The organism is Nonomuraea sp. NPDC050202 (genome assembly GCF_040656115.1).
Classification (GTDB): Bacteria; Actinomycetota; Actinomycetes; order Streptosporangiales; family Streptosporangiaceae; genus Nonomuraea.
In genome coordinates this window covers 55,175-111,135 of record NZ_JBFALF010000002.1, presented here as the reverse complement: position 1 = coordinate 111,135, position 55,961 = coordinate 55,175, and the positions used below count along the sequence as shown (strand labels likewise).

The 55,961-nt window shown below is 71.5% G+C and carries 52 protein-coding genes and 1 tRNA gene (1 of these 53 cut by a window edge); 15 read left to right on the top strand and 38 right to left on the bottom strand.

Annotated elements, in window-relative coordinates; all coding sequences use genetic code 11:
* Positions 1–82 precede the first annotated feature (82 nt).
* Positions 83–427, top strand: coding sequence for a hypothetical protein (locus AB0I79_RS05590; protein ID WP_043630044.1), 345 nt, complete (start codon positions 83–85; stop codon positions 425–427).
* 296 nt (positions 428–723) lie between these two features.
* Here AB0I79_RS05590 and AB0I79_RS05585 read toward each other — a convergent pair whose 3' ends face one another.
* Both AB0I79_RS05585 and AB0I79_RS05580 read right to left on the bottom strand, forming a co-directional pair.
* The gene (locus AB0I79_RS05585) at positions 724–2,061 is read right to left on the bottom strand and encodes a DUF4192 domain-containing protein (protein ID WP_357867371.1); all 1,338 of its coding nucleotides are present in this window, start codon (positions 2,059–2,061) and stop codon (positions 724–726) included.
* A gap of 598 nt (positions 2,062–2,659) precedes the next feature.
* Positions 2,660–3,427: an SDR family oxidoreductase gene (locus tag AB0I79_RS05580; RefSeq protein ID WP_357867368.1), complete on the bottom strand. Its 768-nt coding sequence runs from the start codon at positions 3,425–3,427 to the stop codon at positions 2,660–2,662.
* Positions 3,428–3,686: 259 nt separating this feature from the next.
* On the opposite strand from AB0I79_RS05580, the gene AB0I79_RS05575 reads away from it, so the two are divergent.
* Complete coding sequence (locus tag AB0I79_RS05575; protein ID WP_357867365.1) at positions 3,687–4,694, top strand: RNA polymerase sigma-70 factor; 1,008 nt, start codon at positions 3,687–3,689, stop codon at positions 4,692–4,694.
* Here the strand turns inward: AB0I79_RS05575 and AB0I79_RS05570 are convergent.
* The 5 genes from AB0I79_RS05570 to AB0I79_RS05550 all read right to left on the bottom strand — a co-directional run bounded on the left by AB0I79_RS05570 (position 4,691) and on the right by AB0I79_RS05550 (position 9,502).
* Positions 4,691–5,425, bottom strand: a complete 735-nt coding sequence (locus AB0I79_RS05570; protein ID WP_357867362.1) for an EI24 domain-containing protein — start codon at positions 5,423–5,425, stop codon at positions 4,691–4,693. The two genes, AB0I79_RS05575 and AB0I79_RS05570, sit on opposite strands and share 4 nt — an antisense overlap.
* Positions 5,426–5,435: 10 nt before the next feature.
* A complete protein-coding gene (locus tag AB0I79_RS05565; RefSeq protein WP_357867359.1) occupies positions 5,436–6,017 on the bottom strand; it encodes a nucleoside triphosphate pyrophosphatase in 582 nt (193 codons plus the stop codon).
* A gap of 16 nt (positions 6,018–6,033) precedes the next feature.
* Positions 6,034–6,645, bottom strand: a complete 612-nt coding sequence (locus AB0I79_RS05560) for a DUF937 domain-containing protein (protein WP_357867356.1) — start codon at positions 6,643–6,645, stop codon at positions 6,034–6,036.
* A gap of 69 nt (positions 6,646–6,714) precedes the next feature.
* Positions 6,715–8,667 (bottom strand): ATP-dependent zinc metalloprotease FtsH, encoded by a 1,953-nt coding sequence (gene ftsH, locus AB0I79_RS05555; RefSeq protein ID WP_357867354.1) that lies wholly within the window; start codon positions 8,665–8,667, stop codon positions 6,715–6,717.
* Between the two features lie 37 nt (positions 8,668–8,704).
* Positions 8,705–9,502, bottom strand: coding sequence for a hypothetical protein (locus AB0I79_RS05550; protein ID WP_357867351.1), 798 nt, complete (start codon positions 9,500–9,502; stop codon positions 8,705–8,707).
* 167 nt (positions 9,503–9,669) lie between these two features.
* Between AB0I79_RS05550 and AB0I79_RS05545 the strand changes: the two genes are divergently transcribed.
* On the top strand, positions 9,670–10,641 hold the full coding sequence (locus AB0I79_RS05545; RefSeq protein ID WP_357867348.1) for a DUF3616 domain-containing protein: 972 nt from the start codon (positions 9,670–9,672) through the stop codon (positions 10,639–10,641).
* Positions 10,642–10,655: 14 nt separating this feature from the next.
* Here AB0I79_RS05545 and AB0I79_RS05540 read toward each other — a convergent pair whose 3' ends face one another.
* Both AB0I79_RS05540 and AB0I79_RS05535 read right to left on the bottom strand, forming a co-directional pair.
* Positions 10,656–11,315, bottom strand: a complete 660-nt coding sequence (locus tag AB0I79_RS05540; RefSeq protein WP_357867345.1) for a peptidyl-tRNA hydrolase — start codon at positions 11,313–11,315, stop codon at positions 10,656–10,658.
* The gene (locus AB0I79_RS05535) at positions 11,312–12,577 is read right to left on the bottom strand and encodes an MFS transporter (protein WP_357867342.1); all 1,266 of its coding nucleotides are present in this window, start codon (positions 12,575–12,577) and stop codon (positions 11,312–11,314) included. Before AB0I79_RS05535 ends, AB0I79_RS05540 begins: the two co-directional genes overlap by 4 nt.
* Before the next feature lie 71 nt (positions 12,578–12,648).
* On the opposite strand from AB0I79_RS05535, the gene AB0I79_RS05530 reads away from it, so the two are divergent.
* Positions 12,649–13,605 carry a helix-turn-helix domain-containing protein gene (locus AB0I79_RS05530; protein ID WP_357867339.1) on the top strand — a complete coding sequence of 319 codons (957 nt, stop codon included), beginning with the start codon at positions 12,649–12,651 and terminating at the stop codon, positions 13,603–13,605.
* A gap of 101 nt (positions 13,606–13,706) precedes the next feature.
* Here the strand turns inward: AB0I79_RS05530 and AB0I79_RS05525 are convergent, their stop codons facing one another.
* On the bottom strand, positions 13,707–15,158 hold the full coding sequence (locus AB0I79_RS05525; RefSeq protein WP_357867336.1) for an FAD-dependent monooxygenase: 1,452 nt from the start codon (positions 15,156–15,158) through the stop codon (positions 13,707–13,709).
* Between the two features lie 10 nt (positions 15,159–15,168).
* The gene (locus AB0I79_RS05520; RefSeq protein ID WP_357867333.1) at positions 15,169–15,780 is read right to left on the bottom strand and encodes a TetR family transcriptional regulator; all 612 of its coding nucleotides are present in this window, start codon (positions 15,778–15,780) and stop codon (positions 15,169–15,171) included.
* Between the two features lie 125 nt (positions 15,781–15,905).
* Between AB0I79_RS05520 and AB0I79_RS05515 the strand changes: the two genes are divergently transcribed.
* Positions 15,906–16,406, top strand: coding sequence for a SigE family RNA polymerase sigma factor (locus tag AB0I79_RS05515; RefSeq protein WP_357867330.1), 501 nt, complete (start codon positions 15,906–15,908; stop codon positions 16,404–16,406).
* A complete protein-coding gene (locus AB0I79_RS05510; protein WP_357867327.1) occupies positions 16,399–17,616 on the top strand; it encodes a hypothetical protein in 1,218 nt (405 codons plus the stop codon). The genes AB0I79_RS05515 and AB0I79_RS05510 overlap by 8 nt, the downstream gene beginning before the upstream one ends.
* A gap of 5 nt (positions 17,617–17,621) precedes the next feature.
* Here the strand turns inward: AB0I79_RS05510 and AB0I79_RS05505 are convergent, their stop codons facing one another.
* From AB0I79_RS05505 to AB0I79_RS05490, 4 genes are all read right to left on the bottom strand, one after another.
* Positions 17,622–18,512, bottom strand: a complete 891-nt coding sequence (locus AB0I79_RS05505) for a bifunctional helix-turn-helix transcriptional regulator/GNAT family N-acetyltransferase (RefSeq protein ID WP_357867324.1) — start codon at positions 18,510–18,512, stop codon at positions 17,622–17,624.
* Between the two features lie 23 nt (positions 18,513–18,535).
* Positions 18,536–18,799 (bottom strand): hypothetical protein, encoded by a 264-nt coding sequence (locus AB0I79_RS05500; RefSeq protein WP_357867321.1) that lies wholly within the window; start codon positions 18,797–18,799, stop codon positions 18,536–18,538.
* Positions 18,800–18,894: 95 nt separating this feature from the next.
* Positions 18,895–18,967, bottom strand: a tRNA-Ala gene (locus AB0I79_RS05495).
* A 70-nt stretch (positions 18,968–19,037) separates the two neighbouring features.
* Positions 19,038–20,513, bottom strand: coding sequence for a von Willebrand factor type A domain-containing protein (locus AB0I79_RS05490; protein ID WP_357867318.1), 1,476 nt, complete (start codon positions 20,511–20,513; stop codon positions 19,038–19,040).
* A gap of 250 nt (positions 20,514–20,763) precedes the next feature.
* Here AB0I79_RS05490 and AB0I79_RS05485 point away from each other — a divergent pair, with 250 nt between their 5' ends.
* Positions 20,764–22,452: an asparagine synthase-related protein gene (locus AB0I79_RS05485; RefSeq protein ID WP_357867315.1), complete on the top strand. Its 1,689-nt coding sequence runs from the start codon at positions 20,764–20,766 to the stop codon at positions 22,450–22,452.
* Here AB0I79_RS05485 and AB0I79_RS05480 read toward each other — a convergent pair.
* The 3 genes from AB0I79_RS05480 to AB0I79_RS05470 are packed head-to-tail and all read right to left on the bottom strand — an operon-like array spanning position 22,421 to position 24,494.
* On the bottom strand, positions 22,421–22,969 hold the full coding sequence (locus tag AB0I79_RS05480) for a TIGR03086 family metal-binding protein (protein ID WP_357867312.1): 549 nt from the start codon (positions 22,967–22,969) through the stop codon (positions 22,421–22,423). The two genes, AB0I79_RS05485 and AB0I79_RS05480, sit on opposite strands and share 32 nt — an antisense overlap.
* 5 nt (positions 22,970–22,974) lie before the next feature.
* Positions 22,975–23,478 (bottom strand): isoprenylcysteine carboxylmethyltransferase family protein, encoded by a 504-nt coding sequence (locus tag AB0I79_RS05475; protein ID WP_357867309.1) that lies wholly within the window; start codon positions 23,476–23,478, stop codon positions 22,975–22,977.
* On the bottom strand, positions 23,475–24,494 hold the full coding sequence (locus AB0I79_RS05470) for a 3-oxoacyl-[acyl-carrier-protein] synthase III C-terminal domain-containing protein (RefSeq protein ID WP_357867306.1): 1,020 nt from the start codon (positions 24,492–24,494) through the stop codon (positions 23,475–23,477). The genes AB0I79_RS05475 and AB0I79_RS05470 overlap by 4 nt, the downstream gene beginning before the upstream one ends.
* A gap of 42 nt (positions 24,495–24,536) precedes the next feature.
* On the opposite strand from AB0I79_RS05470, the gene AB0I79_RS05465 reads away from it, so the two are divergent.
* Positions 24,537–25,508, top strand: a complete 972-nt coding sequence (locus AB0I79_RS05465; protein ID WP_357867304.1) for a helix-turn-helix domain-containing protein — start codon at positions 24,537–24,539, stop codon at positions 25,506–25,508.
* A 12-nt stretch (positions 25,509–25,520) separates the two neighbouring features.
* Here AB0I79_RS05465 and AB0I79_RS05460 read toward each other — a convergent pair whose 3' ends face one another.
* Both AB0I79_RS05460 and AB0I79_RS05455 read right to left on the bottom strand, forming a co-directional pair.
* Positions 25,521–26,606: a methyltransferase gene (locus AB0I79_RS05460; protein ID WP_357867302.1), complete on the bottom strand. Its 1,086-nt coding sequence runs from the start codon at positions 26,604–26,606 to the stop codon at positions 25,521–25,523.
* Positions 26,607–26,665: 59 nt separating this feature from the next.
* The gene (locus tag AB0I79_RS05455) at positions 26,666–27,304 is read right to left on the bottom strand and encodes a TetR/AcrR family transcriptional regulator (protein WP_357867300.1); all 639 of its coding nucleotides are present in this window, start codon (positions 27,302–27,304) and stop codon (positions 26,666–26,668) included.
* 22 nt (positions 27,305–27,326) lie between these two features.
* On the opposite strand from AB0I79_RS05455, the gene AB0I79_RS05450 reads away from it, so the two are divergent.
* Positions 27,327–28,649 (top strand): MFS transporter, encoded by a 1,323-nt coding sequence (locus AB0I79_RS05450; RefSeq protein ID WP_357867297.1) that lies wholly within the window; start codon positions 27,327–27,329, stop codon positions 28,647–28,649.
* Between the two features lie 142 nt (positions 28,650–28,791).
* Here AB0I79_RS05450 and AB0I79_RS05445 read toward each other — a convergent pair whose 3' ends face one another.
* The 3 genes from AB0I79_RS05445 to AB0I79_RS05435 form a co-directional block, all read right to left on the bottom strand.
* A complete protein-coding gene (locus tag AB0I79_RS05445) occupies positions 28,792–29,184 on the bottom strand; it encodes a DUF3224 domain-containing protein (protein WP_357867294.1) in 393 nt (130 codons plus the stop codon).
* Positions 29,185–29,221: 37 nt separating this feature from the next.
* On the bottom strand, positions 29,222–30,004 hold the full coding sequence (locus tag AB0I79_RS05440; RefSeq protein ID WP_357867291.1) for an LLM class flavin-dependent oxidoreductase: 783 nt from the start codon (positions 30,002–30,004) through the stop codon (positions 29,222–29,224).
* 91 nt (positions 30,005–30,095) lie between these two features.
* Positions 30,096–31,304 carry an FAD-binding protein gene (locus tag AB0I79_RS05435; protein WP_357867288.1) on the bottom strand — a complete coding sequence of 403 codons (1,209 nt, stop codon included), beginning with the start codon at positions 31,302–31,304 and terminating at the stop codon, positions 30,096–30,098.
* Between the two features lie 80 nt (positions 31,305–31,384).
* Here AB0I79_RS05435 and AB0I79_RS05430 point away from each other — a divergent pair, with 80 nt between their 5' ends.
* Positions 31,385–31,738, top strand: coding sequence for a PLD nuclease N-terminal domain-containing protein (locus tag AB0I79_RS05430; protein ID WP_357867285.1), 354 nt, complete (start codon positions 31,385–31,387; stop codon positions 31,736–31,738).
* Here AB0I79_RS05430 and araA read toward each other — a convergent pair.
* The 12 genes from araA to AB0I79_RS05370 all read right to left on the bottom strand — a co-directional run bounded on the left by araA (position 31,735) and on the right by AB0I79_RS05370 (position 46,439).
* Positions 31,735–33,189, bottom strand: coding sequence for an L-arabinose isomerase (gene araA / locus AB0I79_RS05425; RefSeq protein ID WP_357867282.1), 1,455 nt, complete (start codon positions 33,187–33,189; stop codon positions 31,735–31,737). The two genes, AB0I79_RS05430 and araA, sit on opposite strands and share 4 nt — an antisense overlap.
* On the bottom strand, positions 33,186–33,833 hold the full coding sequence (locus AB0I79_RS05420; protein ID WP_357867279.1) for an L-ribulose-5-phosphate 4-epimerase: 648 nt from the start codon (positions 33,831–33,833) through the stop codon (positions 33,186–33,188). The genes araA and AB0I79_RS05420 overlap by 4 nt, the downstream gene beginning before the upstream one ends.
* Before the next feature lie 5 nt (positions 33,834–33,838).
* A complete protein-coding gene (gene araB / locus AB0I79_RS05415; protein ID WP_357869610.1) occupies positions 33,839–35,458 on the bottom strand; it encodes a ribulokinase in 1,620 nt (539 codons plus the stop codon).
* 68 nt (positions 35,459–35,526) lie between these two features.
* On the bottom strand, positions 35,527–36,510 hold the full coding sequence (locus AB0I79_RS05410; RefSeq protein WP_357869607.1) for a LacI family DNA-binding transcriptional regulator: 984 nt from the start codon (positions 36,508–36,510) through the stop codon (positions 35,527–35,529).
* A gap of 62 nt (positions 36,511–36,572) precedes the next feature.
* Complete coding sequence (gene mmsB / locus AB0I79_RS05405) at positions 36,573–37,835, bottom strand: multiple monosaccharide ABC transporter permease (RefSeq protein ID WP_357867277.1); 1,263 nt, start codon at positions 37,833–37,835, stop codon at positions 36,573–36,575.
* Between the two features lie 76 nt (positions 37,836–37,911).
* On the bottom strand, positions 37,912–39,441 hold the full coding sequence (gene mmsA, locus AB0I79_RS05400) for a multiple monosaccharide ABC transporter ATP-binding protein (protein WP_357867274.1): 1,530 nt from the start codon (positions 39,439–39,441) through the stop codon (positions 37,912–37,914).
* A gap of 52 nt (positions 39,442–39,493) precedes the next feature.
* On the bottom strand, positions 39,494–40,603 hold the full coding sequence (gene chvE, locus AB0I79_RS05395; protein ID WP_357867271.1) for a multiple monosaccharide ABC transporter substrate-binding protein: 1,110 nt from the start codon (positions 40,601–40,603) through the stop codon (positions 39,494–39,496).
* Between the two features lie 196 nt (positions 40,604–40,799).
* On the bottom strand, positions 40,800–41,783 hold the full coding sequence (gene yjfF / locus AB0I79_RS05390; protein WP_357867269.1) for a galactofuranose ABC transporter, permease protein YjfF: 984 nt from the start codon (positions 41,781–41,783) through the stop codon (positions 40,800–40,802).
* On the bottom strand, positions 41,780–42,793 hold the full coding sequence (locus AB0I79_RS05385; RefSeq protein ID WP_357867266.1) for an ABC transporter permease: 1,014 nt from the start codon (positions 42,791–42,793) through the stop codon (positions 41,780–41,782). Before AB0I79_RS05385 ends, yjfF begins: the two co-directional genes overlap by 4 nt.
* Positions 42,793–44,301: a sugar ABC transporter ATP-binding protein gene (locus tag AB0I79_RS05380; protein WP_357867263.1), complete on the bottom strand. Its 1,509-nt coding sequence runs from the start codon at positions 44,299–44,301 to the stop codon at positions 42,793–42,795. Before AB0I79_RS05380 ends, AB0I79_RS05385 begins: the two co-directional genes overlap by 1 nt.
* Positions 44,302–44,393: 92 nt before the next feature.
* Positions 44,394–45,383, bottom strand: coding sequence for an ABC transporter substrate-binding protein (locus AB0I79_RS05375; protein ID WP_357867260.1), 990 nt, complete (start codon positions 45,381–45,383; stop codon positions 44,394–44,396).
* Between the two features lie 75 nt (positions 45,384–45,458).
* The gene (locus tag AB0I79_RS05370; RefSeq protein ID WP_357869604.1) at positions 45,459–46,439 is read right to left on the bottom strand and encodes a LacI family DNA-binding transcriptional regulator; all 981 of its coding nucleotides are present in this window, start codon (positions 46,437–46,439) and stop codon (positions 45,459–45,461) included.
* A gap of 230 nt (positions 46,440–46,669) precedes the next feature.
* Here AB0I79_RS05370 and AB0I79_RS05365 point away from each other — a divergent pair, with 230 nt between their 5' ends.
* Entirely contained in the window at positions 46,670–50,053 is a 3,384-nt protein-coding gene (locus AB0I79_RS05365; RefSeq protein WP_357867257.1) for an alpha-L-arabinofuranosidase C-terminal domain-containing protein, read from the top strand.
* 31 nt (positions 50,054–50,084) lie between these two features.
* Here AB0I79_RS05365 and AB0I79_RS05360 read toward each other — a convergent pair whose 3' ends face one another.
* Positions 50,085–50,834 carry a metallophosphoesterase gene (locus AB0I79_RS05360; RefSeq protein ID WP_357867254.1) on the bottom strand — a complete coding sequence of 250 codons (750 nt, stop codon included), beginning with the start codon at positions 50,832–50,834 and terminating at the stop codon, positions 50,085–50,087.
* Between the two features lie 80 nt (positions 50,835–50,914).
* On the opposite strand from AB0I79_RS05360, the gene AB0I79_RS05355 reads away from it, so the two are divergent.
* The 3 genes from AB0I79_RS05355 (at position 50,915) to AB0I79_RS05345 (ending at position 54,146) form a co-directional block, all read left to right on the top strand.
* Positions 50,915–52,348 carry a PLP-dependent aminotransferase family protein gene (locus AB0I79_RS05355; RefSeq protein WP_357867251.1) on the top strand — a complete coding sequence of 478 codons (1,434 nt, stop codon included), beginning with the start codon at positions 50,915–50,917 and terminating at the stop codon, positions 52,346–52,348.
* A gap of 23 nt (positions 52,349–52,371) precedes the next feature.
* Entirely contained in the window at positions 52,372–52,578 is a 207-nt protein-coding gene (locus tag AB0I79_RS05350) for a DUF4236 domain-containing protein (RefSeq protein ID WP_357867248.1), read from the top strand.
* Between the two features lie 113 nt (positions 52,579–52,691).
* The gene (locus AB0I79_RS05345; protein WP_357867246.1) at positions 52,692–54,146 is read left to right on the top strand and encodes a pyridoxal-dependent decarboxylase; all 1,455 of its coding nucleotides are present in this window, start codon (positions 52,692–52,694) and stop codon (positions 54,144–54,146) included.
* On the opposite strand, the gene AB0I79_RS05340 is transcribed toward AB0I79_RS05345, so the two are convergent.
* Positions 54,147–55,091, bottom strand: a complete 945-nt coding sequence (locus tag AB0I79_RS05340; RefSeq protein ID WP_357867243.1) for a WYL domain-containing protein — start codon at positions 55,089–55,091, stop codon at positions 54,147–54,149.
* A gap of 95 nt (positions 55,092–55,186) precedes the next feature.
* On the opposite strand from AB0I79_RS05340, the gene AB0I79_RS05335 reads away from it, so the two are divergent.
* Positions 55,187–55,708 (top strand): nucleoside-triphosphatase, encoded by a 522-nt coding sequence (locus AB0I79_RS05335; RefSeq protein WP_357867240.1) that lies wholly within the window; start codon positions 55,187–55,189, stop codon positions 55,706–55,708.
* On the opposite strand, the gene AB0I79_RS05330 is transcribed toward AB0I79_RS05335, so the two are convergent.
* A protein-coding gene (locus tag AB0I79_RS05330; protein WP_357867237.1) for a GNAT family N-acetyltransferase crosses the window boundary here: on the bottom strand, positions 55,705–55,961 show its 3' portion. It continues 178 nt past the right edge of the window; only the last 257 of its 435 coding nucleotides appear in the window; its start codon lies beyond the right edge, outside the window; the stop codon is at positions 55,705–55,707. The genes AB0I79_RS05335 and AB0I79_RS05330 overlap by 4 nt on opposite strands.

Sequence of the window (55,961 nt, the reverse complement as noted above, 5' to 3'; positions counted from 1 at the left end):
CTCCGGTGCCATCGGGAGAATCCCGGATTCGTCCCCGAGATCATCCCCGACGCAAGGGCTCCAGACGGTATAAAAAGGATTCATGAGATGGCGAGACCGCTACGGCATTCGTCGACTGCGCGGCCGCAAGATCGCGAAGTTCGACCGAGAGGCGACAGACGCCGACATCGAGGCGCTTATCGCCTTTGCCCGTTCGCGGCGCGGTGTCGAGTTCTACGTCGAGCCAGAGACCTTTGCCACCGATACGACCGCTGTGGCGGTGGCCGACGACGGCGAGTGGACCAGGCGCAGGGTCGGCTCGCCGGCTGTGATCCACAAGGTCGCCCGTGATCTTGCCTTACCTGTCTATGACGTTCAGCTCACCGGGTACCCGCAGCGGATGCGTGCGTACAACGAGCGTCGCAGGAAGGAAGAAGGCAGCCTTTGACCTCCCCTTCCTCCTCGCCGCCCCCGCATCCCTTCCGCTGACCCAGGAGCTTCTGCTCCTTCCCTGGCCTGGCGTGCAGTCCCTTCCAGGCTGAGCACGGCACGACGCCTCAGGCACGGGCACGGGCACGGGCATGATGTCTCAAGGCCGTGCGGGGCACCATGGCTCAAGCCCGTGCGGGGCACCATGGCTTACGACCGTGTGGGCCATGACGCCTCAAGCCCGCGCACGGGCACCCTGCTTCAGGCGAGCACGGAGCCTTTCGCCGTCAGGGAGACCGCGCGTCCTTCCCCTCGTCAGTCGAGCGCCAGGGGCGGGTCCTCCTCCTCGGCGAGGAGGTTGATCAGGGGGAGCAGCCAGGAGGCGCAGGCCGGGCCCATGGTTTCGTCCAGCTCGGCCGGGGTCGGGAGGCGGCCACGGAGGATGGCCGGGGAGAGCAGGTTGTGGAGAGCGTGCATGAGGAGGTTGGCCATCGAGTAGCAGGGGTCGGCGGTCAGGGCGCGTTCGAGGGCGATGGTGGCCTGGACGCTGTTTCCCGAACGCCAGGCCGCCATCGCCAGCAGTGACGCGACCGGTGGTGTGAAGCGCGGCTCCAGCCTGCGGGTCAGGTCCTTCCAGAGCAGGGCGTGGGAGTCGTCCATGAGGGTCCACGCCTCGTCGCGGACCCTCATGATCGCCAAGTCCAGGCCCAGCCTCGCCGCTTCCGCGTCGTTGAGGCGGCCACCGTCGGAATGGGTCTCCAGCGCCGAGCGGACCCTGGCCAGGGCTTCGGACACGTACTGCTCGGCGAAGGCGTTCAGGTCTGTGGCGGTCGTGATCCGGGCCTGGAAGTCCGCGATCGCCGCTGACGTGGCTCGGCGCATCGCCATCCGTACGGGGCCGGTGACCGGGGCCAGCGTGCGCTCCAGGGCCTCTCTGTCGGGAAGGGCCACCAGGCCGCGTACCGTGGCCTCGGCGGCGATCTGGCTCGTGGACAGGTCGTACGGGGTGCCCTCCGCCGGGCAGCACGTCGCCAGGTCGCAGACGTAGGACCAGTAGCGGCCCTCGTGAGCCCGCAGCGCCTCGCCCACATGGACCCCGTCCTTGGCCGCCAGCCGCCTGGCCTCGTCGACTGCCGGAGTGACCAGATCTCCCGGGCCGTAGCCGACGATGACGATCTCCGTGATGTTCTCGCGGCCGAACAGGGGTGACATCGCGTCGAGGGTGCCCGGCGGGAACGGCAGGCCCCATCTGGCCACCATCTTCGCCTGCCCCTGGGCCAGGCCCACGACGATGAGGCTGGCGGTGGGATGGAATCCGACGAGGTAGGGCACGGCGGCCAGGACGTCGGTGGGGCTGGTCAGGGTGAGGCAAGGCTCTTCGGTGAAGGGAGCGGGTGAGGGCGAAGGCGTGGGCTGGGAGAGGGGCGTCGGCGTGGCGGGCTGCCCGGACAGCTGCGTTGGTAGCTGCGTGGACATCAGGCCGGCTGTTTCTGGCGTGCCCAGGGACGGGGGTGAGGGCGGGCTGGTGGTGATGTGGGGGTTGCCGGGAAGCGCGCCGACGGCAGGGGCGGCGTGCGGGTTGGCAGCGGCCCTGCGGGCGGGAGGGGCGGCGTGCGGGTGGTCAGGCGCGGGAGTGGGGCGGTTGCTCGTCATGGCCCAGAGCGTGCCGGGTTTCGAGAGGCCGGAACGGCGCTGGGCTGTGTTCTGTGGATAACGGTGACGAGGGATCGAGCGGGTTGTGGATGGACTGTTGACTGCGCCCTGCCGCCGCTGCGACGGTGATCCGCCGATGAGGATGCGCGTGCGGCAAGGACGCATCACGCCGCCGATCGATCCCCAGCGCATGGTGGCACAGCTGGCGGTGCCCGGATACGGCGGAGTTTCCGCGGCAGCGAAGCAGTGCCGCGGAGCTTGGAGGACACCAGGCCGCGGCGGGGAGAGGGCCGGCCTGCGACCGTTCCCGCCCGCGGGCCCGGCCGGTGTGGCCCCAGGCCCGGGCAAGCGTGGCCGCAGGCCCGGGCGAGGATCATGTCCCGCGAAGTGGTGTGGCTCGGTTCTCGCGTGCGGCTCCGCTGAATTGACTATGCCGTCATGAGTTCGGTGTGCGCCACCTCCTACGGGTCGGTGCTGGGCGGGGAGAGCAGGGCAATGGAGCTTTCGGGGAGCCTGGCTCGCGGGCGCGGGCGAGCCGGCAGCAGGCCATGGGATCCTGGTCGAGCCGGTCAGGCGGTCGTCCCGCCCGCCTGCCCGTTCACCACGGCACCGGCCCCTCGGCGCTGAAGAAGCCGGCGGTCGGTCCGTCCGCGTCCAGCGTGGCCAGGCGCACCAGCACCGTGGCGCCCTGGGCGGGGGTGAGGAACCCGCTGTGGTTGTTGATGTCGGTGGCGACGTACCCAGGGGCGGCGGCGTTGACCAGGATGCCGTCCTTGCGCAGCTCATTGGCGTACTGCACGGTCAGCGAGTTCAGCGCCGTCTTGGAGGGCGTGTACGCGGCCGACGTCGGCAGGTCCGTCAGCGGGCCGTCGGGGTCGGCGGCGATGGCCAGGGAGCCGCCGCCGCTGCTGACGTTGACGATGCGTGGCGCGGGTGAGCGCCGCAGCAACGGGAGCATGGCATTGGTCAGCGCGATCACCCCGAAGACGTTGGTCTCGAACACCGCCCGGACCATGTCGAGATCGACGGTACTGGGGATCTGGTCGACGGCGTCCTGGGGCGAGACCTGCCCGGAGCCGGTGATGCCGGCGTTGTTGATCAGCACGTCCAGGTGGCCGAAGCGTTCCCCGATCCAGCTCGCGGCCTGCGCGATGGTGGCCGGGTCGGTGACGTCCAAGGTGAGCGCGTGGGCGTCGCCGCCCGTCGCCCGCACCGCCGCCGCGGCCTCCTCCCCGCGCTGCGGGTCTCTGGCGCCGATCAGAACCGTCATGCCCAGCGCGGCCAACTGCTCGGCGGCCGCGCGGCCGATCCCCTTGTTCGCCCCGGTGATCAACGCCACCTTCTGGTGTGTGGAGTGCTCGTTCACGATCAAGCTCCTGTCAGTGAGAGTCGGTCTCCCCCGGGACGAGATAGCCCTGCCGTTCTGTGACATGGGCGCAACGGGCCGCCCTCCCGCGCTCCGCGTGAGGAGGTGGCCGGGCCGAGGACGGGATGCCTCGTGTCACAGAAGGCGCGGCTGTCTCGTCTCGGATTGCGGAGACAGACACGTACGTCGGGAAGGTGATGGTCATGCGGGTGTGCGGGGTTTCCCACGTCGTCGCGCAGAACGTCGAGGAGGAGCGGGCGTGACCCGGGCCGAGGAGTTCGAGGAGCTGCGGCCGTTGCTGTTCTCGATCGCCTACCGGATTCTCGGCAGCGTGAGCGAGGCCGAGGACGCGGTGCAGGAGACCTGGCTGCGTTACGAGGCCTTCCCGGCGCAGCCGGCGTCGGCCAAGGGGTTCCTGGCGGCCACGGTGTCCAGGATCGCGATCGACGTGCTGCGCTCGGCGCGCGTCCGGCGGGAGGAGTATGCCGGGCAGTGGTTCCCCGAGCCGCTGCTGACCGACCCGTACGAGGATCCGGAGCGGTCGGCGGAGCTGGCCGACTCGGTGTCGATGGCGGCCCTGTTGCTGCTGGAGCGGCTCAGCCCGCTCGAACGCGCGGTCTTCGTGCTGCGGGAGGTGTTCGGGTTCGGCTTCGGTGAGGTGGCGTCGGCGGTGGGGCGTTCGGAGGCGGCGTGCCGCCAGCTCGCGGTGCGGGCGCGCCGCCACATGGACGCGGGCCGCGCCCGGTTCGAGGCTGATCGCCGGGAGCGGCAGGCACTCGCCGAACGATTCTTCGACGCCTTCCGGGAAGGGGACGTGGACGGGCTGCGGGAGCTGCTGGCCGCTGACGTTCGGATGGTCGGCGACAGCGGGGGCAAGGCGCCGCTGTGGGGCGATGGCGTGTTCGGCGCCGAGAACGTGGCCCGGGTGCTGGCCTCGATCGTCGCGCCGTTCGTACGGATCGGCGGCGTCGTGGAGTCACGCGAGATGAACGGCCAGCCGGGCGCGATCTTCCGCGACCGGGACGGCAGGGTCGTCAACACCCTGGCGCTGGACATCCTCGACGGGCAGGTCCAGACGATCCGTGCGGTGATCAACCCCGACAAGCTCGGGCATCTGGGGCCCGTCGCGGACGCCTGGGCGGTCGTCCGAGAGGCGAACCAGGCCCGCCGCCGGCCCATGACCGGCGAGAACAGCCATGAACCACCCGCTGGCGGGCGTCCCACTCCAGAGAGGCCAGGAGCCGGGAACCGCTCCGGAGAAGTCTAGGAGACCGGGGCCAGCCGGGTCCGTACGAGCAGCGCGGCCCCCGCCACCGCGGCCGGCATCGCGATGACGGCCACGAAGGGCACCAGGAACAGCAGGAACACCACCACCCCGAAGCCCAGCGCGCTGGCCTTGTTGGCGCGCAGAAGGGCGAAGCGCTGCTTGCGGGCCAGGCCGCGGCGTTCGAGGGCGAGCGTGGTGAGCTCGACTGTCAGGAAAAATCCGGACACGAGGGCGCCCAGCACCGGCACCACCGTCTGCCCGACCACCGGCACGAACCCCAGGAAGAACAGCGGAATCGTGAACAGCAGCACGAAGAAGAGCGTCACCAGGCTGTCACGGATCGACCGCGGCAGCGTGCGCCACCAGGGCTGCTCGTGCTCGGTCTCCAGCACGTCCACCGCCGCCGACAACTTCTCGTAGAACGGCTCCCCGATGGCCAGCGTCAGCGCCGCGAACGTCAGCACCGCCAGCACCAGCCCGCCGATGAACAGCGCGATGCCCACCAGCGTCCTGAACAGCTCCCGCCAGCTCCACGAGTCGGCGAACGGCGTCAGGAACTCGGCCACGGCGGACGCGTTCGTCCCGAGAAAGACCAGCACCCCGGCGTAGAGCGCGAACGCGACCAACGCGGGGATCAGCCCGAACAGCCACCACCGGGTGTTCCTGGCGACCCATCCGAACCCTTGGAAGAAGAAGCCGACACCGGCCGTGAAGTCGCGCACTGATCGCATGCCCGGCAGGCTAGCGCCAGAACGACGTGACCGCGTAGCCCAGCTCGGCGAACAGCTCGCGCACCAGCGGGAGCGAGATGCCCAGCACGTTGCCGTGGTCGCCCTCGATGCCCTCGACGAACCAGCCGCCGCGCCCCTCGATGCTGAACGCCCCCGCCAGGCCGAGCGGCTCGTCGGTGCCGGCGTAGGCGGCGATCTCCTCCTCGGAGGGCTGGCCGAAGCGCACGACCGTGGTGGCGACCTCGGACACCTGGCGGCCGGCCGCCACGTCGATCACGCAGTGGCCGGTGACGAGGCGGCCGGTGCGGCCCCGCATGAGGCGCCAGCGCTCGATCGTCTCCTCGCGGGTGGCGGGCTTGCCGTACGGGCGCCCGTCGAGCTCCAGGATCGAGTCGCAGCCGATGACCAGCCCTTCTTCGAGCCCGCTCGCGACCGCCTCGGCCTTGGCCGTGGCCAGCACCTTGCTGAGCGCGGCCGGCGAGTGGGCGGAGTAGGCGTCCTCGTCGACCCCGCTGACGATCACCTTCGGGTCGAGACCTGCGCTGCGCAGCAGGGCGAGGCGGGCGGGGGAAGCAGAGGCCAAGACGATCACTGGCTTAGCCTACCGGTCACCAGTCGGGGTTCGACCTGCCCGGGGCCACCTCCCGCTCGCTGCGCATGGGATCGTGGTACGGGTCGTAGGGCCCCGCCTGCCGCGGCACCGTCGTGCCGCCGAAGATGCCGGCCAGCAGGCTGCCGAGCAGCTCCCCGAGCCCGCCGGGGATGGCCGACTCCTCGCGGCTCAGGTCGTCGGCCACGGCGCCGGCGTCCATGTCGCGGCTGGCTGCCCGGTTGGCCAGCAGCGACATGATCATGGGTGCGATGAGCGGCAGCAGCTTCATGATGGTCGCGGAGTTGACCCCGGCGAGCTGCGAGAGCCGCGCCGCCGCCTGCTCCGTGCCCTGCCCGCCGAGCACGTGGCCGAGGATGCTGTGCCCGTCGCGGGTCAGCGAGGCCACGTCGCCGTTGAACGGGTCCGCGTCCATGTGGTCGTCCAGGGCCCCGCGCAGGGCGTCGGCACCGTCCGGATGGGTGGCGTTGCGGGCCATACCGCCGACGATGGTGCCGGACACGGCCTCGATGACCTTGCGGGCGGTCAGTGTGTCCGTGCCGAGCATGCCGGCGATCTGTTCCACTCCTTGGTCTCCGAGTCCGGCGAGAAGCTCGTCATTAAGTGTCACGACGGTCCCCCGATCAGTCTGTCTCGGGTGACCTGCCCTCGCCGGGCCCGGAGGAACGTCCGAATTGTCCTAATTATCGGAAAAGTGCGCCGGAACCGGGGAGGCCGCCGCAGGGCGGTTCTCGGCCGCCGTGGGGAGACCCGCGGCCGCGTACGCACCGGCCTCGTCGAGCGTCTCGTGCTCCAGCAGGGCCGTCACGATCGCGTCCAGCTTGTCGCGGTTCTCGGTGAGGATGCGGACGGCGCGCTCGTAGCACTCGTCCACGATCCGCCGCGCCTCCTCGTCCACCATGGCGAGCGTGACGGGCGAGGCCTGCGGCTGCTGGCCGTCGTTGGGCAGGATGGTCAGCGGCCCGACCTTCTCCGACATGCCCCACCGGCCCACCATGCCGCGAGCGATCATGGTGACCTGCTCCAGGTCGTTCTCCGCGCCGGTGGTGATGACGCCGTACACGACCTGCTCGGCCGCCATGCCGCCCAGCGCGCCGGTGATGCGCCCGCGCAGGTACTGCTCATCGTAGGCGTACCGGTCGGTGTCGGGCGTGGACAGCGTGACGCCGAGCGCCCGGCCGCGCGGGATGATCGAGATCTTCCTGACCGGGTCGGCGCCCGGCTGGAGCATGCCGAGCAGCGCGTGACCGGCCTCGTGGAAGGCGGTCCTGGTGCGCTCCTCCTCCGGCATGACGATGCTGCGCGCCGCGCCGAGCTGCAGCTTCTCCAGCGCGTCGGCGAAGTCGGCCGAGGTGACCTTCTCCTTGCCGCGCTTGGCGGCGAGCAGGGCGGCCTCGTTGACCAGGTTCGCCAGGTCGGCGCCCGTCATGCCGGGGGTGGTCTTGGCGATCTGCTCGGGGCTGACCTCGCCGTCGAGCGGCACGCCGCGCGTGTGCACGGCCAGGATCGCCGCGCGCCCGGCCGCGTCGGGCAGGCCCACCTGCACCGTACGGTCGAAGCGCCCGGGACGCAGCAGCGCCGGGTCGAGGATCTCGGGCCGGTTCGTGGCCCCGATGACGATCACGCCCTCGGCCCCGGAGAAGCCGTCCATCTCGGTGAGGATCTGGTTCAGCGTCTGCTCGCGCTCGTCGTGGCCGCCGATGCCGCCCGCGCCGCCCCTGGCGCGGCCGATGGCGTCGATCTCGTCGATGAACACGATCGACGGCGCCACCTTGCGCGCCTCCTCGAACAGGTCGCGCACCCGCGAGGCGCCCACACCGACGATCATCTCGATGAACTCGGAGGCGCTGGCCGAGAAGTACGGCACCTTGGCCTCACCGGCCACCGCCCTGGCCAGCAGCGTCTTGCCGGTGCCGGGAGGCCCCGCGAGCAGCACGCCCTTGGGCAGCTTCGCGCCCAGCTTGCGGTACTTGCCGGGGTCCTTGAGGTAGTCGACGATCTCGACGAGCTCGTTCTCGACCTCGTCGATGCCCGCGACGTCCTCGAACGTGACGCGCACCTTCGCGGCCTCGACCGGCTTGGCCGCCTTGGACTTGCCGAGCCCGCCCAGGCCGCCGCCCATCATGCTCGCGCCGCGCCGCATGATCCAGATCCACAGGCCGGCCAGCAGCAGCACGGGGAGCAGCGACAGCAACAGGTTGGAGAAGAAGCCCCGCGTGATCGGCTGCGAGGTGATCTCGACCTGGCCGGTGGCGAGCTGCTGGTCGAGCTGGTCGGTGTTGGCGAACGCCGGGATCTCGGTGGCGAACTTCGTGTACTGCTCGCCGCTCTCCGGGTTCTTCGCCGCCGACCTCAGGTCGCCCTCGACCGACAGGCCCTGGGCGTAGATGTCCTTGACGTTCTTGGAGTTCACCTGCTTGGTGAACTCGGTGTACGAGATCGTCTCCACCGAGCCGCTGTCGACGAACGACGACACGACGAAGAAGCCCGCGTAGACGACGAGCAGGGTGACGATGAAACGCCACCAGTTGATCTTGGGCTTGCCTCCGGGCGTGCCCGGCAGGCCCTCCGAGCGCCAGGGCGGCTTGCCCTTGCCCTTGTTCGAGGCCTGCGGCGGTCCAGAGCGTTCCACGGCGTCACTCCCCAATATCGCCGCATTCATGATCTTTCTAGCCTAGAACACGCACCCCTGAGGCCACGCGGCCGATATCACGCCACTGCTTGCGCTGCGAGTCAGGCACTGTTACGAACGCAAGACCTGGTTTGCTCATTCCCCCGTCCACCACCACGACCGCGGCGCGTGACGTGCGCTTGCCATAGGTGACGCGGTAGACGAGCATCCAGCCGCGCCCGACGGGCTGCGAGGCCAGCCACGTGATCCTGGAGCCCCTGGGGTGGTGGTTGAGCGTCCAGCGGGCGGCCAGCAGGGCCGTGTCGCGCGGTGACTCCTGCTCCATGATCGGCAGCGGGCAGGTGACGAACATGCCGCGCAGGCTCGTGCCGCGCTGCTTGGGCAGCACCTGCTTGGTGGTGAACGGCGCCGCCCCGTACGACTTCCACGGCCTCGGCAGCTTCACCACGGCCAGTCCCGTCCGCGTGTCCTGGACGAAGCGCCTGCCCGGGGAGCGCGCGGCCATGCGCTTCACCCCGCGGGTGAGCCGGGGGACGCGCGGGTCGGCGTACAGGGCCTCCATGGCCGTGTAACCGGGCGCCAGCGAGACGCCGGGGCTCGGCGTCCCCCGGGGAGCGGAGGACGACGCCGCCGCCGGGGTCGTCGAGGCGGCGGGAGACACACTGGGGGACGCGCTGGGGGACGGTGCGGAGCCGGACGAGGGCGGCGCGGTCGGCGGCGCGGTTACCGGCCCCGCCACGACCTCGTCCGGCTCTGACGGGAGCACCACGACCACCGCCACGGCGACGACCGCGGCGGCGGCGGCCACGGCCAGCCCCCGGTACACCACCCGCATGCGCAGATCGCCGATGCGGGAGCGTCTGGGCGGAGAAGTCGGGATCCCACGCTTTTCGGCCGTTCTCACTCGGGAACCCTTGATCTCATCTTCCCCATGGAGCACGACGGGAGCGTACGACATATCCCGCCATTGCGCTCCGGAAGCTACCGAAGTGCAATCATGGCGTGGTGGAACAGGTTGAGCTGCGATTCGACCACGCCTCGCGAGCGGCCCAGACGCACACGAATCTCTCCGCCATCCGGCAGAGCACCACCGGCCTCTGGGTGGCCGGCGACGAGACCGCCTCCTTCGAGCACCTGACGTGGACCGGTGACCACTACGGCGACCAGCGCACGTTCATGCTGGCCGACTACATCGCCCTGCCCGCCGGACCGCAGGACGAGGCGGACATCGAGGGCCTGGCCCGGGCGAACGGGTACCTCTGGCTGGTCGGCTCGCACAGCCTGAAGCGCAGGAAGGTCAAGTCCAAGGACCCGGAGAAGGGCGCCGAACGGCTGGCCACGGTGATCAGGGAGGAGAACCGCTTCATCCTGGCCCGGCTCCCCCTGGACCCCCGCACCGAGCTGCCGCTGCGGGGCTCGGTCCTGTCGGGCGCCCACAGCCTCACCGCGCACCTCAGGGACGATCCGCACCTCGCGCCGTTCCTGGCCCTGCCGGGCAAGGACAACGGGTTCGACGTCGAGGGCATCGTCGTCACGCCGGACCGCCTCTACGTGGGCCTGCGCGGCCCCGTCCTGCGCGGCTGGGCGGTGGTGCTGGAGCTGCGCGTCGAGGACGCGGGCAAGGGGCGGCTGCGGCTGAGCGAGCCGTACCGCAAGCACTTCCTGAACCTGGGCGGGCTCGGCGTGCGCGACATGTGCCCGGACGGCAACGCGCTGCTGCTCCTGGCGGGGCCCACCATGGACCTCGACGGCCCCGTACGGGTGGTGCGCTGGCGGCCCGGTGACAAGCGCCACGGCGTCGTCCCCGCCGACGAACTGGAGACCGTGCTGGAGCTGCCGTACGGCGTCGGCTGCGACCACCCGGAAGGGCTGGCGCGGATGTCGGACGGCCGGCTCATCGTGGTCTACGACAGCCCGTCGCCCGCCAGGATCACCCCGGCGGGCGGCGTGCTCGCGGACGTCTTCACACTCTGATCACGCGGACGTGTTCACGATCTGGCGACGCGGCCGGCCAGCCAGGGCGCGTCGGCCACGAACGTGCACGAGCCCGGCTCGATCTCGGTGAACCCCGCGTCGCGCACCACGGGCAGCCCGGCCGCCACCATGGCCTCGAAGTCGCCCTGGGTGGCGGCCGTCCGCACCGACACCGCCAGCCCCCGCTCCCGCCAGGCCGCCCGCTCCCCCGCGTCGCTGGCCCACCAGGCGAGCTGGGCGGCGTGCCCGGCCTGCGCCATGGCCTTGCCCGCGGACATCTCCAGCGCCGGGTTGGCCCACAGCACCGGCGGCTCGGCGGGCCCAGGCGTGGCGGGGTCGGTCAGCTCGGTGCCCGACACCTGCAGCCGGGCCAGGTCCCGGGGCCAGTCGTCGAGGGGCACGGGCGGGTGCACGCGCACCTCGGCGGTGCGGTGCCCGATCGTACGGCCGGGCAGCGCCACGGCCCGGCGCCACTCGGCGCCCCTGGCCCGGCGCACGACCTTGCGGATCTTGCCGGTGGACTCCCAGGCGTGCAGCTCTTCGGCGAACTCGCCCGGGTCGTCCAGCAGGCTCAGCACGGCCATGGCGGCCGCCTCCAGGGCGTCGGTGCGCTCGGGAGGCGCCGCCCTTTCGATCCGCACGACCAGGGGCAGGACATAAAGCTCGGCGTTCATCGCCCTCTAGCATGCCCGATGGCCAGCGACATGCCGGCGGCGAGGAGGCACAGGGCGCCGGCGGCGTACCAGGCCAGGTCGTAGGCGCCCAGGTGGTCGCGGGTGAGCCCGGCCCCGACTGCGGCGAACGCGGCGCCGACCTGGTGCGAGCCGAACACCCAGCCGAACACCACGGCCCCGTCGGCCCCGTAGATCCGCCGGCACAGCGCCACCGTGGGCGGCACCGTCGCGACCCAGTCCAGGCCGTAGAAGATGATGAAGATCAGCATGCTGGGCTCGGTCGTGGCCGCGAACAGGCTGGGCAGCACCATCAGCGACAGCCCGCGCAGGCCGTAGTAGACGCCGAGCAGCACCTTGGGGTCGATCTTGTCGCTGAGCCAGCCCGAGGCGATCGTGCCCGCGATGTCGAAGATGCCGATGATCGCCAGCAGGCCCGCGGCGACGGGCTCGGCCATGCCGTGGTCGTGGGCGGCGGGGATGAAGTGGGTGCCGACCAGGCCGTTCGTGCTGGCCCCGCAGATCGCGAAGCCGCCCGCGAGCAGCCAGAACGGCCGGGTCCGCGCCGCCGAGGCGAGCACGGTGACGGCCCGCAGCGCGGCGTTGGTCCTGGCGGGCTCCGTGCGCACCGCCCCGGACGGCGCGCCGAGCGCCGTCGTGCCCACGTCCTCCGGGCGGTCGCGCAGCAGCCACCACACGAACGGCACCACGGCCAGCGCCGCCACGGCCACGGTCACCGAGGCGAAGCGCCACCCGGGCCCCTGGGCGAGCTGGGCGAGCACCGGCAGGAACACGAGCTGCCCGGTCGCGCCTGCGGCGGTGAGCACGCCGGTCACCAGGCCGCGGTGGCGCACGAACCAGCGGTCCACCACCGTCGCCGCGAACACCAGCGCCATCGACCCCGTGCCGAGCCCGACCAGCACGCCCCAGCAGAGCAGGAGCTGCCAGCTCGCCGACATGAACACGGTGAGCCCGCTGCCCGCCGCGATCAGCAGCAGCGCGACGGCCACCACGCGGCGCATGCCGAAGCGGTCCATGAGGGCGGCCGCGAAGGGGGCGGTCAGGCCGTAGAGCACCAGGTTGACGGAGACGGCCAGCGAGATGGTGCCGGCCGACCAGCCGAACTCCTCCTGCAGCGGCGTGATCAGCACGCCGGGGGTGGCGCGGAAGCCGGCCGACCCCAGGATCGCCACGAACGCGACGGCCGCGACGTACCAGGCCCGGTGCAGCCCGCGGCGGGTGGGCGAGTTGGTGCTCACTATCATGCGCCAATCCTGATTTATCCCCTTATCTGGTCACGAGTGGCCGGAAAGCCAATATGTGCAAGAATCCGGCCATGGAACGTCATCGCGTCGCCGTGGTGGTGCTCAACCACTTCGCCCCGATCGACCTCGGCGTGCCGGGCCAGGTGTTCTGGGCCGCGGAGACGGCGTCGGGCGAGAAGCTGTACGAGGTGGTGACCTGCTCGGAGGGCCGCATGCCGGTGCGGTGCAGCGCGGGCTACAGCGTGCTGCCCGACCACGACCTCGACGTGCTCGACAGCGCCGACACCGTCGTGGTGCCCGGCATCCACGCGGGCCGGGCGCTGAAGGACGGCACGATCAAGGACACGCTGCGCGCGGCCCTGCAGGGGCGGCCGCGGACGATGTCGATCTGCACGGGCTCGTTCGTGCTGGCGGCGGCCGGGCTGCTCGACGGCCGCCCGGCCACCACGCACTGGCGCGAGGCGGGCCGCTTCGCGGAGCTGTTCCCGCAGGTCAAGCTGGACCCGGACGTCCTGTACGTGGACGACGGCGACGTGCTGACCTCGGCGGGCGTGGCCGCCGGCCTGGACCTGTGCCTGCACGTGATCAGGCGCGACCACGGCAGCGAGGTGGCCAACCGGGCTGCCAGGCGCTGCGTCATGCCGCCGTGGCGGGACGGCGGCCAGGCCCAGTACATCGACCGCCCCCTCCCGCTGGGCGGAGGCGGCGGCACGGCGGCCACCCGCGACTGGATGCTCGCCCACCTCGACGCCCCGCTCGACCTGAACGCGCTGGCCGAGCACGCCAGGATGAGCGTGCGCACGTTCACCAGGCGCTTCCGCGAGGAGACCGGCCAGAGCCCGGCCAGATGGCTGAACGGGCAGCGCGTGCAGCACGCCAGGCGCCTGCTGGAGACGACGGATCTCGGCGTGGAGGAGGTGGCCAGGCGGGCAGGCTTCGGCACGGCGGTCTCACTGCGCCAGCACCTGCACGCGGCCGTCGGCGTGTCACCGCTGGCCTACCGCCACACCTTCCGCCGCACGCCCTAGCCTCACGCGATCATGCGCGCCACCGCCGCCGTCCACCTCGGCACCTGACCCACCAGGTCCGGCCGCGTGCCGGGGCGCCTTCCAGGAGTCGCGGGCGCGTGTCAGGCGGGTGCCAGGGACTCGCCGAACCAGATCTGCAGCGCCTGCTCCAGCGTCTCGTCCGGCGTGCCCGCCCACGCCACGTACCCGTCGGGCCGCACCAGCACGGCCTCGGGCCCGTCGCCCGGCACGACGTCCACGCGCCCGTGGCGGACGCGCAGCCCGCCCGTCGCGTCGAGCAGCACGGGCCGCGCCCGGGCTCCGGCGCCGGCGGGCAGGTCGGCCAGGAACCGGCCGACCAGCGGGTGCCGGAGCCCGGGCGGCGCGGGCATCGGGTAGACCACGTCGGACCCGGCCAGCAGGGCGGCGATGCGCCGCAGGGCGTCGCTGTCGCCCAGCAGCTCCCCGAACACCTGCCGCAGCGCCGTCACCTCGGGCCCCGGCGCGGTCAGCGCGAGCTGGGCCTGGGTGTGCATGGCGACCCGCTCGGCGGCCGGCCTGCGCTCGGCGTCGTAGGTGTCGAGCAGCCCGGGCGGCGCCCAGCCCCGTACCTCGGCGGCGAGCTTCCAGGCCAGGTTGGCGGCGTCCTGCAAGCCCAGGTTGAGCCCGGGCGCGCCCATGGCGGAGTGCACGTGCGCGGCGTCGCCCGCCAGGAACACCCTGCCCTCCCGGTAGCGGTCGGCCACCCGGGTGTTGCGGCCGTTCAGCCGCCGCAGCAGGTGCGGCCCCGGGCCGGGGGGCTCGGCCAGCGGCAGGTCGGCGCCGAGCACCCGGGCCAGGCTCGCGCGCAGCTCGGCGATGGTCATCGGCACGTCGTCGCCGGGCGGCGCGGACTCCCACTCCAGCGCGGCGACCGTGAACACGCCCGGCCCGGCCGGCAGGATCGCGTAGGCCCCGCGCTCGGTCCTGTGCCAGGTGTAGAGCACGAGCGTGCCCACCTCCGGCACCTCCAGCTCGACCTGCCTGGTCACCGCCCCCGGGATGGTGACGTGGGCGGTGCGGCTGACGACGCCGGCCGCGTGCACGCCGGGAAACCCGATCCCGCTCAGCTTCCTGACCGTGCTGTGCGCGCCGTCGCAGCCGACCAGGTGGCGCGTACGGAGCCGGTACGGCCCGCCGGGCGCCACCAGCTCCAGCGTCACCCCGCCGTCGTCCTGGGTGAAGCCGGCCAGCTCGTGCCCGCGCCTGATCTCCACGCCGAGCTCGATCGCCCGCCTCTCCAGCAGCTCCTCCAGCTCGGGCTGCCTGATGCCCATGCCGTGCAGCGGGTTGTCGTCGAGCCCGGCCAGGTGCAGCGGCATCGCGCCGAACACGAACGCGGGCATGGCCGCCTCCTGCCCGGCCATGCCGCGCCGGCGCAGCAGCCGTACGACCTGGCCGATGATCCCGTTGGCCTTGGGCTGGTCGCTGCGCCGCGGCAGGCGCTCGACCACGAGCGGCGTGACTCCGGCCAGGCTCAGCTCGCAGGCCAGCATCAGCCCGTTGGGCCCGCCGCCGGCGATGACGATGTCCATGAACGTCTCCTTACTCGGATGGGGCGGGCAGCCCCGCGGCCAGCGCGCGCAGGCAGTCGCGCAGCAGCGGCACGAGTGGCACGGGCGGGTCGGCCCGCAGCCAGTGCGCGACGCCGGCCTGCACGGCCGCGGTGACGGTGACCGCGACCAGGGAGGGGTACAGGTCGCGAGCGGGGTCGGCGCCGACACGCTCGGCGATGGCCGCGGCCAGCTCGCCGTCGGCGGCGAACGCCACCCGCAGCGACTCGGCCCGCAGCGCGGGTTCCTCGCTGAGCATGCGGATGCCCGCCAGCAGCTCGGGCGGCGGGGCCGTGTCAGTGGTGCCGGCGTGCTCCGCCCAGGGCCGCACCATGGCCTCGGTCAGCGCCTCCCAGAGGGGCTCGCCGGGCGGCCGGGCACGCAGCGCCGCCACGGACGCGCGCACGCGGTCGGTGTGCCGGGCGGTGATCGCCTCGTACTTGCTGGAGAAGTAGTTGTTGTACGTCCTGGGCGAGACCCCCGCCTCGGCGGCGATGTCCTCGACCCGGACGTTCTCCAGCCCGCGCGCCAGAGCCAGCCGGAGCGCGGCCGTCATCAGCGCCTCCCGCGTGGCCTGCTTCTTCCGCTCCCTCAGTCCGGTCACGCCGCCGACCCTAGGGTAAAATTGCGTGATCAGCAAATTTTCTGGTCACGCAATTTATTGGCGCCCACCCGTCCAGCCGCGGCACTCAACCGCACGGCCCCCTCGGGTGTCCTTGGAGGGCGGAGGTGCGAGTGGAAGATCCGACGTTCGAGACTTTCGTGGCGCAGCGACTGCCTGCGCTCTATCGCTACGCCATGGTCCTGACCCAGAACCGGCACGACGCCGAGGACCTGGTGCAGGAGGCGCTCACCCGCACCGGCCTGCGCTGGGCCGCCGTCAGGCGCAAGGACTCCCCCGAGGGGTACGTGCGCACGGCCATGATCCGCATCATGGCCAACCGGTGGCGGCGGCCCAGGCGGGAGGTCAGCGTGGCGGCGCCGCCCGAGCCCGCGGCCGAGGACCTCGGCCTGGAACGCCTGCTGGACGACGCGGGGGTGCGTTCCCGGATAGCCGAGCTGCCACCCCGTACGCGGGCCGTGCTGGTGCTGCGTTACGTCGAGGAGCGCAGCGACGAGGAGATCGCCCGGCTGCTGGGCTGCAGCCGCGGCAGTGTCAAGAGCCAGGCGTCGCGGGGGCTGGCCCGGCTCCGCGAGGCCGCCGACCGCGCGGAGGTGGACCATGGATGACCTGGAGAACCGGCTGGCCACGCTGCTGGGCGAGCCCGGTGCGGGAGATCCTCCGCCGGACCTGGCGGGCCGGATCCACCGGGCCGTGGCCACCAGGCGCAGGAACCGCCGCGCGGCCTTGCTGGCAGCGGTGGCCTGCGCGACCGCCGTGCTGGTCGCGACGCCGCTGGTCCTGCGGAACGGGGGCGGCGACACCGCCGCGACGGTCGATCCCAGCCCGCTGCCCACCGTGACCTTGACCGCCACCACTCCGGGACCCTCTCCCAGCCGGCCGATGACCACGATAACCGTCACGGCCTCCCCCGAAGGGGCCGCCGGGCAGGCGTTCGAGGAGCGGTTGCGCCGCCTGGTGGCGGTGACCGGCCTGGTCGAGGTGGAGGCGCGCACGGCGTCCGGCAAGCCGTTCACGCCGTCGGCGCTCGGCTCCGACGGCACCGTGCTCGGGCTGACGCCCGGCGGCGCGGCGGCGGAGGTGCCCGCGACCGGCGGCGCGGCCGGGGACGCCGGCTTCTCCGCGCAGTCCGGCCTGGGGGCGGCCGAGGGGCTGCGTACCTGGACGGAGGGCGGCGAGCAGCGCTGCCGCACGGCCGACGGGACCACGCACACGGTCAGCCCGCAGGGCGCCGACCCCCAGGCGCCCGTCTGGGTGGACGGCGGCGCGATCGCGGGCAGCGACGTCATGCGGCAGCCCTGGGTGGCCGCCGGCTGCGGCGAGCCCGGCAGGACGGTCACGGACGGCCGGCCCGCCGCCGGGACGGCGGTGGCGTTCTCCTACCCCTACCTGTTCACCGTGGAGCCGGCCAACGACAGGAAGCTGCGGCTGGTGGACGTGCGGACGCTGGCGGTCGCGGCCGAGCATCCGCTGCCGACAGGGGTACGGGCGCACAGGATGGGCAAGCCGCTGCAGAAGTGGTACGCGGCCGCCACCGACACGGCGTTCGTCTGGGTGGCCGGGGGCGTGCTGCGGTCGGTGAAGCATGACAACTGGCGGCTGGAGAGGTCGTTCGGCACGGTGCCGCAGCCCGGCAAGGGCGAGCAGGCCCGGATGACGGCCGGGGACCGGCTGGTGGCGTACACGACGGGCAGCGTCTCGCTCGTGCACGATCCGCAGACGGGCGTCACGCTGAAGCAGCGCGGCCTCGTGCTGGTGGCCGGCCCGTGGCTGCTGTGGCAGGAAGGCGGGAGTTACCGCGTGGCCCGCGTGCGGTGAGCCGCTCAGGCGGGCAGGTGCTTGTCGAACCAGTGGTGCGCGTAGCGCTCGTCGCTGAAGGCCGGCACCTCGGCGTAGCCTGCCGACCGGTAGAGGGCGATGGCCTCGGTGAGGGCCCGGTTGGTCTCCAGGCGGAGCGTGCGCACGCCGTGCGCGGCGGCGCGCGACTCCGCCTCGGCGAGCAGCCTGCGCCCGAGCCCCAGGCCCCGGGCCGACGGGGCGACCCACATCCGCTTGAGCTCGGCCGTCGCCGACCCGGGGTGCAGCTTCAGCGCCACGCAGCCCACCGGCTCGGCGCGCATGGTGGCGACGAGCAACATCCCGGCGGGCGGCCGCAGCTCGTCGTCGGTGGCGGGGAGGCTGCGCGCCGGGTCGAACCCGGACTCGAAGCGGCGAGCCAGCTCGGCGACGTAGGCCGTCAAGCAGTGGCGGGCGCCGGGATGCCCCGGGTCGAGCACGCCGATCTCCACCATGGAGGCGACGAGCAGGCGCTCGACCTCGGACATCGCGGTCACCAGCCGCTCGCGCTGCCCGGCCGACAGCCGCCCGAGCATCGACGCGGCCGCCTCGTCGGAGCGGCGGTCGAGCTCCTCCCGCTCGGCGGCCCCCGCGGGGGTGAGCCTGGCCGTGCGGACCCGCCCGTCGGGCCCGCCGGCCTCGACCACGATCAGGCCGTCGGCCTCCAGGGCGCGCAGCAGCCTGCTCAGGTATCCGGAGTCGAGCTCCAGCCTGGCCCGCAGCGCACGCAGCTCACTGCCTTCCGCGCCGATCTCCCAGAGCAGCCGCGCCTGCCCGAGCGGCCGGCCGCGACCCATGAAGGCGTCATCGAGCGCCCCGATGCGCTGCGTCACGGTCCGCTGGAAGCGGCGCACCCGCGCGATCGCCGTAGCATCCATTCTCTGACCCTAGTCAGAGAATCTCAGACCCGCCAGGGGTCGGCGATGGGGACCGTGCTGTAGTCCTCGCCGGCGACCGGGTGGATCTCCTCCCAGTGCACCCAGCGGGCGTTCCCCTCGTGACGCACGCCGCCGTGCGCCTCCAGCGTGCGGGGTGGCCACAGCAGGTATCCCCACCGCGCCCCCTGCGCGTCATCACCCCAGGCCAGCAGGTAACGCGCCGTACCGTCGGGGACCGCCGCCACGATGGGCGGCCGCCAGATCTCAGGTAGTTCCACAGGGCTCATACGTACCATCATACGAACACCAGTTCGGCATCGCCATGGAATGGGCCCGGAAACACGAAAAGCCCGTCCGATCAAGCCGATCGGACGGGCTGCTGTGGAGCTATGGGGATTCGAACCCCAGACCTCCTCCATGCCATGGAGGCGCGCTACCAACTGCGCCATAGCCCCTCGTTGCGTGTAAAAGTGTATCCGAATCCGGGACCACCTGAGCACGCCTTGACCGAGGGGCCAGTGACGATCAGCCGATCGATTCGGCCCTTCCGATGAGGGTGGCCAGCTCGGAGACCATCGGATCCTCGGAGGTGGACGCCAGCCGGGCGGCGTGCTCGCGCAGCTCCGGCAGGTCCAGGCCGAAGGCCTCCCGGTCCCGCAGGTACGTCGCGAACGCCGCCACCACGACGTCCACCTGCAGCCGTACGGGCGCCTCGGTCCAGATGCCGCCGGCCAGGTCGCCGGAGTTCAGCGACTCACCGGACTCCGAGGCGGTCCTGGTGTCGGGGTCCTGCCAGCGCACGGTGGCCTGGGCGAGCTGGCCGTCGGCGCCCGGCTTCAGCTTGAGCGCGTACAGGGCGGTGACGGAGTGGCCGGGGCCGATCTCGCCGCCGTCGCGGCTGTCGTCGCGGAACTCCTCCGTGGCGAGCGCGCGGTTCTCGTAGCCGATGAGCCGGTAGCTCTCCACCACCGACGGGTTGAAGACGACCTGGGCCTTGGCGTCGCGGGCGCGCAGGTCGAGGGTGGCGGGCAGCTGCGTGGTGAAGATCCTGGTGGCCTCCTCCTCGGTGCTGACGTACACGGCCATGCCGTCGCCGGTGTCGGCGAGCCGCTCCATCAGCTCGTCGCCGTAGTCGCGGCCGACGCCCACCGTGAGCAGCGTGAGCTGCTTGGCGGCCTGCTCCCTGACCTTGCCCGAGAGGCTCTGCCACACGGTGTCGCCCTGGTTGGCCAGGCCGTCGGAGAGCAGGATGACGCGGTTGGTGGCGGCGGGACGGAACGCCTTGGACGCCTCCTGGTAGCCGGCGAGCACCCCCGCCTCCACGTTCGTGCCGCCGGAGACGGTCAGCCGCGTCACCGCCGCGCGCAGCTCCTCCCTGGCGGTCAGCGGGGTCATGGAGGCCAGCACCTCGGCCTCCTCGCTGAAGGCGACGATCGAGACCTGGTCGCCGGGGGCGAGCTGCTCGAGCAGCTTCAGCAGGGCGGACTTGACCAGGTCCAGCCGGCCGTCGTCGGCCATCGAGCCGGACACGTCCACCACGAACGTCAGGTTGGCCGGCTGCCGCTGGGAGGAGTCGGAGGCGCGCGTCTGCAGGCCGACCCGCAGGACGGCCTCGTCCCGCCGGGGCAGCTTCGCGCCGTCCACGTGCACGGTGAACCCGTCGTCCGGCGGCTGCGCGTAGTCCTGGCGGAAGGCGTTCACCCATTCCTCGGGCCGGATCTCGCCGGGCGCGGGCCAGCGGCCCTCCTGGAGGGTACGGCGGGCATAGCCGTACGAGGCGGTGTCCACGTCCAGGGCGAACGTGGAGATCTGCGCGGTCGTGGTGTCCCGCTCGCTGTCCTCCTGGGGTGACGCGGACGCCTCGGCGCCGCCGGTTTCGGCCTGTTCCGGCAGGGCCGGTTGCCGGGGCGCGGCGGTCCCCGCCGAAGCGTTCTTGTCGCTGGTCGCCTGGTTGCCACCGCCGCCACAGGCCGCCAGGCCCAGGAGGGCGATAAGCCCCACGCCAACCACCAAAGGGCGAAATTTCATCTCAACCACCTCCGAGCCGTACGACGGAATGCGCCCCGCCACGGCCGGGCCGGTGACGCAAGCGAGCGCAAACCGCGATCAATACGTGATCAGTTGTGACGAATGAGGAAGATGAGGTAAGCCTGGTGCCGTGCGTGTCTATTTGGCCATGGCCACAAAGCGGCAGGACATTTCCCCGGCGGTTCTGAATAGAGCTCGTTCCGTAATCGAATGGGCCTTTCCGGTGCCTGCCGAGGTGATTCGCGGCCAGGAATGGCACGGCCGGGGTGTCTCGCTGTTCGCCTGGACCAACGAGCCCGACGACTCCCGGCAGCCGCCGCTGATCTCGCATCACGGCGGCCGGGCCGTCGGGCTCAACGGCCATCTGGCCGACCCGGCCGAGGTGGCGGCGCTGCCGGACGACTCCGTGGGCGGCTGCTTCTCCGCCTGGTTCGCCCGCGACGGCGAGGTGGGCGCGAGCACCGCGATCAACCGGGTCTGCCCCGTCTTCTACGCCGAGACGCCCGAGCTGCACGTCGTCGCCAGCCGCGCCCTGCTCGCGCACCTCGTGGCCCGGCCCGACGACCGGATCGACTTCGACGTGCTCGCCCTGCAGTCGATGGTCAGGCAGGGGTTCTTCCTGTCGGACGAGACGCCGTACAAGGGGGTGTCGGCGCTGCGGCCCAGCTCGCGCCTGGTGGTGCGGGACGGCGTGCGCACCATCACCGAGACCCCGCTGCCGGAGGCGGCGCCCGCGCCCACGTCGGCGCGGCACAAGCGGGCGGCGGTCGGCGAGCTGGCGGACGCGCTGCTGGCGACCGTCGCCCCGCTGCGCGACCTGGGCGAGCCGGTGAACCTGGCGCTGACCGGCGGCCGCGACACCCGCATCCTGGCGGCGCTGCTGCACGCGGCGGGGGTGCCGTTCAGGACGACGACGAACGGGCTCGACACGCACCCGGACGTGATCCTCGCCCGCATGATCGCGGAGCGGCTCGGGGTGGAGCACACGGTCATCGCCCCGCCGCAGACCGCCGCGAAGGACGCGGTGCTGGTCGAGCATCCGCTCAGCCGCGCCTGGGAGACGCTGCGCACGTGCGAGGGCATGACCTCGGCGTACGAGACGATCGTGAGCTACCTGCCCTACTCCGGCAAGCCCACCATGTCGGGCCAGAGCGGCGAGACGCTGCGCGCGGGCAGCCTGAACCTGCTGCAGAGCGACCTCGGCGACAAGGCCCTGCTGAAGCGCATCGACACGACGTTCCGCAAGGACGCGAAGCTGTTCACCGCCGAGGCCAACGAGCACGCCCGCGCGCTGGCCGGGCCGTGGCTGGCGCGGCCGAACCGGCTGGAGGCGCTGGACCACCTCTACATCTGGTACAAGGTGGGCCGCTGGCAGGCCAGCGCCCGCGCGGGCTCGTTGCGGCGCGGCGACCCCGTGCGGCCGTTCCTGGACAATCGCGTGGTGCGGGCGGCGCTGAGCCTGGACCAGAGCTGGCGACTCTCCGAAGAGGTCATCTATACGCTGATCTTGCGGTTTGCCCCGAAATTGCGGGATGTTCCGATCGAGGGAAAGCCGTGGCGTTTCGCCGAAGGCGCGGCCCCGCCGCGCAGGTTCCCCTGGCCGTCCCGCCTGCCCGCCCCTCCCCCGCACCTGCCCACCGCCAAGACCGGAGGCGGGTGGAGCTGGCGGACCAGCCCCGGCCCCGCACTCACGGACGTGCTGCGCGAGCAGGTGCTCGGCAGCCTCGACGCCCTCGCTCCGATCGTCGATCCGGACGAGGTCCGCGCCCTGTTCGCCGACCCGGTCGTGCGCAAACCGGCGCTGGCCTGGCATCTCTACACGGTCAGCACCCTGCTGACCGGCCTGTATCCCGGCAAGGCGCCCGAGGACCTGCCGCGGATCACGGTTTCCAGGCCGGATCCCGGCCGATGAGCCCGAGGAAGCGGTCGAGCGCCGGGGCGTCGTCCGGCACCGCCACCTCGGCGCCGAACGCCCCCTGCTCGCGGCCCTTGGGCGCCATCTGCGCGGCGAACGCGGCCAGCAGGGCAGCCGTCTCCTCGTCCACCTCCCAGTCGAGGCCCGTCGCCCTCGACAGGTCCCACCCGTGGGCCACGAGGTCGGTCAGCGCCATGTTGGCCAGCACGGCCCTGGGCAGGCCGCCCATGGGCTCGCTGACGCCCTCCCACGCCTCGGGGCGCTCGTAGACGGCGAGCATGCGCTCGACCCGCTCGGGGAAGTCGCCGGTGTACTCCTGTTTCGGCGGCACGAAGGGGCCTCCGACGGCGACGGACTCGAACAGGGAGGCGCTCCACTCCATGTGGTTCAGCAGCGCCCTGACGTCGTATTCCGAGCACGGCGTGGGCAGCCCGAGCCGGTCGTCCCCGATGGCGCGGACGAGCTCGGTGGTGCGCCCTGCGGCGCGCTTCATCAGTGGCAGGATCTCGTTCATACGTTCTAGTCTGCCAGTGCGGCGTTCTCCACCCGTACCCGGACGGCGAGAAGTGCCGCATTCGTGATCGTGAACACCAGGGCGGTCACCCAGGCCGTGTGCACGAGCGGCAGCGCGATGCCCTCGGCGACCACGGCGACGTAGTTCGGGTGCCGCAGCCACCTGTACGGCCCCCGGTGCACCAGCGGCAGGCCCGGCACCACCACGACCCGCGTGTTCCACTGGTGCCCCAGCGTGCGGATGCACCACCAGCGCAGCCCCTGGGCCAGGACGACGACCGCCAGCATGGGCCAGCCGAGCGCGGGCACGAACGGCCGGCCGAGCAGCCACACCTCGGCCGGCGCCGCCGCCAGGAGCCCCACGTGGGCCAGCACGATCCAGGGGTAGTGCCGCCTGCCGTGCTCGACACCGCCCCTGGCCCTGGCCCAGGCCAGGTTGCGCCTGGCCACGACGAGCTCGGCCAGCCGCTCCGCCACGACCAGGCCGATGAGCAGCGCGTACGCGCTCACCAGTGCAGCAGCAGCAGCTCGGCGGAGAACCCCGGGCCCAGCGCCATGAGCACGGCGGGGGCCCCGGGCCTGCCCCGGGTCTCCTGGAGCACGTGCAGCACCGAGACCGACGACAGGTTGCCGTGTTCGCGCAGCGAGCTCCACGTCACGTCGAGCGCCTTGGCGGGCAGGCCGAGCGTCTGCACGATCTTCTCGATGACCTTGGGGCCGCCGGGATGGCAGACCCAGGTGGCGACCTGCTCGGGCGTCAGGCCGTAGTCGGCGAGGAACTCCCTGATGTCGGCGGCCAGCACCTGCTCCACGAACTCCGTCAGGTCCGCGTCCAGCACGATGCGGAAGCCGTGGTCACCGACCTCCCAGCCCATCAGGTGCTCGGTCCCGGGATAGAGCCGGCTGCGGGTGGCGACGACCTCGGGACCGGCCCCGCGCCCCGTCGCGACGACGGCCGCCGCGCCGTCGCCGAACAGGCCGCTGGCCACGAGGTTGGCGATCGAGGTGTCGTCGCGCTGGATCGTCAGCGAGCACAGCTCCACGCACACCAGCACCGCCACGTGGTCGGGCCAGCCGCGCAGGTAGTCGTGCAGCCGGGAGAGCCCGGCGGCGCCCGCCGCGCAGCCCAGGCCGAACACCGGCACCCGCTTCACGTCGGGCCGCAGCCCCATCCGCTGGGCCAGCTTGGCGTCGAGCGAAGGCGTGGCCAGGCCCGTGGTCGAGCAGAACAGCAGGTGATCGACCTTCTCGGGGCGCACGCCGGCCTTGTGCAGGGCGCCCGCCAGGGCCCGCTCGCCGAGTTCGAGGGCGAGCTCGACGTAGGCGTCGTTGGCGCGGGCGAAGGAGTCGAGCTTGGCGTAGTCGGCCAGCGGCAGCGCCAGGTTGCGGCCTCGTATCCCGGTGGCCTCGTGGAATCGCCTCAGCAGCTTCTCGTCACATTCGGTCAGCCGGGAGAACGCCTCGGTGATCTCCGCCTGCTCGTAGCGGTGATCGGGCAAAACGGTCTGTACTCCCGAAATATGCATACATCTCTCCTGCCGCGGAGAGGCTGCAGCTAACATGCGGGCATGCTGCTGCCCCCACCGGTCAGACCGCACCGGGTCGCCGTGCTGGCGTTCGACGGGATGGCGCCGTTCGAGCTGAGCTGCGTCGTCGAGCTGTTCGGCCTGCCCAGGCCCGAGCTGGAGATCGCCTGGTACGACCTCACGGTGTGCGCGGAGACGCTCGAGCCGCTGCGCGTGGTCGGCGGGTTCACGATGACGGCGGCGCACGGGCTGGACACGCTGGCCGGGGCCGACACCGTGATCGTGCCTGGCGTGGCCGACGTCCGCGGGCCCGTCTCCGCGCCGCTGGTCGCCGCCCTGCGGGAGGCGCACGAGCGGGGCGCGCGCATGGTGTCGATCTGCTCGGGCGCGTTCGCGCTGGCGGCGGCCGGCCTGCTCGACGGCCGCCCGGCCACCACGCACTGGCGCCACGCCGACCTGCTCCAGGAACGTTTCCCCGCCGTCCTGGTCAACCCCTCCGTCCTGTACGTGGACGACGGCGACGTGCTGACCAGCGCGGGCAGCGCCGCCGGGCTCGACCTGTTGATCCACCTCGTGCGCCGTGACCACGGCCCCGGCGTGGCCAACACCGTGGCCCGCCGCCTCGTCGTGCCGCCGCACAGGGAGGGCGGTCAGGCCCAGTTCATCCAGGCCGCGGTGGCCCCCGTGGAGGACGACGACGCCGTGGCCAGGGCGATGGCGTGGGCCATGGACCATCTGGCGGAGCCCATCACCGTGGCCGGCCTGGCCGGCGTGGCGCACATGGCGGAGCGCACGTTCATCAGGCGTTTCAAGCGGCAGACCGGCACCAGCCCGCTGCGCTGGGTCATCTCGCAGCGGGTGGCGGCCAGCCTGCCGCTGCTGGAGTCGACGGGTGCGCCGGTGGAGGAGATCGGGGCGGCGGTCGGGTTCGAGAGCCCGGTGACGTTCCGGCACCACTTCACCCGCGCCATGCGCACCTCGCCGTCGGCCTACCGCAAGGCGTTCAGCGCCTGATCCCCCGGGGGCTCAGCGCGTGAGCCGCCAGAGCGAGGTCACCTCGGCGGCCCTGGCCACGTGCAGCGGGTCGTCCTCGTCGGCGGCCCGGCGGTGGCGGGGCGGGACGTCCAGGCGACCGGCCACCCGCAGCCCCGCCTGCTCGAACTCCGCCAGCAGCTCACCCCTGCCGCGCAGCCCCAGGTGCTCGGCCAGGTCCGACAGGATGAGCCACCCCTCACCCCCCGGTTCCAGATGCTCGGCCAGCCCGCCCAGGAACCCGCGCAACATCCGCCCGCCCGGGTCGTAGACGGCGTGGTCGAGCGGCGAGATCGGCGTGGCGGGCAGCCACGGCGGGTTGCACACGACCAGCGGCGCGCGCCCCGGCGGGAACAGGTCGGCCCGCACCACCTCCACCCGGTCGTCCAGGCCCAGCCGGGCGACGTTGTCGCCGGCGCACTCCACGGCCCGCGCGTCGAGATCGGTGGCCACGACGTGGCGGACGCCGCGCCTGGCCAGCACGGCCGCCAGCACGCCGGTGCCGGTGCCGACGTCGAAGGCCAGCCGGTCGCCCGGCAGCGGCGCCTCGGCGACCAGGTCGACGTACTCGCCCCTGATCGGCGAGAACACGCCGTGGTGCGGGTGGACGCGGGCGCCGAGCGCCGGCACGTGCACCCCCTTCTTGCGCCACTCGTGCGCGCCGATCAGGCCGAGCAGCTCGCGGAGCTGGCCGACCGCGGGCGGGGCCTCGGGCCCGAAGACCTCGGCGCACGCCTCCCGCACGTCGGGCGCCCTGCGCAGCGGCACCACGTGGCCTTCCGCGTACGGGACGAGCAGCATGCCGAGCGTGCGGGCACGCTGGGACTGCGCCTGGCGGTGGCGGTGGAAGCCGCTGCCGGGCGCGGCCGGCTTGCAGCGCCGCCCCATGGCGCTCAGGAGCTGGCGGGCGTTGTGGAAGTCGCCCCGCCACAGCAGCGCGGTGCCCTCGCAGGCCAGGCGGTAGGCGGTGGCGGCGGACATGCGGTCGTCGGCGACGACGACACGCTTGGGCGGCGGAGCGCCCAGCGCCGAGCGCCAGACCGCCGAGCGCTCCTGTCCGGCCTCGGTCCATGGGATCATCGCCCCCCGACCGTTTCACGGACGCCGCCCCACGGCCACCGGTTTTCCGGGCGGGCCGTTCAGGGCAGCAGCCCCCGCACCAGCGCCCGCACCCCCTTGGCGTAGGTGTCGCGGGCGGTCAGCTCCTGCCACCGCTCCCCCACCTCGCTCAGCCTGGGGAACTCGGCGGCGTCCAGCTCGGCGAACACCCGCTCCCGGTAGGTGGTCCCGCCCTCCTCGCGCCGCGCGCGGGCCGCCGCCTTGGCGGAGATCTCACCGGCCGTGTAGTGCCAGACGATCCGGTACGCGTCCACGGCCTCCTCCATCGTCAGCCCCGCGCGTACGGCGGCGTCGACGATCTGCTCCGGATACCACAGCGCGCCCACCGAGAGCAGGTCGTCGGCCCTGAGCACGTCCACGGCCCACGGGCGGCCGGACAGCGCCTCGTGCATGGCGACCGCGGCGGCCACCAGCCGCTCGCGCGGCTCCTCGGGCAGCTCGGGCCGGGGCGCGGTGGCGGCGTAGGCGTCGAGCAGCAGCAGGAGCAGCTCGTCCTTGTCGCGCACGTGGTGGTAGAGCGCCATGGCCGTGCTGCCGACCTCCTTGGCCAGCCGGCGCATGGTCAGCCCGGCCACGCCGTCCTGTTCGAGCACCCGGTTGGCGGCGGTCACGATCTCGGCCCGGGAGATCTTCGGCGGTCGTCCTGTACGCGTCGGCATCTTGCCATGTTACTTTTTATACATGTATAAAAACTTCTGGGTCGTGGCGGTGCTCGCCTTCGGGGTGGCCGTCGGGACCCTGCAGATGACGGTGCTGGTGCCCCTGCTGCCGGGCCTGGAGCAGCGCCTGGACGCCCCGCTGACCACCGTTTCCTGGGCGCTCACCGCCGGACTGCTGTCGGGCGCGGTGTCGATCCCGCTGCTGTCGCGGCTCGGTGACATGTACGGCCGGCGCCGGGTGTCGCTGGTCGCGCTCGGCCTGCTCGTCGCCGGATCGGCGCTGGCCGCCGCCTCGGAGGCGCTGGCCCCGCTGATCGCCGGCCGGGTGCTGCAGGGCGCCGCCGCGCCGCTGCTGCCGCTGGCCATGGGCCTGGTCAGGGAGCTGGTGCCGGCCCACCGGCTGCCGAGCGCGATCGGCGTGCTCAGCGCCACGATCGGCGTCGGCAGCGGCGGCGGGATGATCCTCGCGGGGCTGCTCGACGGGGATCACCGGGCGGTGTTCTGGGCCCTGACCGGGCTCGGCGCGCTGAGCTTCGCCCTGGTGGCGGTGGTGGTGCGGGAGACCCCCGTACGCGGTGCGGGGCGGCCCGACCTGGCCGGGGCGGCGCTGGTCACGGCGTGGCTGGTCTGCCTGCTGCTGGCCATCAGCAAGGGCGCGGCGTGGGGCTGGACCTCACCGCCGACGCTGGGGCTCCTGGCCGCCGCCGTGGTGGTGGCCGGGGTGTGGGTGGCGACCGCCCGGCGCACCGCCGCGCCGCTGATCGAGATCCCCATGCTCCTGCACCGGGGAACGGTGGGGGCGACGGTGGCCTCGTTCCTGCTCGGGTTCGCCCTGTTCACGGCCATCACCACGGTGTCGGCGGTGGCGCAGGGCCCGCTCAGGGCCTCGGTGCTGCAGGTCGGGCTCTACCTGCTGCCCACGACGGTGCTGATGCTCGTGGTCTCCGTGCTGGCCGGCCCGCTGATGCGCCGCTTCACCGCCTCCTCGCTGGTGGCGGCTGGCTCGGCACTCGTGGCGGTCGCCGCGCTGTGGCTGGCCGTGTCCAGGTCGTCCGGAGCCGACCTGTACGCCGCCGCGACCGTGCTGGGGCTGGGCATCGGCCTCGGGTACGCGGCGCTCGGCACGATGGCGGTCGAGCACGTGGAGCCGGCCAAGACGGCGGCGGCCGGCGGGATCAACGCGCTGGTCAGGGTCGTCGGCAGCAGCGTGGCGGGCGCGGTGGGCGCGGCGGTGCTGTCGGGCGGCGGCGCCGGGTGGAGCTTCGGCGTGGCGGCGGTGGCGGGCGTGCTGGCCACGCTCTTCGCCGCGATCTATGGCGACCTCTTGCGAAAGGTACCGGCATGACGGACGAGCGGCACCCGCAGCTCGCCCGCCATGCGTTCGGCCGGCTCCCTGCGGCGCTTCAGCTCGGCGAGTTCGGGGTCCCACACGGTGCGCTCCTCCCACCGGCGACGCTGACGTACCGGGTGGCCGGTACGTCAGCCGATCAGAGCGTGTAGTCGAACGTGTAGGAGTGACCTCCGTCGGGGCCGATGACGACGCCCATCTCTCCCCTGAGACCGCGCAGCTCGCCCGTGCCCGAGTCGGCGACGACCCTGATGCGCAGCGACTGCTCTCCACGGTCGCTGGTGGCGTCGTGCTGGACGACGAAACTGCCCGCGCGCCCGTGCAGGGTGCCCTCGATGCGCTCCAGCGCCACGTACGAGCGCGACTCCTCCACCGGGGTGGTGGCCATCAGCATGGTGACGAGGCCGGTGCCGGTCAGGTCGCCGGAGAAGGTCTTGGTCAGCGTCACCACGCCCAGCGTGACGCCGTCACGCTCGTCGTACGGCGGCTGCGGCGTCCAGCCGGCGGTCTCGAAGGTTCCCTTTGCGGTCATGACCCCACATCCTGGGAGGCATACCTGTCAGATCCCGTCAGGTACCGGAGAGCCGTTCCACGACCGGCGCGAAGGCGTCCATGAACTGGGCGTTCACCGACACGTACGAGATCCCGAGGTGGTCACGGCGGCGCAGCAGCGTGTCGGCCATCTCGGCCACCGTGCCGGTGAGGATGCCGGTGCCGGTGCGGCCGAAGCGGCTCAGCGCCCACCCGGGCGGCTCCGCTCCGGCGCAGGCCAGGTTCATGGCCAGCTCCAGCTCGTGGAAGCGGTCGCCGGCCAGCTCGTACAGCTCGTCGAGCTTGGCGGCGACCTGCTCCTCGGTGTAGTGCGGCGGCACGCCGAGCGCGACCGTGTCGGCCTTGGCCGCGGCCAGCCGCAGCAGCTTCGTCCCGGAGGCGGCGACCAGGACCCGCACGTCCTGGACGGCGTCGATGGTCCTGGAGAGCCGCTCGATGCGCTGGCTGGGCGTGCCGAAGCGCACGCCCAGCGCCGCCGCGTCGCTCTCGGCGTCGGGCCGCCCGGCGCCCAGGCCCAGCTCGAACCGGCCGCCGGTGAGCTTGTGCAGGGTGGCGCTCTCCCACGCGACGGCCTGGGGCGTGCGGTTGGGGGCGCTGAGCACGTACGTACCGACGCGCAGGGTGGTGGTGGCCGTGGCCGCCACCGCCGCGGCGGTGAACGGCGACAGCGTGCCGAGCGTGTCGGGCACGAGCAGGGTCGAGTAGCCCAGGTCTTCCGCCCGCCGGGCCAGTCCGGTCCACGCGCCGGCGTCGGGCGCCTGCCCGGCTACCGCGCCGAATCTGAACGGGTGATCGGTCATGCCCCATACGATCGCCCACAGGCGGGGTGCGTGACATCGTCCCCCGGACCTGTGGCCCGCTACATCCGGGGGCGCATGCCTCTGGCGGGTGCTACTCCCCCAGCAGTACCCGGGTGAAATCGTTGGCGAACTTGCCGGTGGGGTCGAGCCGGCGAGCCAGCGAGCGGAAGGAGCCGGGGCACTCCGGCCACCGGGTGAACAGCTTGCCCCAGTGCGGGATCGGCTCGAACGGCGCCAGCGTCCGCTCCACCAGCTCCAGCACGGGCATCACCGCGGCCACGTCCTTGACCCAGGTGAAGTGGATGCCGATGCTGTCGCGGCCGTTGAAGGGGCTCAGCCACAGGTCGTCGGCGGCGATGGAGCGCACCTCGGAGATCTGCAGCACCGGCCGGATGCGGTCGCCGATCGCGAACAGCTCGCGCAGCGCCTCGACCGCGTGCCGCCTGGGCAGCAGCAGCTCCGACTGCAACTCGTCACCGGCGCCGCTGGGCGGGTAGTCGGCGCGGAAGTGCGGCAGCCGCTCGTACCAGGGGCCGGGCACGCCCAGCTGGCCCGTGCAGCTGTCGGCCGGCATGGCGGGCAGGGGGTGGCGGGGGCCGTCGGCGGGGGTGGTGCCGTACCAGTCGGGGCTGGTCAGCTCCTCCTCGCGCTTCAGCCAGACGCGGGTGTCGCGGTAGTCGGTGAAGAGGCTGACGCTGTAGCCGCTGGACATGATCTCGTCGAAGTGCGCGAGCGCGTCCGCACGCAGCCCCTCGCGAACGTATTGGCGCAGCTCGAAGGCGGGTACGAGGTCGAGCGTGAGCGAGGTGACGACGCCGAGGGCGCCGAGCGAAACCACGGCGCCGGGGAAGTCGGCGTCGCCGCGCGAGAGCGACAGCAGCGAGCCGTCGGCGGTGACGAGCTCGATCCCCGACACGGCGGCGGCCAGGCTGCGCACGGCGTCGCCCGAGCCGTGCGTGCCGGTCGCGACCGAGCCGGCGACGGAGATGTGCGGCAGCGAGGCCAGGTTCGCCAGCGCGAAGCCGGCCTGGTGCAGCCGCGGCGCCAGCGTCGCGTACGTCGTGCGCGCCCCGACCCGCACCGTGGCCGTGGCGCTGTCGATCTCCACCTGGTCCGGCATCCGGTCGAGCACCACGAGCTCGCCGGCGGTGTCGGCGACGTGGTTGAAGGAGTGCCCGCTCCCGAGGGCCCGCACGCCGGCGCTGGCCGCGACGAGCCGCTGCAGCTCGTCGAGGGAGGTCGGATGGTGGACGTCTTTCGCGTGGAATGTGGTGTTTCCAGCCCAATTGGTCAGCGTCACGGCCTTACCTTCCCACAGCTCCACCTTGTCAGCCCGCCCGGGTACCGCTAGTTTCAGGTGCCGCCGACCGGAGGTGTGCCGTGCTTCTTCTGTCCCAGGCCGTCGGCCTGGTCACGCTCGCGCTCTGGCTCTATTGCCTGTTCGACGCGATCACCACACCTGACGCGGCCTGCCGCAACCTGCCGAAGATCGCCTGGGTGGTGATCGTGCTGCTGTTCCCGCTCATCGGTTCCGTGGCCTGGCTGGTGGCGGGCCGCCCGGAGCGGGGCCAGGCCGTTGGGTCGCGGCCGAGCTCCTACCCCGAGTACGACCGCCCCGGCCGCCTCGCCGCCGGCAACCCCGACGACGACGAGGAGTTCCTGCGCCGCTGCCGCGAGCGCGCCGAGGAGCAGCGCAGGAACGCCCCCAAGAAGTCTCCCGAAGGGGAGGACTAGAAGCCCTGGGCCAGGCGGTAGTACGCCTGGTTCCAGCGCAGCTCCTTGGCGAACTGCTCGGTCGTGGTGCCGGCGTCGATGACCACCAGCTCCACGCCCAGCGTCTCGGCCAGGTCGACCAGCTCCTCGCGGCCCACGGCCTTGGACAGCACCGTGTGGTGCGGCGCGCCGGCGGTCAGCCACGACTCGGTGGAGGTGCGCAGGTTCGGGCGCGGGCGCCACACCGCGCGGGCCACCGGCAGCTTGGGCAGCGGCTGCGGCGGGGCCACCACGTCGATCTCGTTGGCCACCAGGCGGAACCGGTCGCCCATGTCGGCCAGGCCGATCACGATGCCGGGCCCGGGCTCGGCGTCGAACACGAGCCGGACCGGGTCCTCCCGGTTGCCGATGCCCAGCGGGTGGATCTCGCACGACGGCGTGCCGGAGGCGATCGACGGGCAGACCTCCAGCATGTGGGCGCCGAGGATGAGCTCGTTGCCGGGCGTCAGGTCGTAGGTGTAGTCCTCCATGAAGGAGGTGCCGCCCGGAGTCATGGCCTTGAGCGTGCGCAGCAGCACCGAGGTCTTCCAGTCGCCCTCGCCGCCGAAACCGTACCCGTCGGCCATGAGTCGCTGCACGGCCAGGCCGGGGAGCTGGCGCAGGCCGCCGAGGTCCTCGAAGTTCGTGGTGAACGCCTTGAAGCCGCCGGCCTCCAGGAAGCCGCGCAGGCCCAGCTCGATCCTGGCCGCGTAGCGCAGCGACTCGTTGCGCTCGCCGAGCAGCTCGGGAGCCACGGTGTACTGCTCGGCGTACTCCTTGACCAGCGCCGTCACGTCGGCGTCGGAGGCCGCGTCCACGGCCTCGACCAGGTCGTTGACGCCGTAGGTGTTGACCGAGACGCCGAAGCGGAGCTGCGCCTCCACCTTGTCGCCCTCGGTGACCGCCACGTCGCGCATGTTGTCGCCGAAGCGGGCCAGCTTGAGCGTGCGCACCTCAGCCAGGCCCTTGGCCGCGCGCAGCCACGACAGGATGCGCTCGCCCACGGCCGGGTCGCTGACGTGCCCGGCCACGGTCTTGCGCGGCACGCCGAGCCGGGTCTGGATGTGCCCGAACTCGCGGTCGCCGTGCGCGGCCTGGTTCAGGTTCATGAAGTCCATGTCGATGGTGGCCCACGGCAGCTCGACGTTGGCCTGCGTGTGCAGGTGCAGCAGCGGCTTGCGCAGCGCGTCGAGCCCGGCGATCCACATCTTGGCCGGGGAGAACGTGTGCATCCACGCGATCACGCCGGCGCACGAGTCGTCGGCGTTGGCCTCCAGCATGATCCGCCGGATGGCCGCCGCGTCGGTCAGGACGGGCTTCCACTCCACCGGCATGGGGAGCTGCTCGGCGATCCGCTGGGACTGCTCGGCCACCTGACGCAGCGTGTCCTCGCCGTAGAGTCCCTGACTGCCGGTCAGAAACCAGATGTTCAACGCGGGCTCCTCTGTCCGTAGACGTTCTGATAGCGGTCGTACAGGCGGTCGATGTCGGCCTGCGCGATGGGCAGCGGGTCGCCGAGCTGGCGGGCCACGTGCACCGTACGGGCCACGTCCTCGCACATCACGGCGGCCTTCACCGCGGCCTTGGCGTCCTTGCCGATGCTGAACACGCCGTGGTTCTGCATGAGGACGGCCTTGGAGCGGTGGCCCTTCAGCGTCTCGACGATGCCCTGGCCGATCGAGTCGTCGCCGATCAGCGCGAACGGGCCGATCGGGATCTCGCCGCCGAACTCGTCGGCCATCGCGGTCAGCACGCACGGGATGGCCTCGCCGCGGGCGGCCCAGGCGGAGGCGTAGGTGGAGTGGGTGTGCACGACGCCGCCCACCTCGGGCATGTTGCGGTAGACGTAGGCGTGCGCGGCGGTGTCGCTGGACGGCGCGTGCTCGCCCTCCACCAGGTTGCCGTCGAGGTCGCACACGACCATGTTCTCCGGTGTCAGCTCGTCGTAGGAGACCCCGGAGGGCTTGATGACGAACAGGTCCTCACCGGGGACGCGGCCGGAGACGTTGCCGGCCGTCCAGACCACCAGGTTGTAGCGGACCAGCTCGGCGTGCAGGTCGGCGACGATCTTCCTCATGTCCATCAAGCCTGTGCCTCGTTCCTGATCGCGCGCAGCGCGTGCAGCATCTGTCCGTCTCCGAAGAAGTCGTGGAGCCTGCGGTACTCGGCGTAGAGCCGGTCGTAGGCGTCGGCGCGGGCCTCGTCCGGCACGTACGCGTTCTCGGTACGCTTGCCCATGGCCGCGGCGGCCTCCTCGATGGAGGCGTACTCGCCGGCGGCGACGGCCGCGTGGATGGCCGAGCCGAGCGCGGGGCCCTGGTCGGATGCGATGATCGACAGCGGGCGACGCAGCACGTCGGCGTAGACCTGCATGAGGAAGCGGTTCTTCAGCAGGCCGCCGGCGACGATGAACTCCTCGACCGGCACGCCCGACTTCTCGAACGTCTCGACGATCATGCGGGCGCCGAACGCGGTGGACTCGATGAGCGCGCGGTAGACGTCCTCGGGCTTGGTGGCCAGGGTCTGGCCGATGATCACGCCGGAGAGGTTGTGGTCCACCAGCACCGAGCGGTTGCCGCCGAACCAGTCCAGCGCGACCAGCCCGTGCTGGCCCACGGCCTGCTTCTCGGCCAGCTCGGTCAGGCGCTCGTGCCCGTCGGTGCCGAAGTTCTCGACGAACCAGGCGAAGATGTCGCCGACCGCCGACTGGCCCGCCTCGTAACCCCACAGGCCCGGCACGATGCCGTCGCGGACGACGCCGCACATGCCGGGCACCTCGGCGAGCTGGTCGCTGGGCATGATGTGGCAGGTGGAGGTGCCCATGATGGCCACCATCTGGCCGGGCCTGACGGCGTCCGCGGCGGCGGCCGTCACGTGCGCGTCCACGTTGCCGACGGCCACGGCGGCGCCCTCGGGGATGCCGGTCCACTCGGCCGCCCGCGCGGTCAGGCGGCCGGCCAGGCCGCCCAGCGGCGCCAGCGTGACGTCGCCCACCTTGTCACCGACCTCGCCGGTGGCGAGCTTGCCGACGAATCCGGCGAAGTCCGGGTTCAGCTCGGCCAGGTACTCCTCGGACGGGTAGGCGCCGTCCTGGAAGACGCCCTTGTAGCCGACCGTGCAGATGTTGCGGCTCTCGACGCCGGTGAGCTGCCAGATGATCCAGTCGGCGGCCTCGATCCAGCGCTCGGCCCTGGCGTAGACCTCGGGGGCCTCCTCCAGGACCTGCAGGCCCTTGGCGAACTCCCACTCGGAGGAGATCTTGCCGCCGTAGCGCGGCAGCCAGCTCTCGCCCCTGCGCGCGGCCAGCTCGTTGATCCGGTCGGCGTGCGGCTGGGCGGCGTGGTGCTTCCACAGCTTGGGCCAGGCGTGCGGCTCCTGCGGCGTCTCGAAGCAGAGCGGGGTGCCGTCGGCCGTGGTGGGCAGCACGGTGCAGGCGGTGAAGTCGGTGCCGATGCCGACGATCTCCGCGGCCGGCACGCCCGCGGCGGCGATGGCCTGCGGGACGGCGATCCGCATCACGTCGATCCAGTCCTGCGGCGACTGCAGCGCCCAGTCCGGGCCCAGGCGCACCTCGGTGCCCGGGAGGGTGTGCTCGATGACGCGGTGCTCGTACTCGTGGACGGCGCTGCCCAGCTCGGCGCCGTCGCTCACCCGTACGACGACGGCACGCCCGGAAAGCGTGCCGAAGTCAACTCCTACCACGTATTTGTTAGCGCTCACATTGATCTCCAGGGATTTTCGGGGGCATGCACATCATCTACCGGACGGGCTCATCCGGCAGGCGCCGTACTCGACCGGACGACGAAGCTGGGGCGGACGACCAGGCGCTCGTAGGCGGCGTGGCCGAGGTCGATCTGCCGCAGCAGCACCTCGATGCAGTGCCTGCCCACCACGTCGAAGTCCTGCCTGACCGTGGTGAGCGGGGGCGAGAAGAACTCCGACTCGGGGATGTCGTCGAAGCCGACCACGCTGATCTGCTGGGGCACTCGCACGCCCTTCTCCGACAGGGCGCGCAGCACGCCCAGCGCCATCTGGTCGTTGGCGGCGAACACGGCCGTGACGCCGTCCATCGCGGCCAGGCTCTTGCCCGCCTCGTAGCCGGCGCGCGGGCTCCAGTCGCCGGCCAGCGGTTCGGGCACCGGCCGGCCCGCCTCCTCCAGCGCGGCCCGCCAGCCTTCGAGCCGGCCCTCGGTCTCCAGCCAGTCGTACGGGCCGCTGACGTGCCAGACCGTCTCGTGCCCCTGGTCGAGCAGGTGCCGGGTGGCCAGCTTGGCGCCCTCGATCTGGTCGATGCACACGACCGACACGTCGGCCCGGTGGGTGCCCTCGACCGCCACCGCGGGCAGGCCCGAGGGCAGGCTCTCCAGCGCGAGCCCGGCGGAGCGCTGCGGGGCGACCACCACGACGCCGTCCACGCCCTGCTCGGCCAGGTAGTCGATGGCGTCGCGCACGTTGTCGGCGTCGATCGACTTCAGGCTGACGATGCTGACGAAGTAACCCGCGGTCCTGGCCGCCTGCTCGATGCCGTAGATGGTGCTGGCGGGACCGTACAGCGTGGTGTCGAAGCTCACCACGCCGAGGGTCCTCGAGCGTTTGGTGACCAGGGCGCGGGCCACGAGGTTGCGCCGGTAGCCCAGCCGGGTGATCGCCGCCTCCACCCGGGCGCGGGTGTCGGCCCGGACGTTCGGGTGGTCGTTGAGCACCCGGGAGACCGTCTGGTGCGACACGCCCGCCTCCTTGGCCACGTCGGCCATGACCGGCAGGCGACGCCTGGCTGTCGTCAACGGTCTCTCCTTTTCGCTGGGCTCTGAGGATCTTACTTAGCGGAGGCCCCTGCCCGGCGCTTGGTCCAGACGTCGAACGCGACGGCCGCCAGGAGCACGATGCCCTTGACGAGGAGGACCCGCTCGCTGGGCGAGCCGATCAGGGACATGCCGTTGTTGATCACTGCCATGATCAGACCACCGGTGATGGCGCCGACGACCTTGCCGACGCCGCCCTGCACGGCCGCGCCGCCGATGAAGGCCGCCGCGATGGCGTCCAGCTCGAAGCTGTTACCGGCGGTGGGCCCGGCCTGGTTGAGGCGGCCGGCGAAGATGATGCCGGCGATGGCCGACAGCACGCCCATGTTCACGAAGATCCAGAACACGACCGACTTGACCTTCACGCCGGACATGATCGCCGCCTGCAGGTTGCCGCCGATCGCGTAGATCTGCCGGCCGAAGACCGTGCGGTTGGCCATCATCGAGTAGGCCAGCACGAGGATTGCCAGCAGGACCAGCACCCACGGGAGGTTCTTGAACCGGGCGAGCTGGACGACCAGGAACATGATGATCGCCGCGCCGGCGACCATCTTCAGCCAGAACAGCGCCATCGGCTCGACCGACTGGCCGTAACCCTTGCGGGCGTTCCTGGTGCGCAGCTGGGCGGTGAACATGCCGGCGATCGCGACGACGCCGATCAGCAGGCTGAACAGGTCGGCGCCGCCGAGCGGGCCGAGGCCGATGTTGCCGAGGTAGCCGTCGGTGAAGCCGTTGGCCATCGTCCGGACCTGATCCGGGAACGGGCCGATGCCCTGGTTGCCCAGGACGGTCAGCGTCAGCGCCCGGAACAGCAGCATGCCGGCCAGGGTCACGATGAAGGCGGGGATGCCGAAGTAGGCGATCCAGTACCCCTGCCAGGCTCCGATGAGCGCGCCGGCCACCAGCGTGGCCAGCAGGGCCAGCGGCCATGGCCAGCCCATGTTCACCATGAGCACCGCCGCCAGCGCTCCCGTGACCGCCACCACCGAGCCGACCGACAGGTCGATGTGCCCGGCGATGATGATCAGGATCATCCCGATCGCGAGGATCAGGACGTAGGAGTTCTGGACGATGATGTTCGAGATGTTCTGCGGTGTGAGCAGCGCGCCGTCGGTCAGGACCGAGAACAGCAGGATGATCGCCGCGAAGGCGATGTAGATGCCGCTGGATCGCAGGTTGAGCGAGACTCCGCCGAACGACACCCGGCCCGGCTGCCGTGGCGCTCCGCCGTCGCCCTTGGCGCCGACCTTCACGTCGGCGGGCGTGATGCTGCTCATGCGCCCACCTTCACAGGGCGCATGGGCAGCAGCTGGCTGTGTTCGATTGTTCGCTCGCTTCGCTCGCTCATCAGAGCTACTCCTGTCCCTTGGTCATGAGGTGCATGAGGCTTTCCTGGGTGGCCTCCTGGCGGGGAACCTCGCCGGTGATGCGACCTTCGGAGAGTGTGTAGATGCGGTCGCACAGGCCGAGCAGCTCAGGCAACTCACTGGAGATCACCAGCACGGCCTTGCCCTCGTCGGCGAGGCGGTTGATGATCGTGTAGATCTCGTACTTGGCGCCGACGTCGATGCCGCGGGTCGGCTCGTCGAGGATGAGCACGTCCGGCTCGGTCATGATCCACTTGGACAGCACGACCTTCTGCTGGTTGCCGCCACTGAGCTGGCCCACGACGCTGTTGACGCTCGGGGCCTTGATGTTCATGCTCTTGTGGAACTCCTCGGCGACCCGGTACTCCTCGTTGTCGTTCACCCAGCCGCGCTTGGCCAGGCCCTTGAGCCCGGCGGCGCTGATGTTGGTCTTGATGTCCTGGATGAGGTTGAGCCCGTACCGCTTGCGGTCCTCGGAGGCGTAGGCGATGCCGTGGTTGATCGCGTCCTGCACGTTGCGGATCTCGATCGGCTTGCCGTCCTTGAAGATCTTGCCGGAGATGTGCACGCCGTACGTGCGCCCGAACAGGCTCATCGCCAGCTCCGTACGCCCGGCGCCCATCAGCCCCGCCAGCCCGACGATCTCCCCGCGCCGCAGCATGAGCGCGGCCCCGTGCACGACCTTCCGGTCCGGCTGGGTGGGGCTGTAGACCGTCCAGTCCTCGATGCGCAGCGCCTCCTCGCCGATCGTCGGCTCGTGCGGCGGGTAGCGGTTGTCGAGGGCGCGGCCGACCATGCCGGCGATGATGCGGTCCTCGGTGACGTGGTCGGTGACCATGTCGAGCGTCTCGATCGTGCGGCCGTCACGGATGATCGTGACGGAGTCGGCGATCGCGGTCACCTCGTTGAGCTTGTGCGAGATGATCACGCACGTGATGCCCTCGTCGCGCAGCCCGCGCAGCAGGTCCAGCAGGTGGGCGGAGTCGTCGTCGTTGAGCGCCGCGGTCGGCTCGTCGAGGATGAGCAGCTTCACCCTCTTCGACAGGGCCTTGGCGATCTCGACGAGCTGCTGCTTGCCCACGCCGATGTCGGAGATGGGCGTCGTCGGGTTCTCGCGCAGGCCGACCCGCTTCATCAGCTCGGCGGCCTCGTAGTTGGTGCGGTTCCAGTCGATGAACCCGCGCTTGGCGCGCTCGTTGCCGAGGAAGATGTTCTCCGCGATCGACAGCTGAGGGCTGAGCGCCAGCTCCTGGTGGATGATGACGATGCCGGCGTGCTCGCTGTCGCGGATGCCGCCGAACTGGCAGCGCTCGCCCTCGAAGAAGATCTCGCCCTCGTAGTCGCCGTGCGGGTAGACCCCGGACAGCACCTTCATCAGCGTCGACTTGCCGGCGCCGTTCTCGCCGCAGATGGCGTGGATCTCGCCCTGCCGGACCGACAGGTTGACGTCCTGCAGCGCCTTGACGCCGGGGAACGTCTTGGTGATCCCGCTCATCCGCAAGATGTGCTCGGTCATATCCCCTCGCTCAGGAAAAGCCCCGGGGAGCGGCGTCCCCGGGGCTGAACCCCTACTTGAGCTGGTCCTCGGTGTAGTAGTTGCCGCCGACGATGACTTCCTTGTAGTTGGACTTGTCGACGATCACCGGGTCGAGCAGGTACGAGGGCACGACCTTGTTGCCGTTGTCGTAGTCCTTGGTGTTGTTCACCTCGGGCTGCTGGCCCTTGAGCACGGCGTCGGCCATCTTCACCGTCTGCTCGGCGAGCTTGCGGGTGTCCTTGAAGATGGTGGAGTACTGCTCGTCGGCCACGATGGACTTCACCGACTGGAGCTCGGCGTCCTGGCCGGTCACGATCGGGTACGGCTTGCTGTAGCCGGAGCTCTTCAGCGCCGAGAGGATGCCGATCGACAGACCGTCGTACGGGGACAGCACGCCGTCGACCTTGGTGCTACCCGTGTAGGTCTTGGTGATGATGTCCTCCATGCGCTTCTGCGCCGTGGCGGGGTCCCACCGCAGGATGGCGGCCTGCTTGAAGTCGGTCTGGCCGCTCTTGATCACCAGGGTGCCGTCGTCGATCTTCGGCTGGAGCACCGACATGGCGCCGTTCCAGAAGAACGTGGCGTTGTTGTCGTCGGGCGAGCCGCCGAACAGCTCGACGTTGAACGGGCCCTTCTTGCCGTCCTCGACACCCAGGCCCTTCAGCAGCGAGGTCGCCTGCTGCACGCCGACCTTGAAGTTGTCGAAGGTGGCGTAGTAGTCGACGTTGGGGCTGTTACGGATCAGCCGGTCGTAGGCGATGACCGGGATCTTGGCGTCGGCGGCCTGCTGGAGCTGCGAGGTGATCGCCGTGCCGTCGATCGAGGCGACGATCAGGAGCTTGGCTCCCTTGGTGATCTGGTTCTCGATCTGGTTGGCCTGCGTCGGGATGTCGTTCTCGGCGTACTGGAGGTCGACCTTGTAGCCGAGCTTCTCGAGCTGCTGCTTGACGTTGTCGCCGTCGTGGATCCAGCGCTCGGAGGACTTGGTGGGCATGGTGACGCCGATCAGCGCGCCCGCGTTACCGGCGCCCGCGGAGGCGGAGGCCTCCTGGTCGACCGTTTTCGTGCTCGAGCCACAGGCCGTCATGGTCGCGGCGAGCGCGATGGCGGACACCACGCCCCCGATCCGTCCCAACCTCATGAGCATCCCTTTCCATGGGGGTCGCGGCAGACGCAGGACGCGGCGGCTGCCGGTGATAAGTGAGGGGATTCGATCACAGAACGTGACGAATCAGAGCAAAGTTCGCACTCGTTTCCGCTGATTGTTATCGCTAACAAAGTCTATGTCAACGCTCGGACATAACCTCACAGAAACTTTCAGGTAACTTTCGCGCAGGTCAGCGGCCTGAGCGCGCCGAGAACAGGCGCTGCAGCAGGATGAAGACGAAGAGCAACATTCCGATGAAGATCTTGGTCCACCAGGACGACAGGGTCCCTTCGAAACTGATGATCGTCTGGATCAGTCCCAGCACGAGCACCCCGAGAACGGTCCCCAGCAGGAAGCCGCTACCGCCGGTCAGCAGCGTCCCGCCGATGACCACCGCGGCGATCGCGTCCAGCTCCATGCCCACCGCGTGCAGGCCGTAGCCGGAGAGCATGTAGAACGACAGCAGCACGCCGCCCAGCGCCGAGCAGAACCCGCTGATCGTGTAGACGGTGATCTTCGTCCGCCCCACGGGCAGGCCCATGAGCAGCGCCGACTGCTCGCTGCCCCCCGTCGCGTAGACCGAGCGGCCGAAGCGGGTGTAGTGCAGCACGTACGCCGCCACCACCACGACCACCACCGCGATGATCACGCTCGGTGAGATCCACAGGTCGGCGAACAGGTCGATCCTGGTCTGCGCGAAGGCCGTGAACGTGGCGTCCTCGATCGGGATCGAGTCGGTCCCGATCGTGTAACACAGCCCCCGCGCCAGGAACATGCCCGCCAGCGTCACGATGAACGGCTGGATGTCGAAGGCGTGCACGATGTACCCCATCACCAGGCCCAGCCCCGACCCGATGGCCAGCACCAGCGGCACCACCAGGTACGGCGGCCACCCCGGCCCCGCCATGAGGCTGGCCGAGATCATCGTCGACAGCGCCACCACCGACCCCACCGACAGGTCGATGCCCCCGGTGAGGATCACGAACGTCATCCCGACCGCCACCACCAGCAGGAAGGCGTTGTCGATGAAGACGTTCAGGATCACCTGCCCGCTGGCGAACCCCTCGTAGCGGACCCCACCGGCCACGAACATGGCCGCCAGCAGGCACCCGGTCACCAGGACGGGCAGGTACTTGGCCGGGACCGAGGCCCGGCCCACCGTCAGCGTGGTCACGCGGTCACCCTCACCTTCTCCTCGGGGGCAGGGCTGGGAGGCGCCGCCCGCCCCCGCCCGCCGAACACCTTCGCGCGGAACGACGGGGACTGGATGAGGCAGACCGCGGTCACGACCAGCGCCTTGAACAGCAGCGTCGTCTCCGGCGGCACCCCGATCGAGTAGATCGTCGTGGTCAGCGTCTGGATGATGAGCGCGCCCAGCACGGTGCCGCCGAGCGAGAACCGGCCGCCCGCCAGCGACGTTCCGCCGATCACCACGGCCAGGATGGCGTCCAGCTCGATCCACAGGCCCGCGTTGTTGCCGTCGGCGCTGGAGACGTTGGAGCTGATCATCAGGCCGGCGACGCCCGCGCACAGGGCGGCGAACGCGTAGACCATGACGATGATCCCGCGTGCCCTGATCCCCGCCAGCCTGCTCGCCTCGGCGTTGCTGCCGACCGACTCGATCAGCATGCCCAGCGCCAGCCTCCTGGTCAGGAACAGGCTGATCGCCAGCACCCCGAGCACGATGAGGATGCCGAACGGCACGGTCAGCCAGTAGCCGCCGCCGATCACCTTGTACGCCGGGCTGTTGACCGTGATGATCTGCCCGTCGGTGATGAGCTGGGCCAGGCCGCGCCCGGCCACCATGAGGATGAGCGTGGCGATGATCGGCTGGATGCCGATGCCCGCGACCAGGAACCCGTTCCAGGCCCCCAGCACCAGGCAGAGCCCCAGCGCCAGGGCCACGGCGGTGAACACGCTCGCGTCCTGGCTGATCTGCAGGCAGGCCAGCGCCCCCGAGATCGCCACCACCGAGCCGACCGACAGGTCGATGCCGCCGGTCGCGATGACCAGCGTCATGCCGAGCGAGACCAGGATCAGCGGGGCGCCGAAGCGCAGGATGTCGATCAGGCTGCCGTACAGGTGGCCGTCCTTGACCTCGATCGAGAAGAAGCTGGGCGTGAAGAACACGTTCAGCGCCAGCAGCAGGGCCAGGATGACCAGCGGCCACAACAGACGTCTCATCAGGCCCGCCCTCCGCTCGCGATGGTCTCCATCAGCACGTCGGTCGTGAGCGCCTCGTCATTCGGCAGCTCGGCCACCAGCCGCCGGTCCCGCAGCACCTGCACCTTGTGGCTGAGCCGCAGCACCTCCTCCAGCTCGGCGGAGATGAACAGCACCGCCATCCCGCCGTCCGACAGCTCGGCCACCAGGCGCTGGATCTCCGTCTTGGCCCCGACGTCGATGCCCCGGGTGGGCTCGTCCAGGATGAGCAGCCGGGGCTCCAGGATCAGCCACCTGGCCAGGACCACCTTCTGCTGGTTGCCGCCGCTGAGGTTGCGCACCAGGTGCTCGGGGTTGGGCGGGCTGATCTTCAGGGCCTTGACGTACCTGGCGACCAGGTCGTCCTGCTGCTCGCGCGGCACGGGCCTGGTCCAGCCCCTGGTGGCCTGGAGGGCCAGGATGATGTTCTCGCGCACGGTGAGGTCGGGGATGAGCCCGTCGGCCTTGCGGTTCTCCGAGCAGAACGCGATCTTCTGCGCCATGGCCGCGCGCGGCGTGCGTAACGACTGCGGCGACCCGCCGACCACGATCTCGCCCGTGCTCGCGTGGTCGGCGCCGAACAGCAGCCGGGCGACCTCCGTACGCCCCGAGCCGAGCAGCCCCGCCAGGCCCACGACCTCGCCCTCGTGGATGGTCATGCTGAACGGCTCGATCGCCCCGGCCCGGCCCAGCCCGCGCGCCTCGACCAGCGGGCGGTCGAACACCTTGGCCTCGCCGTGCAGCCGCTCCAGCACGGCCAGCTCCTGGCCGATCATCTTGGCGACCAGCTCGACCTGCGGCAGCTCCCGCGTCAGGTACTCCCCGACGAGCCGCCCGTTGCGCAGGATGGTCATCCGGTCGGAGATCTCGTAGATCTGGTCGAGGAAGTGGGAGACGAACAGGATCGCGATGCCCTCCTCCTTCAGCCGCCTCATCACCCTGAAGAGCTGCTCGACCTCGTCGGCGTCCAGGCTGGAGGTGGGCTCGTCGAGGATCAGCACCCTGGCGTCGATGTCGATCGCCCGGGCGATGGCCACCATCTGCTGGATGGCCAGCGAGTACGACGACAGCGGCGCCGACACGTCCAGGCTCAGCTCCAGCCGCGACAGCAGCTCGCCGGCCCTGGCCCGCATGCGCTTCCAGTGGATGCGGCCGAGCCGGCGTGGCTCGCGGCCGAGCAGGATGTTCTCGGCCACCGACAGGTTCGTGCAGAGGTTGACCTCCTGGTAGACCGTGCTGATCCCGGCGTGCTGCGCCTCCAGGGGGCTGCCGAACGCGACCTGTTCGCCGTTCAGCTCGATGGTGCCCGCGTCGGCGGTGTGCACGCCGGTGAGCACCTTGATCAGCGTGGACTTGCCCGCGCCGTTCTCTCCCATCAGCGCGTGCACCTCGCCGGGCAGCAGCCGCAGGTCCACTCCGTCCAGGGCTTTCACCCCCGGAAACTGCTTGCCGATCCCGGTCATCGTCAGGACCGGCGTGGGTACGGCCATCCGCCTTCCTTCCTGAGAGGGCGGCCCGGCGTGTGTCCCGGGCCGCCTCACTTCGTCCCTACGCCTGTGCCGGCTCCGCGTCCAGCGGCAGCTCAGTACTGGCGGGTGGACAGGACCTGCTTGGCCTGCTCCTGCGTGAACGTGGTCTCCTCGGTCACCACCCGGGCGGGCACCTGCTCGCCCTTGACGACCTTCTTGGCCAGGTCCATCAGCTGCGGGCCGAGCAGCGGCGAGCACTCCACGATGAAGTTGATCTTCCCGTCGGCCAGCGCCTGCATACCGTCCTTCACCGCGTCCACGGTGATGATCTTGATGTCCTTGCCCGGCACCTTGCCCGCGCCCTCGATGGCCTCGATCGCGCCCAGCCCCATGTCGTCGTTGTGCGCGTACAGCACGTCGATGTCCGGGGTCGACTTCAGGAAGGCCTCCATGACCTCCTTGCCCTTGGCCCGCGTGAAGTCACCGGTCTGCGAGGCGACGATCTTGAACTTCGGGTCGGCCTGGATGACCTCGGCGAAACCCGCCTTGCGGTCGTTGGCCGGCGCCGAGCCCGTCGTGCCCTGCAACTCGACGATGTTCACCGGGTCCTTGGTGTCCTTGTACTCCTCCACCAGCCACTGGCCGGCCTTCTTGCCCTCCTCCACGAAGTCCGAGCCGAGGAAGGTCTTGTAGAGCGAGGTGTCCTTGGAGTCGACCGCGCGGTCGGTCAGGATGACCGGGATCTTCGCGTTCTGCGCCTCCTTCAGCACCGTGTCCCAGCCCGACTCCACCACCGGCGAGAAGGCGATCACGTCCACCTTCTGCTGGATGTAGGAGCGGATGGCCTTGATCTGGTTCTCCTGCTTCTGCTGGGCGTCGGAGAACTTGAGCGTGATGCCCGCGTTCTTCGCCGAGTCCTGCACGGACTTGGTGTTCGCGGTCCGCCAGCCGCTCTCCGCGCCGACCTGGGAGAAGCCCATGGTGATCGAGTCGGCGCCGCCGTCCGTACCTGCGCTGGTGGTGCCGCCGCCGCTGCTGCCGCACGAAGCCACCGCCATCGCGGTGAGACCGGCGAGCAATAACGCCGAGATCCTCTTGAACACGTGGGGGGTTCCCTTCTCATGTGAACGCTAACAACCCCAGCCGGGCGCCAGCGCGTCCTGCCTTCCCGTACGGCTCTAGACCCGGGCCGTGCTGACCCTGGGCACGAACGTGGGCGGCACCACGAGCCGCTCCCGCTCCTGCGGACCACCTTCGAGCTGCCGTACGAGCACCTCGATGCTGTGCCTGCCCACCGCGTCGAAGTCCTGCCTGATGGTCGTGAGCGGCGGCGAGAAGAACTCCGACTCGGGGATGTCGTCGAAACCGACCACGCTCACCCGCTCGGGCACTCTCACCCCCTGCTCGGTGAACGCCCGCAGCACGCCGAGCGCCATCTGGTCGTTGGCGACGAAGACCGCGGTCACGTTCCTCATGCTCGCCAGGCTGCGCCCCGCCTCGTATCCCGAGCGCGGGCTCCAGTCACCGGCCAGCGGTCGCGGGGCCTCGCGGCCCGCCTCCTCCAGCGCGGCCCGCCACCCGGCCACGCGCCCTTCGGCCTCCAGCCAGTCGGACGGCCCGCTGACGTGCCAGACCGTCTCGTGCCCCAGCGACAGCAGGTGCTCGGTGGCGAGCCTGCCTCCCGCGACCTGGTCGACGCAGACCACGGACACGTCGCCCGCCTGCCCGCCCTCGACGGCGACGGTGGGCACGCCGAGCGGCAGGTCGGCCAGCGCCTGGGCGGCCGAGCGCTGCGGCGCGACCACCACGATGCCGTCCACGCCCTGGTCGGCCAGGTAGTCGAGGGCATCGCGCACGCCGGCCTTGTCGATCGACTTGAGGCTGACGATGCTGACGAAGTAGCCGGCCGCCCTGGCCGCCTGCTCGATGCCGTAGACGGTGCTGGCCGGGCCGTACAGCGTGGTGTCGAAGCTGACCACTCCGAGTGTTCTGGAGTGCTTGGTGACCAGGGCGCGGGCGACGAGGTTGCGGCGGTAGCCGAGCTTGTCGATCGCCTCGAGCACCCGCGTACGGGTCTCGCTGCGCACGTTCGGATGGTCGTTGAGCACGCGGGAGACCGTCTGATGCGACACGCCGGCCTCCCTGGCCACGTCGGCCATGACCGGCAGGCGGCGCCCCAGGGTGGATCCCACAGCCGTGCTCCTTTCCTGGCTTGGCCCCGACTGTGAACGCTAACAAGACGTGTCGTCAATAGGCCGCCGCATTACGGTCGGGTTACACGGCTGGGCCTTGACGTGCGCCCTGAGCACTCCTTACGTTGTCGCCGTTCGCAGTTGTTAACGCTCACTCCCTTGTTAACGCTAACAACACCTGAGGAGCCCCCCAGCTCATGTTGCGAATCGCCTTGTCCGCCCTGCTCTTAGCCGGTTTGCTGACGGCACCCGCCGCCGCCGAAGCGGCGGACCCCCTCCCCGAAGGCGCCGTCGTGGACCAGTTCGACGGCACCACCCTCGGGGAGAACTGGACGGTGCTCTCGCCGGACGACTCCCGCTGGAGCCTGTCGGGCAGCGCCCTGCGCCTGGACACCCTGACCGGCGACACCCACCAGGCCACCAACAACGCCAGGAACCTCTTCCTCGTGGACGTCCCCGACGGCGACTTCGAGGTGGTCACCAAGCTCAGCGCCCCCGTCACGCTCGACTACCAGAGCGCGGGCCTGCTGGCCTGGCAGGACTGGGACAACTACGTGCGCGCCGGCCTGGCCCACGTCGGGTCCGCCGGCGGCCCGGTGATCGAGACGGCCACCGAGGTCGGCGCGGCCTTCACCTCGGCCTTCGCGGCCAGGCCCGGCTCCACCGCCGAGATCGTCAAGCTGACCAGGACCGGTGCCGAGTTCACCTCCTCCTACTGGGACGGCACGGCCTGGGTCCAGGCGGCCAGGATGACCGCCGACCTGAAGGTCGGGCAGGTCGGGCTCTTCGGGCTGTCGGCGCAGAACGGCACGTCCATGCGGGCGGACTTCGACTACTTCGCGATCAAGGCGGCCGAGGGGGCGGCCGTGGTGCCGGAAGGGCCGTTCACGCTGCGCGCGGCGGCGGCGCCGTACCTGTCGGCCGACCGCTCGGGCGTCGTGCGGGCCTCGGCCAGGGCGCCCATGACGGGTCTGGTCCTCACCGCCGAACCCGGCGGCGCGCTCAAGGACATCGAGAGCGGCAAGTACCTCCAGGCCACCACACCCGTCCGGCTGGGCACGCAGCCCTCGCCCTTCCAGCTCAAGGACGCGGGCGGCGGCAAGGTCACGCTCTCCTCCGGCGGGCGGAGCCTGGCCGTCAGCGCCGGCAAGCTCGTCATGGGCACGGACGCGACCAGGTTCCGGGTCGAGGGTTACACCTCGGGCGAGCTGACCGTGGACACCGGGGCCAAGGGCACCGAGGTCAGCCCGAACCTGTACGGCGTCTTCTACGAGGACATCAACCACGCCGCCGACGGCGGGCTCTACGCCGAGCTGGTGCAGAACCGCTCGTTCGAGTTCAACCCCGTCGACGAGCCCTCCTACACGGGCCTGACCGCGTGGAGCGAGGACGAGCGCGGCGCCACCGTCGCGCCCGTCGTCACCGGCGAGGACCCGCTGAACGTCAACAACCGCAACTACCTGCGGCTCGACGTGACGGGCGAGGGCACGGCGGGCGTGCGCAACGCCGGGTTCAACCGCGGCCTGCCGCTCGTCGAGGGCAAGCGTTACGACTTCTCCGTGTGGGCCAGGCGCGCCGAGGCGGGCCAGCTCACGGTCACCGCCGAGGACGGCACGACCGTGCTCGGCAAGGTGACCGTGCGGGTCAAGGCGGGCGGCTGGGCCAAGTACCGGGCGTCGTTCACCGCCTCGGGCACCACCGACGCGGGCCGGCTCGTCGTGCAGGCCCCCGCCGGGCGGACCGACCTGGACATGGTCTCGCTGTTCCCCCGCGACACGTTCAAGGGGCACGGCATGCGGGCCGACCTGGCCGAGCTGATCGCCGGCCTGAAGCCGCGGTTCCTGCGCTTCCCCGGCGGCTGCGTGACCAACGTCGGCACCTACGACCCGTACGCCGAGACCGGCGACCGGCGCCGCATCTACCAGTGGAAGGAGACCATCGGCCCGGTCGAGGAGCGGCCGGCGAACTTCAACTTCTGGGGTTACAACCAGAGCTACGGCATCGGCTACTACGAGTACTTCCAGTTCGCCGAGGACCTCGGGGCCGAGGCGCTGCCGGTGCTGTCGGTCGGCGTGAACGGCTGCGGCGAGAACCGGCCGCTGACCGACGAGGCCAAGCTGGCCCGGTGGGTGCAGGACACCCTCGACCTGATCGAGTTCGCCAACGGGCCGGTCACCTCGCCCTGGGGGAAGAAGCGGGCCGAGCTCGGGCATCCGAAGCCGTTCGGGCTGGAGTACATCGGGCTCGGGAACGAGGAGATCTATCCGGAGTTCTTCACCAACTACCCGAAGTTCGCCGACGCGATCAGGGCGAAGCACCCCGACATCAAGATCATCAGTAACTCGGGGCAGACGTCGCAGGGCGCCTGGTTCGACCGCATGTGGCAGTTCGCCCGCGACCAGCGGGCCGACCTGGTCGACGAGCACTACTACAACAACCCCGACTGGTTCCTGGCCAACAACCACCGCTACGACGCCTACGACCGCCAGGGGCCGAAGGTGTTCGTGGGCGAGTACGCCTCCAGGGGCAACACGTTCTACAACGCGCTGGCCGAGGCGTCGTACATGACCGGGCTGGAACGCAACTCCGACGTGGTGGAGCTGGCCTCGTACGCGCCGCTGCTGGCCAACGTGGACTACGTGGACTGGACGCCGGACCTGATCTGGTTCGACAACGACCAGGCGTACGGGTCGCCGAGCTACCACGTCCAGCGCCTGTTCTCCACGAACGTGGGCGAGCGCGTGGTACCCAGCAGGTTCGAGGGCCCGAGCAGGCCCGTCGAGGCCATCAAGGGAGCCGTCGGCCTCGGGGCCTGGAACACCGCGGTCCGCTACGACGACGTCAAGGTCACCGCGGCCGACGGGACCGTGCTGCTGTCGGACGACTTCTCCGCCGGTGCCGGCAACTGGACCCCGGGCCTCGGCACCTGGGCGGTGCAGGACGGCGCGTACGCGCAGACGGCGCAGGTCGAGGACGCCAGGTCCACGGCCGGCTCGGCCGGCTGGTCGGACTACACGGTCGAGGTGACCGCGCGCAAGACCGCCGGCGCCGAGGGCTTCCTGGTGATGTTCGGCGTGCGTGACACCGGCAACTTCTACTGGTGGAACGTCGGCGGCTGGAACAACACCCAGTCCGCCGTCGAGAAGGCCGTCAACGGCGGCAAGTCCTCGATCGCCACCTCGTCCACCACGATCGAGACGGGCCGCGATTACCACCTGAAGGTGCGGGTCAGCGGGCGCCGGATCACGACGTGGCTGGACGGGCAGCAGGTCAACGACTTCGTGGACAGCTCCCGGGTCGAGCCGCTGTACCAGGTGGTGTCCAGGGACGGGAAGTCGGTGACGCTGAAGGTCGTCAACGCGCAGGACACGGCCGTGCGCGGCAGCGTGGACCTCGGCTCCGCCCGGTTCCGGCCGGCGGCCACGGTGACCTCGCTGACCGGCGCGCCCTCGGACACGAACTCGATCGCCGACCCGGACCGCGTGGCGCCGGTGCGGCGGCAGGTGAGCGGCTTCTCCTCGGCCTTCACCTACGACTTCCCCGCCTACTCGGTGACGTTCATCGAGCTCACCGAACGATGACACCGTGGGGGCGGGCGCCTGGGCCCGCCCCTTACGGGACCGCGCGGAAGTGCGTGGTCATCCGGCCCTCGTCGTCGAGCACGTGGAAGGCGATCAGCGGCGGCAGGGAGAAGTCGACGCAGGTGGCGAAACTCGTCCCGCCCTCCCACGGCATCGTCAGCGTGGACACCACACCGCCGCCGACCAGCAGCGGCCTGCCGGCGAACGTGGTGGCGGCGGCCGTGTGGGCGTGCCCGGCGAGCACGGCGGGCACGTTGCCGCGGCCCGCGAGCAGTCCCTCCAGCCGCGCCGTCTCGTGCATCCTGATCCCGTCGCACGGCGGGCCGTGCAGCTTCACCGGCGGATGGTGGAAGGCCACGAACACCGGCAGGTCCGTGTTGCCGTCCAGCACGCCTTCCAGCCAGGCGATCGTCTCGTCGTCCAGATGCCCCTCGTCCCTGCCCGGGATGGAGGAGTCGCACATCGCGTAGACCGCGCGGCTGGTGCGCAGGACCTGGTTGATCGGGCCGTCCGCCGGCTCCTGGCCCAGCAGGGAGCGGCGGAACTCCCGCCTGACGTCGTGGTTGCCCGGGCCCACCAGGACGGGGTGCCGCGAGGCGAGCAGCTTGGCGGCCGTCTCGTACTCCTCCCGCGCCCCGTGGTCGGCGATGTCGCCCGTGACGAGCACCGCGTCCAGGTCGCCGGGGATCGTGTCGAGGTAGCGCATGACGGCGGCGGCGCGGGCGGCGCTCTCGGGGGTGGCGCCGATGTGGATGTCGCTCAGGTGAGCGATCACGATCATGTGGCTCTCGTTCCCTTCCTGGTTCGGGCTGCTCATCCACCGTAAACCCGGGCACCGGACCGGAGGTAAGGTCCGGTGCCGTGCGCGAAGATTGGGCCGGTTCCGGGGTGGACCTGCATCTGGAGCTCTCCGCCCGGGGCGGGCGGCGGCGGGCGCTGGAGGAGGCGCTGCGGCAGGCGGTCAGGGAAGGGCGGCTCCCGCGCGGCACCCGGCTGCCCTCCAGCCGCGCGCTGGCCGCCGAGCTGCGGTTGTCGCGGGGCACGGTGAGCGCGGCGTACGACCAGCTCGTCGCGGAGGGATACCTGGCCACGCGCCCCGGCTCGGGCACGGAGGTCGCCGCCGCTCCGTCCGCTCCGGGGATGCCGCCAGGCGCGTTCCCCGCCGATGCCGCGCCGGTGCACGGCCTGCGGCCGGAGGAGTCCGTGCCGGTGCACGACCTGCGGCCGGGGCAGCCGGACGTGTCCGCCTTCCCCGCCCGCGCCTGGTTGCGGGCCACCCGGCACGTGCTGGCCACCGCGCCCGCCGCCGTCTTCGGCCCCTGCGACCCGCGCGGCCGGATCGAGCTGCGTACCGCGCTCGCCGCCTACCTCGCCAGGACCCGCGGCGTGCTCACCACGCCCGACCTGATCGTCGTCACCACGGGCTTCGTCCAGGCGATCAACCTGCTCGCCACCGTCACCGGCGGCCCGTTCGCCATGGAGGACCCCGGTCACGACTTCTACCGCGAGGTGGTGCGACGGGCCGGGCGCGAGGTCGTGCCGCTGCCGGTGGACGGGCTGGGCGCGCGGACCGGCACCCTCACGCCCGGGGTGGCCGCCGCGGTCGTCACGCCCGCCCACCAGTACCCCATGGGCGTGCCGCTGCACCCGTCCCGCCGCCTGGCACTGCGCGAGTGGGGCGGGCTGGTCGTCGAGGACGACTACGACGGGGAGTTCCGCTACGACCGCCGGCCCGTCGGGGCGTTCCAGGGCACGGCTCCGGAGCAGGTCGTGTACTGCGGCACCACGTCGGAGTCCCTCGGCCCGGCCAAGCGCCTGGGCTGGATGGCGGTGCCGCCCGCGCTGATCGGCCCCGTCACCGAGGCCAAGCGGCACGCCGACGCCCACACCGAGGTGCTCGGCCAGCTCGTGCTGGCCAGGCTGATCGAGACCCACGACTACGACCGCCACATCCGCGCCGCCCGCCTGCGTTACCGCCACCGCCGCGAGCGGCTGCGCGCCCGCCTGTCCGCCGTGCTGCCGGGCGCGGCCCTGCCCGGCGTCGCCGCCGGCCTGCGCGCCCTCCTCCTGCTCCCCCCGGGCGCCCCGCCGGAGGCGGAGGTCCTGGCCGCGTGCGAGCGGGCCGGCATCGCCCTGCGCCCCGCCTCCCCCCTCTGGCACGGCGAGGGACGTGACGGCCTGCTCATCGGGTACGCCGCCCCCTCGGACCGGGCCTTCCCCCGCGCGCTCGAAGCCCTGGCGAGCACTTTGGCGGGCCGGGAACCGCGCAGCCGCCCCGCGCGTTCTTCCTCTTGAGCGCACGATGGCGGAGGAGGGGCATGGGCTGGCACTACCGCAAGTCAATCAAAGTGGGGCCGTTCCGGATCAACCTGTCACGGCACGGCGTCGGTCACAGCTTCGGCAATCGGCGCTTCCACGTCTCGACCACCCCCGACGGCCGCCGCTACGTGTCCGTGCACCTGCCCGGCGGCATCCACCTCAGCAAGGCCATCGGCGGCAAGCGTCACCGGCGCTACCACTACTGACACTCGGCGGTCGCCAGACCGCTTGAGATAGAACGGGCCGGGGGCGAAAGCCTCCGGCCCGTCCACTTCCCCAACCGCTGCCGCGGCGGCAGAGTGGTCGGATGAGCCCTCACATGACCCCTGAGGAGTTCCGCCGCCACGGCAAGCAGGTCATCGACTGGATCGCGGACTACCTCGCCGGCATCGAGTCCCACCCCGTGATGTCCCAGGTCAAGCCGGGTGAGATCCGGCGTGCCCTGCCGGCGTCCGCGCCCGAGCGCGGGGAGCCGTTCGAGAGCGTGCTGTCGGATCTGGGGCGGATCCTGCTGCCCGGCATCACGCACTGGCAGCACCCGGGCTTCTTCGCCTACTTCCCCTCCAACGCCAGCGGCCCGGCCGTCCTGGGCGATCTGCTGGCCGGCGGGCTGGGCGTGCAGGGCATGTTGTGGGTGACCAGCCCGGCGTGCACGGAGCTGGAGACAGTGGTGGTCGACTGGCTGGCCGAGCTGATCGGGCTGCCGGAGCGCTTCCGCACCGACGCGGCGGGCGGCGGGGTCATCCAGGACTCGGCGTCGAGCGCCTGCCTGGTCGCGCTGCTGGCGGCGCTGCACCGGGCGAGCGGCGGGCGGGTCGCGGCCGAGGGCATCGACCGGCGTTACACGCTGTACGTGACGTCGCAGACGCACTCCTCGCTGGAGAAGGCGGCGCGGATCGCCGGCCTGGGCGCGGCCGGCGTGCGGGTGGTGGACGTGGACCCGCGCACGCTGGCCATGGACCCGTCCCACCTGCGCCGGCTGCTGGCCGAGGACGCGGCGGCGGGGGCCGTGCCCGCGATGGTCTGCGCCACCGTCGGCACCACCTCCACCACGGCCGTCGATCCGGTGCCCGCCATCGGTGAGGTGTGCGGGGAGCGCGGGGTCTGGCTGCACGTGGACGCCGCCTACGCCGGGGTCGCGGCGATCTGTCCCGAGTTCCGGTGGCTGAACGACGGCGTGGCCGAGTACGCGGACTCGTACGCGACGAACCCGCACAAATGGCTGCTGACCAACTTCGACTGCGGCGTGCTCTGGACGGCCGACCGCGGCCCGCTCCTGGGCGCGCTGTCGATCCTGCCCGAGTACCTCAGGAACACCGCCACCTCGACCGGCTCCGTCGTGGACTACCGGGACTGGCAGGTGCCGCTGGGCCGCCGGTTCAGGGCGCTGAAGCTGTGGTCGGTGATCCGCTGGTACGGGGCCGAGGGGCTGCGGGCGCACATCCGCAAGGGCGTCGAGCTGGCGGCGGAGCTGGCGGGCTGGATCGCCGCGGACCCGGGGTTCGAACTGCACGAGCCGCACCCGCTGGGGCTGGTGTGCTTCCGCCCCCTGTGGCCGGCCCTGGACGACGCGGCGGAGGCGGACCGGGCCACGCTGGGGCTGATGGAGCTGCTCAACGCGAGCGGGTCGATGTACCTGACGCACACGAGGATCGCCGGCCGGGTGGTGCTGCGGCTGGCCGTCGGGGCCGCGGCGACGGAGCGGCGGCACGTGGAGCAGGCGTGGGAGCAGATCCGCTGGGAACACGCGGCCCTGTCCTCGACCATGCCCTGACTACGCGTAGCGCTCGACGAGCTCGGCGCCGATCCTGGCCAGCTCGGCCCGGACCTCGTCGGGCTCCTCGACCTCCACCCGCGCGCCCCACCCGGCGAGCTGCTCGGCGATCGTCAGCGCCATCGGCGCGGCCACCCGGGCCCGGACCCGCCCGTCCCCCGTCTCCCCCAAAGTCTCGCAGTGCCGCCCGAAGTGGTCGCGCAGGATGGGCAGGAGCCGGGCGGAGATCAGCACGGTCGCGGAGACGGTGGAGCGCCGCCGCTCCATCTCCTCGACGACCCCCGACCAGGCCCGCGACAGCTCGAAGTCGTCCGGCCGCTCGAACTCCTCCTCCGTCACCTCGGCCGCGACGATCCGGTCGACGCGGAACGTGCGCTGCCCGTGCTCGGTCCCGGCCAGCAGGTACCAGACGTCGTCCTTGTCCACCAGCCCCCAGGGCTCGACCAGCCGCTCGGTGCGCTCACCGGCGCGGCGTCCCGCGTACCCGAGCCTGACCCGGCGCCGCCGCACGGTGGCGCGTTGCAGGGCGCGTACCAGCTCGGGCCGCTCCTTCTCCGGCTCGCCCCAGCGGGCGGGATCGACGACCACCGCGCCGGCCGCGGCCTCGGCCTCCTCCCTGAACGTCTGGGGCAGCGCCCGCAGCAGCTTGCGCAGCGCGGACCTGAGCTCGGGCGCGTCGGGCGCGGCCGGTCCGGCGAGCAGGAACAGCGCCTGGGCCTCGTGCGAGGTGAGCCCGGTCAGGTCGGTACGGGCGCCGCCCAGCAACGACCAGCCGCCGCCGCGCCCCGGCTGCGGGTAGACGGGGATGCCGGCGGAGGACAGCGCTTCGAGGTCGCGCCGCGCGGTGGCCACGGACACCTCCAGCTTCTCTGCCAGCTCGGCGGCGGTCACCCGGCCACGCGCCTGCATGAGCAGCAGCGCGGCCACCAGTCGATCAGCTCGCATGACCCCATTCTCCGCCCTGAAGTGCTCACCGGATGAGCACTTATGCCGGAGGCCCCGCGGTTCCCGGCGCGGGCCCGCTCTGCCATCCTGGTGCCGTGTCCAGGCCGCGCATCCTGCTCACCGCCCCGCCCCGCACGGGCAAGACCACCGTCGTGCGCCGCCTCGCCGGCCTGCTGCGGGCGGCGCACGTGCCGATCTGCGGCTTCCTCAGCGACGAGGTACGCGAGCGCGGGCAGCGGGCCGGCTTCACCGTGGAGGACTTCGCGGGGCACAAGGCCGTGATGGCCCACCTGTCGTGGGTCACCGGCCCGCGGGTCGGCAGGTACGGCGTCAACGTGCCCGCGTTCGAGCGCATCGCGCTGCCTGCCATGCAGCAGGCGCTCACCGCGCGGGGCGCCGTGGCGCTCATCGACGAGATCGGCCCCATGGAGCTGCTGTCGCCCGCGTTCCTGCCGCGCTGCGTGGCGCTGTTCGAGGCCGGCGTGCCGATCGTGGCCACCGTGCACCAGCGCACGCACGCCTCGCTGAAGGCGCAGATCGACGCCGAACTGATCACCGTGACGCCGCGGAACCGCGACGAGCTCCCCGAGAGTCTCGCCCGCCTGTTCACGGCCTAGAGGCTCTTCACCGGCAGCCCGAACGCCGACAACCCCTGCTCGTGATGCTCGACCAGGCCGAGCCGCCGGTAGAAGGCGTGGTTGGCGGGCCCGTCGGGGGTGGACTCGTGATCGGTGGTCAGCACGAAGTAGCGGCAGTGCGCGTACCGCTCCTTCAGGTGCTCCAGCAGCCGCCGCCCGACGCCCTGCCCGTGGAACTCCTTGTCGACCAGCAGCTCCTGCACGTAGCAGATCACCTCGTCGTCGGACACCG

Bases quoted from the DNA above. Each gene is read 5' to 3' on its own strand.
- AB0I79_RS05590 (WP_043630044.1), top strand. From the start codon at position 83: ATGAGATGGCGAGACCGCTACGGCATTCGTCGACTGCGCGGCCGCAAG.
- AB0I79_RS05585 (WP_357867371.1), bottom strand. From the start codon at position 2,061: ATGACGAGCAACCGCCCCACTCCCGCGCCTGACCACCCGCACGCCGCC.
- AB0I79_RS05570 (WP_357867362.1), bottom strand. From the start codon at position 5,425: ATGCGATCAGTGCGCGACTTCACGGCCGGTGTCGGCTTCTTCTTCCAA.
- AB0I79_RS05550 (WP_357867351.1), bottom strand. From the start codon at position 9,502: ATGCGGGTGGTGTACCGGGGGCTGGCCGTGGCCGCCGCCGCCGCGGTC.
- AB0I79_RS05540 (WP_357867345.1), bottom strand. From the start codon at position 11,315: ATGAACGCCGAGCTTTATGTCCTGCCCCTGGTCGTGCGGATCGAAAGG.
- AB0I79_RS05535 (WP_357867342.1), bottom strand. From the start codon at position 12,577: ATGATAGTGAGCACCAACTCGCCCACCCGCCGCGGGCTGCACCGGGCC.
- AB0I79_RS05530 (WP_357867339.1), top strand. From the start codon at position 12,649: ATGGAACGTCATCGCGTCGCCGTGGTGGTGCTCAACCACTTCGCCCCG.
- AB0I79_RS05525 (WP_357867336.1), bottom strand. From the start codon at position 15,158: ATGGACATCGTCATCGCCGGCGGCGGGCCCAACGGGCTGATGCTGGCC.
- AB0I79_RS05510 (WP_357867327.1), top strand. From the start codon at position 16,399: ATGGATGACCTGGAGAACCGGCTGGCCACGCTGCTGGGCGAGCCCGGT.
- AB0I79_RS05505 (WP_357867324.1), bottom strand. From the start codon at position 18,512: ATGGATGCTACGGCGATCGCGCGGGTGCGCCGCTTCCAGCGGACCGTG.
- AB0I79_RS05500 (WP_357867321.1), bottom strand. From the start codon at position 18,799: ATGAGCCCTGTGGAACTACCTGAGATCTGGCGGCCGCCCATCGTGGCG.
- AB0I79_RS05480 (WP_357867312.1), bottom strand. From the start codon at position 22,969: ATGAACGAGATCCTGCCACTGATGAAGCGCGCCGCAGGGCGCACCACC.
- AB0I79_RS05470 (WP_357867306.1), bottom strand. From the start codon at position 24,494: ATGCATATTTCGGGAGTACAGACCGTTTTGCCCGATCACCGCTACGAG.
- AB0I79_RS05465 (WP_357867304.1), top strand. From the start codon at position 24,537: ATGCTGCTGCCCCCACCGGTCAGACCGCACCGGGTCGCCGTGCTGGCG.
- AB0I79_RS05460 (WP_357867302.1), bottom strand. From the start codon at position 26,606: ATGATCCCATGGACCGAGGCCGGACAGGAGCGCTCGGCGGTCTGGCGC.
- AB0I79_RS05455 (WP_357867300.1), bottom strand. From the start codon at position 27,304: ATGCCGACGCGTACAGGACGACCGCCGAAGATCTCCCGGGCCGAGATC.
- AB0I79_RS05450 (WP_357867297.1), top strand. From the start codon at position 27,327: ATGTATAAAAACTTCTGGGTCGTGGCGGTGCTCGCCTTCGGGGTGGCC.
- AB0I79_RS05445 (WP_357867294.1), bottom strand. From the start codon at position 29,184: ATGACCGCAAAGGGAACCTTCGAGACCGCCGGCTGGACGCCGCAGCCG.
- AB0I79_RS05440 (WP_357867291.1), bottom strand. From the start codon at position 30,004: ATGACCGATCACCCGTTCAGATTCGGCGCGGTAGCCGGGCAGGCGCCC.
- AB0I79_RS05420 (WP_357867279.1), bottom strand. From the start codon at position 33,833: ATGAGGAAGATCGTCGCCGACCTGCACGCCGAGCTGGTCCGCTACAAC.
- AB0I79_RS05410 (WP_357869607.1), bottom strand. From the start codon at position 36,510: ATGGCCGACGTGGCCAAGGAGGCGGGCGTGTCGCACCAGACGGTCTCC.
- mmsB (WP_357867277.1), bottom strand. From the start codon at position 37,835: ATGAGCAGCATCACGCCCGCCGACGTGAAGGTCGGCGCCAAGGGCGAC.
- mmsA (WP_357867274.1), bottom strand. From the start codon at position 39,441: ATGACCGAGCACATCTTGCGGATGAGCGGGATCACCAAGACGTTCCCC.
- chvE (WP_357867271.1), bottom strand. From the start codon at position 40,603: ATGAGGTTGGGACGGATCGGGGGCGTGGTGTCCGCCATCGCGCTCGCC.
- AB0I79_RS05385 (WP_357867266.1), bottom strand. From the start codon at position 42,793: ATGAGACGTCTGTTGTGGCCGCTGGTCATCCTGGCCCTGCTGCTGGCG.
- AB0I79_RS05380 (WP_357867263.1), bottom strand. From the start codon at position 44,301: ATGGCCGTACCCACGCCGGTCCTGACGATGACCGGGATCGGCAAGCAG.
- AB0I79_RS05370 (WP_357869604.1), bottom strand. From the start codon at position 46,439: ATGGCCGACGTGGCCAGGGAGGCCGGCGTGTCGCATCAGACGGTCTCC.
- AB0I79_RS05365 (WP_357867257.1), top strand. From the start codon at position 46,670: ATGTTGCGAATCGCCTTGTCCGCCCTGCTCTTAGCCGGTTTGCTGACG.
- AB0I79_RS05360 (WP_357867254.1), bottom strand. From the start codon at position 50,834: ATGATCGTGATCGCTCACCTGAGCGACATCCACATCGGCGCCACCCCC.
- AB0I79_RS05350 (WP_357867248.1), top strand. From the start codon at position 52,372: ATGGGCTGGCACTACCGCAAGTCAATCAAAGTGGGGCCGTTCCGGATC.
- AB0I79_RS05345 (WP_357867246.1), top strand. From the start codon at position 52,692: ATGACCCCTGAGGAGTTCCGCCGCCACGGCAAGCAGGTCATCGACTGG.
- AB0I79_RS05340 (WP_357867243.1), bottom strand. From the start codon at position 55,091: ATGCGAGCTGATCGACTGGTGGCCGCGCTGCTGCTCATGCAGGCGCGT.